The organism is Ruegeria sp. YKSD163 (genome assembly GCF_059612905.1).
Genome location: NZ_JBXWRM010000013.1, coordinates 1 through 54,782 on the forward strand (window position 1 = coordinate 1; position 54,782 = coordinate 54,782).

58 protein-coding genes, 1 tRNA gene and 1 pseudogene are annotated in these 54,782 nt (G+C 62.4%); 27 read left to right on the forward strand and 33 right to left on the reverse strand.

From position 1 onward, the window contains the following. The first annotated feature begins 412 nt into the window (after positions 1–412). The 5 genes from AC2FNA_RS16535 (at position 413) to AC2FNA_RS16555 (ending at position 5,151) form a co-directional block, all read left to right on the forward strand. Positions 413–904 (forward strand): Lrp/AsnC family transcriptional regulator, encoded by a 492-nt coding sequence (locus AC2FNA_RS16535; protein WP_496828383.1) that lies wholly within the window; start codon positions 413–415, stop codon positions 902–904. Between the two features lie 161 nt (positions 905–1,065). Next, positions 1,066–2,208, forward strand: coding sequence for a glycine cleavage T C-terminal barrel domain-containing protein (locus tag AC2FNA_RS16540; RefSeq protein ID WP_496828385.1), 1,143 nt, complete (start codon positions 1,066–1,068; stop codon positions 2,206–2,208). Positions 2,209–2,237: 29 nt separating this feature from the next. Beyond that, a complete protein-coding gene (locus AC2FNA_RS16545; RefSeq protein WP_496828387.1) occupies positions 2,238–2,687 on the forward strand; it encodes an OsmC family protein in 450 nt (149 codons plus the stop codon). Positions 2,688–2,708: 21 nt separating this feature from the next. Then, positions 2,709–3,509, forward strand: coding sequence for an enoyl-CoA hydratase (locus AC2FNA_RS16550; protein WP_496828389.1), 801 nt, complete (start codon positions 2,709–2,711; stop codon positions 3,507–3,509). Positions 3,510–3,513: 4 nt separating this feature from the next. Then, a complete protein-coding gene (locus AC2FNA_RS16555; RefSeq protein ID WP_496828391.1) occupies positions 3,514–5,151 on the forward strand; it encodes an acyl-CoA synthetase in 1,638 nt (545 codons plus the stop codon). A gap of 187 nt (positions 5,152–5,338) precedes the next feature. Here the strand turns inward: AC2FNA_RS16555 and AC2FNA_RS16560 are convergent, their stop codons facing one another. Next, complete coding sequence (locus tag AC2FNA_RS16560; RefSeq protein WP_496828393.1) at positions 5,339–5,764, reverse strand: RrF2 family transcriptional regulator; 426 nt, start codon at positions 5,762–5,764, stop codon at positions 5,339–5,341. A gap of 252 nt (positions 5,765–6,016) precedes the next feature. On the opposite strand from AC2FNA_RS16560, the gene AC2FNA_RS16565 reads away from it, so the two are divergent. From AC2FNA_RS16565 to AC2FNA_RS16585, 5 genes are all read left to right on the forward strand, one after another. After that, on the forward strand, positions 6,017–6,553 hold the full coding sequence (locus AC2FNA_RS16565; protein ID WP_496828395.1) for a DUF2478 domain-containing protein: 537 nt from the start codon (positions 6,017–6,019) through the stop codon (positions 6,551–6,553). A gap of 370 nt (positions 6,554–6,923) precedes the next feature. After that, on the forward strand, positions 6,924–7,433 hold the full coding sequence (gene ubiT, locus AC2FNA_RS16570) for a ubiquinone anaerobic biosynthesis accessory factor UbiT (RefSeq protein WP_496828397.1): 510 nt from the start codon (positions 6,924–6,926) through the stop codon (positions 7,431–7,433). Positions 7,434–7,450: 17 nt separating this feature from the next. Beyond that, a complete protein-coding gene (gene ubiU, locus AC2FNA_RS16575; RefSeq protein WP_496828399.1) occupies positions 7,451–8,449 on the forward strand; it encodes a ubiquinone anaerobic biosynthesis protein UbiU in 999 nt (332 codons plus the stop codon). A gap of 5 nt (positions 8,450–8,454) precedes the next feature. After that, complete coding sequence (gene ubiV, locus AC2FNA_RS16580; protein WP_496828401.1) at positions 8,455–9,366, forward strand: ubiquinone anaerobic biosynthesis protein UbiV; 912 nt, start codon at positions 8,455–8,457, stop codon at positions 9,364–9,366. A 6-nt stretch (positions 9,367–9,372) separates the two neighbouring features. Beyond that, on the forward strand, positions 9,373–10,662 hold the full coding sequence (locus AC2FNA_RS16585) for an NnrS family protein (protein ID WP_496828403.1): 1,290 nt from the start codon (positions 9,373–9,375) through the stop codon (positions 10,660–10,662). Positions 10,663–11,089: 427 nt separating this feature from the next. Here the strand turns inward: AC2FNA_RS16585 and AC2FNA_RS16590 are convergent, their stop codons facing one another. Genes AC2FNA_RS16590 through AC2FNA_RS16620 form a run of 7 tightly spaced genes read right to left on the reverse strand, consistent with a single transcriptional unit; the run spans position 11,090 to position 18,378 of the window. Then, positions 11,090–11,479 (reverse strand): RidA family protein, encoded by a 390-nt coding sequence (locus AC2FNA_RS16590; RefSeq protein ID WP_496828405.1) that lies wholly within the window; start codon positions 11,477–11,479, stop codon positions 11,090–11,092. Between the two features lie 11 nt (positions 11,480–11,490). Next, positions 11,491–12,939, reverse strand: a complete 1,449-nt coding sequence (locus AC2FNA_RS16595; protein WP_496828406.1) for a M81 family metallopeptidase — start codon at positions 12,937–12,939, stop codon at positions 11,491–11,493. Between the two features lie 19 nt (positions 12,940–12,958). Further along, the gene (locus AC2FNA_RS16600; protein WP_496828408.1) at positions 12,959–14,407 is read right to left on the reverse strand and encodes a M81 family metallopeptidase; all 1,449 of its coding nucleotides are present in this window, start codon (positions 14,405–14,407) and stop codon (positions 12,959–12,961) included. Between the two features lies 1 nt (position 14,408). After that, positions 14,409–14,930 (reverse strand): TRAP transporter small permease, encoded by a 522-nt coding sequence (locus AC2FNA_RS16605; protein WP_496828410.1) that lies wholly within the window; start codon positions 14,928–14,930, stop codon positions 14,409–14,411. Between the two features lie 4 nt (positions 14,931–14,934). After that, positions 14,935–15,909 carry a TRAP transporter substrate-binding protein gene (locus AC2FNA_RS16610; protein WP_496828412.1) on the reverse strand — a complete coding sequence of 325 codons (975 nt, stop codon included), beginning with the start codon at positions 15,907–15,909 and terminating at the stop codon, positions 14,935–14,937. A 46-nt stretch (positions 15,910–15,955) separates the two neighbouring features. After that, positions 15,956–17,236: a TRAP transporter large permease gene (locus AC2FNA_RS16615; RefSeq protein WP_496828414.1), complete on the reverse strand. Its 1,281-nt coding sequence runs from the start codon at positions 17,234–17,236 to the stop codon at positions 15,956–15,958. Further along, complete coding sequence (locus AC2FNA_RS16620; protein WP_496828416.1) at positions 17,236–18,378, reverse strand: NAD(P)/FAD-dependent oxidoreductase; 1,143 nt, start codon at positions 18,376–18,378, stop codon at positions 17,236–17,238. The genes AC2FNA_RS16615 and AC2FNA_RS16620 overlap by 1 nt, the downstream gene beginning before the upstream one ends. A gap of 96 nt (positions 18,379–18,474) precedes the next feature. On the opposite strand from AC2FNA_RS16620, the gene AC2FNA_RS16625 reads away from it, so the two are divergent. Next, the gene (locus AC2FNA_RS16625) at positions 18,475–19,077 is read left to right on the forward strand and encodes a helix-turn-helix domain-containing protein (RefSeq protein ID WP_234219897.1); all 603 of its coding nucleotides are present in this window, start codon (positions 18,475–18,477) and stop codon (positions 19,075–19,077) included. A 329-nt stretch (positions 19,078–19,406) separates the two neighbouring features. Here the strand turns inward: AC2FNA_RS16625 and AC2FNA_RS16630 are convergent. Further along, a tRNA-Pro gene (locus AC2FNA_RS16630) sits at positions 19,407–19,483 on the reverse strand. Between the two features lie 128 nt (positions 19,484–19,611). Between AC2FNA_RS16630 and AC2FNA_RS16635 the strand changes: the two genes are divergently transcribed. Beyond that, the gene (locus tag AC2FNA_RS16635) at positions 19,612–21,213 is read left to right on the forward strand and encodes a Na/Pi cotransporter family protein (protein WP_496828418.1); all 1,602 of its coding nucleotides are present in this window, start codon (positions 19,612–19,614) and stop codon (positions 21,211–21,213) included. Here the strand turns inward: AC2FNA_RS16635 and leuB are convergent. Together leuB and AC2FNA_RS16645 are read right to left on the reverse strand one after the other, a co-directional pair. Beyond that, the gene (gene leuB, locus AC2FNA_RS16640; protein WP_496828420.1) at positions 21,210–22,313 is read right to left on the reverse strand and encodes a 3-isopropylmalate dehydrogenase; all 1,104 of its coding nucleotides are present in this window, start codon (positions 22,311–22,313) and stop codon (positions 21,210–21,212) included. The two genes, AC2FNA_RS16635 and leuB, sit on opposite strands and share 4 nt — an antisense overlap. A gap of 102 nt (positions 22,314–22,415) precedes the next feature. After that, a complete protein-coding gene (locus AC2FNA_RS16645) occupies positions 22,416–23,312 on the reverse strand; it encodes a LysR family transcriptional regulator (protein ID WP_496828422.1) in 897 nt (298 codons plus the stop codon). 91 nt (positions 23,313–23,403) lie between these two features. Between AC2FNA_RS16645 and AC2FNA_RS16650 the strand changes: the two genes are divergently transcribed. Then, positions 23,404–24,312, forward strand: a complete 909-nt coding sequence (locus AC2FNA_RS16650) for a Rossmann-fold NAD(P)-binding domain-containing protein (RefSeq protein WP_496828424.1) — start codon at positions 23,404–23,406, stop codon at positions 24,310–24,312. Here the strand turns inward: AC2FNA_RS16650 and AC2FNA_RS16655 are convergent. The 6 genes from AC2FNA_RS16655 to AC2FNA_RS16680 form a co-directional block, all read right to left on the reverse strand. Then, positions 24,262–25,335 carry an endonuclease/exonuclease/phosphatase family protein gene (locus AC2FNA_RS16655; RefSeq protein ID WP_496828426.1) on the reverse strand — a complete coding sequence of 358 codons (1,074 nt, stop codon included), beginning with the start codon at positions 25,333–25,335 and terminating at the stop codon, positions 24,262–24,264. The two genes, AC2FNA_RS16650 and AC2FNA_RS16655, sit on opposite strands and share 51 nt — an antisense overlap. Next, complete coding sequence (locus tag AC2FNA_RS16660; protein ID WP_496828428.1) at positions 25,332–26,165, reverse strand: hypothetical protein; 834 nt, start codon at positions 26,163–26,165, stop codon at positions 25,332–25,334. The genes AC2FNA_RS16655 and AC2FNA_RS16660 overlap by 4 nt, the downstream gene beginning before the upstream one ends. 348 nt (positions 26,166–26,513) lie before the next feature. Next, the gene (leuD, locus tag AC2FNA_RS16665) at positions 26,514–27,119 is read right to left on the reverse strand and encodes a 3-isopropylmalate dehydratase small subunit (protein WP_496828430.1); all 606 of its coding nucleotides are present in this window, start codon (positions 27,117–27,119) and stop codon (positions 26,514–26,516) included. 141 nt (positions 27,120–27,260) lie between these two features. After that, positions 27,261–27,788, reverse strand: a complete 528-nt coding sequence (locus AC2FNA_RS16670; protein WP_496828432.1) for an HdeD family acid-resistance protein — start codon at positions 27,786–27,788, stop codon at positions 27,261–27,263. A 36-nt stretch (positions 27,789–27,824) separates the two neighbouring features. Further along, a complete protein-coding gene (leuC, locus tag AC2FNA_RS16675; protein WP_496828433.1) occupies positions 27,825–29,231 on the reverse strand; it encodes a 3-isopropylmalate dehydratase large subunit in 1,407 nt (468 codons plus the stop codon). A 52-nt stretch (positions 29,232–29,283) separates the two neighbouring features. Continuing rightward, the gene (locus AC2FNA_RS16680; protein ID WP_496828435.1) at positions 29,284–29,382 is read right to left on the reverse strand and encodes an isopropylmalate isomerase; all 99 of its coding nucleotides are present in this window, start codon (positions 29,380–29,382) and stop codon (positions 29,284–29,286) included. An 86-nt stretch (positions 29,383–29,468) separates the two neighbouring features. On the opposite strand from AC2FNA_RS16680, the gene AC2FNA_RS16685 reads away from it, so the two are divergent. The 4 genes from AC2FNA_RS16685 (at position 29,469) to AC2FNA_RS16700 (ending at position 32,353) form a co-directional block, all read left to right on the forward strand. Beyond that, complete coding sequence (locus tag AC2FNA_RS16685; RefSeq protein ID WP_496828436.1) at positions 29,469–30,821, forward strand: mechanosensitive ion channel family protein; 1,353 nt, start codon at positions 29,469–29,471, stop codon at positions 30,819–30,821. Positions 30,822–30,960: 139 nt separating this feature from the next. Further along, positions 30,961–31,347 (forward strand): ribosome silencing factor, encoded by a 387-nt coding sequence (gene rsfS / locus AC2FNA_RS16690; protein WP_496828438.1) that lies wholly within the window; start codon positions 30,961–30,963, stop codon positions 31,345–31,347. A 46-nt stretch (positions 31,348–31,393) separates the two neighbouring features. Beyond that, positions 31,394–31,864: a 23S rRNA (pseudouridine(1915)-N(3))-methyltransferase RlmH gene (rlmH, locus tag AC2FNA_RS16695; protein ID WP_496828440.1), complete on the forward strand. Its 471-nt coding sequence runs from the start codon at positions 31,394–31,396 to the stop codon at positions 31,862–31,864. 3 nt (positions 31,865–31,867) lie between these two features. Next, complete coding sequence (locus AC2FNA_RS16700) at positions 31,868–32,353, forward strand: flavodoxin family protein (protein WP_496828442.1); 486 nt, start codon at positions 31,868–31,870, stop codon at positions 32,351–32,353. Between the two features lie 77 nt (positions 32,354–32,430). Here AC2FNA_RS16700 and ald read toward each other — a convergent pair whose 3' ends face one another. Further along, the gene (gene ald / locus AC2FNA_RS16705) at positions 32,431–33,546 is read right to left on the reverse strand and encodes an alanine dehydrogenase (RefSeq protein WP_496828444.1); all 1,116 of its coding nucleotides are present in this window, start codon (positions 33,544–33,546) and stop codon (positions 32,431–32,433) included. A 139-nt stretch (positions 33,547–33,685) separates the two neighbouring features. On the opposite strand from ald, the gene AC2FNA_RS16710 reads away from it, so the two are divergent. The 4 genes from AC2FNA_RS16710 to AC2FNA_RS16725 all read left to right on the forward strand — a co-directional run bounded on the left by AC2FNA_RS16710 (position 33,686) and on the right by AC2FNA_RS16725 (position 37,479). Next, positions 33,686–34,144 (forward strand): Lrp/AsnC family transcriptional regulator, encoded by a 459-nt coding sequence (locus AC2FNA_RS16710; RefSeq protein ID WP_234142369.1) that lies wholly within the window; start codon positions 33,686–33,688, stop codon positions 34,142–34,144. A 162-nt stretch (positions 34,145–34,306) separates the two neighbouring features. Beyond that, entirely contained in the window at positions 34,307–35,224 is a 918-nt protein-coding gene (ppk2, locus tag AC2FNA_RS16715) for a polyphosphate kinase 2 (protein ID WP_496828446.1), read from the forward strand. A 138-nt stretch (positions 35,225–35,362) separates the two neighbouring features. Continuing rightward, on the forward strand, positions 35,363–36,169 hold the full coding sequence (locus tag AC2FNA_RS16720; RefSeq protein ID WP_496828448.1) for a DUF302 domain-containing protein: 807 nt from the start codon (positions 35,363–35,365) through the stop codon (positions 36,167–36,169). Between the two features lie 131 nt (positions 36,170–36,300). Beyond that, complete coding sequence (locus AC2FNA_RS16725) at positions 36,301–37,479, forward strand: cytochrome P450 (protein WP_496828450.1); 1,179 nt, start codon at positions 36,301–36,303, stop codon at positions 37,477–37,479. On the opposite strand, the gene AC2FNA_RS16730 is transcribed toward AC2FNA_RS16725, so the two are convergent. After that, positions 37,480–38,658: a CAP domain-containing protein gene (locus AC2FNA_RS16730; protein ID WP_496828452.1), complete on the reverse strand. Its 1,179-nt coding sequence runs from the start codon at positions 38,656–38,658 to the stop codon at positions 37,480–37,482. It abuts the gene before it with no gap. Positions 38,659–39,002: 344 nt separating this feature from the next. Between AC2FNA_RS16730 and AC2FNA_RS16735 the strand changes: the two genes are divergently transcribed. After that, positions 39,003–40,004 (forward strand): DMT family transporter, encoded by a 1,002-nt coding sequence (locus AC2FNA_RS16735; protein WP_496828454.1) that lies wholly within the window; start codon positions 39,003–39,005, stop codon positions 40,002–40,004. Here AC2FNA_RS16735 and AC2FNA_RS16740 read toward each other — a convergent pair. Together AC2FNA_RS16740 and rpsU are read right to left on the reverse strand one after the other, a co-directional pair. Then, the gene (locus AC2FNA_RS16740) at positions 39,988–41,349 is read right to left on the reverse strand and encodes an adenylate/guanylate cyclase domain-containing protein (RefSeq protein WP_496828456.1); all 1,362 of its coding nucleotides are present in this window, start codon (positions 41,347–41,349) and stop codon (positions 39,988–39,990) included. The two genes, AC2FNA_RS16735 and AC2FNA_RS16740, sit on opposite strands and share 17 nt — an antisense overlap. A 126-nt stretch (positions 41,350–41,475) precedes the next feature. After that, positions 41,476–41,682 (reverse strand): 30S ribosomal protein S21, encoded by a 207-nt coding sequence (gene rpsU / locus AC2FNA_RS16745; RefSeq protein WP_008207378.1) that lies wholly within the window; start codon positions 41,680–41,682, stop codon positions 41,476–41,478. A gap of 109 nt (positions 41,683–41,791) precedes the next feature. Between rpsU and AC2FNA_RS16750 the strand changes: the two genes are divergently transcribed. Then, positions 41,792–42,481, forward strand: a complete 690-nt coding sequence (locus AC2FNA_RS16750; RefSeq protein ID WP_496828458.1) for a COQ9 family protein — start codon at positions 41,792–41,794, stop codon at positions 42,479–42,481. A 57-nt stretch (positions 42,482–42,538) separates the two neighbouring features. Here AC2FNA_RS16750 and AC2FNA_RS16755 read toward each other — a convergent pair whose 3' ends face one another. From AC2FNA_RS16755 to AC2FNA_RS16770, 4 genes are read right to left on the reverse strand one after another with little or no spacing between them, the layout of a single operon-like run. After that, positions 42,539–43,453 (reverse strand): OmpA family protein, encoded by a 915-nt coding sequence (locus AC2FNA_RS16755; protein WP_496828460.1) that lies wholly within the window; start codon positions 43,451–43,453, stop codon positions 42,539–42,541. Further along, positions 43,450–44,022, reverse strand: a complete 573-nt coding sequence (locus AC2FNA_RS16760) for a peroxidase-related enzyme (RefSeq protein ID WP_496828462.1) — start codon at positions 44,020–44,022, stop codon at positions 43,450–43,452. The genes AC2FNA_RS16755 and AC2FNA_RS16760 overlap by 4 nt, the downstream gene beginning before the upstream one ends. Continuing rightward, on the reverse strand, positions 44,019–44,744 hold the full coding sequence (locus AC2FNA_RS16765) for a GNAT family N-acetyltransferase (protein WP_496828464.1): 726 nt from the start codon (positions 44,742–44,744) through the stop codon (positions 44,019–44,021). Before AC2FNA_RS16765 ends, AC2FNA_RS16760 begins: the two co-directional genes overlap by 4 nt. Next, a complete protein-coding gene (locus tag AC2FNA_RS16770) occupies positions 44,741–45,463 on the reverse strand; it encodes a competence/damage-inducible protein A (protein WP_496828649.1) in 723 nt (240 codons plus the stop codon). Before AC2FNA_RS16770 ends, AC2FNA_RS16765 begins: the two co-directional genes overlap by 4 nt. A 49-nt stretch (positions 45,464–45,512) precedes the next feature. On the opposite strand from AC2FNA_RS16770, the gene sfsA reads away from it, so the two are divergent. Both sfsA and map read left to right on the forward strand, forming a co-directional pair. Beyond that, complete coding sequence (gene sfsA / locus AC2FNA_RS16775) at positions 45,513–46,205, forward strand: DNA/RNA nuclease SfsA (protein ID WP_496828466.1); 693 nt, start codon at positions 45,513–45,515, stop codon at positions 46,203–46,205. 85 nt (positions 46,206–46,290) lie between these two features. Beyond that, a complete protein-coding gene (gene map / locus AC2FNA_RS16780) occupies positions 46,291–47,100 on the forward strand; it encodes a type I methionyl aminopeptidase (RefSeq protein ID WP_496828468.1) in 810 nt (269 codons plus the stop codon). A 103-nt stretch (positions 47,101–47,203) separates the two neighbouring features. Here the strand turns inward: map and AC2FNA_RS16785 are convergent, their stop codons facing one another. The 3 genes from AC2FNA_RS16785 to AC2FNA_RS16795 all read right to left on the reverse strand — a co-directional run bounded on the left by AC2FNA_RS16785 (position 47,204) and on the right by AC2FNA_RS16795 (position 49,707). Continuing rightward, positions 47,204–47,851: an HAD family hydrolase gene (locus AC2FNA_RS16785; protein ID WP_496828470.1), complete on the reverse strand. Its 648-nt coding sequence runs from the start codon at positions 47,849–47,851 to the stop codon at positions 47,204–47,206. Between the two features lie 87 nt (positions 47,852–47,938). Further along, the gene (gene rsmD, locus AC2FNA_RS16790) at positions 47,939–48,499 is read right to left on the reverse strand and encodes a 16S rRNA (guanine(966)-N(2))-methyltransferase RsmD (protein ID WP_496828472.1); all 561 of its coding nucleotides are present in this window, start codon (positions 48,497–48,499) and stop codon (positions 47,939–47,941) included. Continuing rightward, positions 48,496–49,707 carry an NAD(P)/FAD-dependent oxidoreductase gene (locus AC2FNA_RS16795; RefSeq protein WP_496828474.1) on the reverse strand — a complete coding sequence of 404 codons (1,212 nt, stop codon included), beginning with the start codon at positions 49,705–49,707 and terminating at the stop codon, positions 48,496–48,498. Before AC2FNA_RS16795 ends, rsmD begins: the two co-directional genes overlap by 4 nt. A 98-nt stretch (positions 49,708–49,805) precedes the next feature. Here AC2FNA_RS16795 and AC2FNA_RS16800 point away from each other — a divergent pair, with 98 nt between their 5' ends. Continuing rightward, positions 49,806–50,291, forward strand: coding sequence for a peroxiredoxin (locus AC2FNA_RS16800; protein ID WP_496828476.1), 486 nt, complete (start codon positions 49,806–49,808; stop codon positions 50,289–50,291). Between the two features lie 7 nt (positions 50,292–50,298). Here AC2FNA_RS16800 and AC2FNA_RS16805 read toward each other — a convergent pair. Beyond that, positions 50,299–51,516 (reverse strand): annotated as a pseudogene (locus tag AC2FNA_RS16805) (MFS transporter); the annotation flags it as partial. Positions 51,517–51,583: 67 nt separating this feature from the next. Between AC2FNA_RS16805 and AC2FNA_RS16810 the strand changes: the two are divergent. Continuing rightward, entirely contained in the window at positions 51,584–52,006 is a 423-nt protein-coding gene (locus AC2FNA_RS16810) for a helix-turn-helix domain-containing protein (protein WP_496828478.1), read from the forward strand. Here AC2FNA_RS16810 and AC2FNA_RS16815 read toward each other — a convergent pair. From AC2FNA_RS16815 to AC2FNA_RS16830, 4 genes are read right to left on the reverse strand one after another with little or no spacing between them, the layout of a single operon-like run. Next, positions 52,003–52,296, reverse strand: a complete 294-nt coding sequence (locus AC2FNA_RS16815) for a 4a-hydroxytetrahydrobiopterin dehydratase (protein ID WP_234142348.1) — start codon at positions 52,294–52,296, stop codon at positions 52,003–52,005. The genes AC2FNA_RS16810 and AC2FNA_RS16815 overlap by 4 nt on opposite strands. Beyond that, on the reverse strand, positions 52,293–53,480 hold the full coding sequence (locus AC2FNA_RS16820; RefSeq protein WP_496828480.1) for a GNAT family N-acetyltransferase: 1,188 nt from the start codon (positions 53,478–53,480) through the stop codon (positions 52,293–52,295). Before AC2FNA_RS16820 ends, AC2FNA_RS16815 begins: the two co-directional genes overlap by 4 nt. Positions 53,481–53,523: 43 nt before the next feature. Continuing rightward, positions 53,524–54,282 (reverse strand): glycerophosphodiester phosphodiesterase family protein, encoded by a 759-nt coding sequence (locus AC2FNA_RS16825; RefSeq protein WP_496828482.1) that lies wholly within the window; start codon positions 54,280–54,282, stop codon positions 53,524–53,526. Beyond that, positions 54,279–54,737 carry a RidA family protein gene (locus AC2FNA_RS16830; RefSeq protein WP_496828484.1) on the reverse strand — a complete coding sequence of 153 codons (459 nt, stop codon included), beginning with the start codon at positions 54,735–54,737 and terminating at the stop codon, positions 54,279–54,281. Before AC2FNA_RS16830 ends, AC2FNA_RS16825 begins: the two co-directional genes overlap by 4 nt. Positions 54,738–54,782: the final 45 nt, after the last annotated feature.

Here is a 54,782-nt window from a genome sequence, read left to right on the forward strand (position 1 = left end):
AGGGCCGACGCTGCTTGATCGGTGGATCGGACATGCAACCGAGCGGAAACTAACCTCGCCTCGGGGACCATAAAAACTGGTCCCCGAACCCACTGACGGGTGTTGCGGACCCATCCGCGCGCGCTCTGGCGACCGAGGACGCTCTCAGGGCGCGCGCGGGCCAATTCAGTTCGACACAGCTTCTAAAGGTAGGCGCCGATCCCCGCGACGGCGCGCCTCCCGTCATGCCGCACAAAAACAGTGGCACCGTTTCACTGAGGGCAAAGTGTTTTGCCCCTCGCGGATTGATGCCGACCAGCGGTCAGCTTAACCTTTTCGTCCATGGCGCAAGTGTGATTCGGCGAAACGAGATGTCGGTTCCAAGATCCCGGTGCTGAATACTCTGCACAGGGCGAACACGGGTTCCAAAGAAATGAACAAATCTGGCCTCGACGCGACAGATATCCGGATTCTCTCTGCCGTGCAGAAACACGGTCAACTCAGCAAGACCAGACTGGCCGAGATCGTGAACCTGTCACCCACGCCATGCTGGGCGCGTTTAACCCGGCTCAGGGAGGCGGGTTACATTCTGGGCTATCATGCCGACATCGCGCTGGACCGGGTTGTGGATTTTACCCAAGTGATCGTCACGGTTTCACTGACTCATCACCGCAAGGCCGATTTCGATCGCTTCGAGGCCTTGATCAAAGGGATCGACGAAATCACCCAGTGTGTCGCAACCGGAGGCGGGATGGACTACGTGATGCACGTGTTCACCGCCAACCTCGCCGCGTTTCAGGATTTGATGGAGCAGCTGCTGTCGGCGGATCTCGGGATCGACCGCTACATGACCTACATCGCGACCCGCAGAATCAAGTCGCAGCCGCCCGGTGTCGCAATGCTTATAGCGCGTGCCGCGAACTGACATCGCGCGTCTGAACGGTCCGGATCGGGTGGGAAAACAGTCCGATCAGGCTGAGTTACACGCGTTTTTCAGACCACTATCCAGCCATCTCTCGGACTAGACACTCGTCAGTTTTCCACACCGGCCAATCACACCGGTCCCGTGCAAAAAAGGCGACAGACATGACCCAGGCAGACGATTTCGGCTTCGGCACCCAAATCCGGAAATCTCCTTATTTCGACGCCACCGTGCGTTGGGGCGCGAAAGGATTCTCGGTCTACAACCACATGTACATTCCGCGCGATTTCGGTAACCCGGAACAGAACTTCTGGAACCTCGTGAACGACGCGATACTGTGCGATGTCGCCGTTGAGCGGCAGGTCGAGATCACCGGGCCCGACGCGGCGCGCTTTGTTCAGATGCTGACCCCGCGCGACCTGACCAAGATGGCCGTGGGCCAGTGCAAATACATCCTGATCACCAATGCTGATGGTGGCATCCTGAACGATCCGATCCTGCTGCGGCTGGCCGAGAACCACTTCTGGATCTCGCTCGCCGACAGCGACATCCTGCTTTGGGCGCAGGGCGTTGCCGTGCATTCGGGCATGGACGTGACCATCGGTGAACCCGACGTGTCACCGCTTCAGCTGCAGGGCCCGAAATCGGGCGAGATCATGCGCGCGCTTTTCGGCGACGACATCATGGATCTCAAGTATTATTGGCTGCGCGAGGTGAACCTCGACGGGATGCCGCTGATCGTGTCGCGCACCGGATGGTCGAGCGAACTGGGCTACGAAATCTACCTGCGCGACGGATCGATGGGCGACGCGCTCTGGGAGCGGATCATGGCTGCGGGCCTGCCCTTTGGTCTGAAACCCGGCCATACCTCGTCGATCCGGCGGATCGAAGGCGGGATGCTATCCTACCATGCCGACGCCGACATTCACACGAACCCGTTCGAACTGGGCTTTGATCGTCTGGTAAACTTGGACATGGAAGCCGAGTTCATCGGCAAGGCGGCGCTGCGTCGTATCAAGACAGAGGGTGTTGCCCGCCAGCAGGTTGGCCTGATCATCGACTGCGATCCGTTCAGCGGGCCCAACACCACCTTCTGGGCGATCAACAAGGGTGGCGAAACGATCGGCAAGGTCACTTCGGCGGTTTACTCTCCGCGTCTGGAACGGAACATCGCGCTGGCGATGGTAGCGGCCGAACACGCCACGCTGGGAACCGAAGTCGAGGTCGTGACCAAATCCGGCCCGGCCCGCGCCACCGTGGTCGAACGCCCGTTCTACGACCCGAAAAAGCAAATCGCCGCTGCCTGAGCGCCGGATCCGGAACGGAGTAACCTGACATGTCCGACCTCGCGATCCAGCTGCACTGGCACCGGGCGACCCCGGTCTTGCAGACCGGCGCCTATTCGAACGCGCATGTGGTTCAATACAACAGCCAGTATGACGTCACCGTGGACTCCGCCCCAGACTGGGGCGGAGATCCCGCCAACACCAACCCCGAACAGGCCTTGGCCTCGGCGCTTTCGAGCTGTCACATGATGACCTTCCTGGCGCTTTGCGCCAAGGCAGGTTGGCCGGTGGCAAGCTATCACGACTATGCGGTGGCGCATCTGGGCAAGAACCCACGTGGGCAGATGTCTGTGACGCGCATCGACCTGCATCCGGTGGTGCGTTTCGACACCGGTTTCTCGGTCAGCGGCACCGAACTGGCGCAGATGCAGGAGCGTGCCCATCGCTATTGCTTCATCGCCAACACGCTGGCCGACAGCGTCGAAATCAACATCCTCTGACCTGCGAAAGTTCCCTGGCCCATGCAAACCGGCGATATCCTGCTGCGCGATCTGGATGCAAACGGCATCCTCCGTCTGACCCTGAACGACGGAGCGCGGCGCAATCCGCTCTCCGAGTCGATGCTTGTGGCCCTTGCAACCGCATTTGCCGACGCCTCAACCGATCCAGCAACACGGGTGATCGTGCTGGCCGCCGATGGCCCGGCCTTTTCGGCAGGTCATGACCTCAAGGAAATGACAGCCGGGCGTGAAAGCGCGGATCGGGGCCGCGCCTATTTCACCAAGGTCATGGCGATGTGCTCGGGCGTGATGCAGGCCGTTGTGAGTTGCCCCAAACCCGTTATCGCCGAGGTCGACGGCATCGCCTCGGCGGCGGGATGCCAACTGGTGGCAAGCTGCGATCTTGCCATCGCGTCGGACACCGCGCGGTTCAGCACGCCGGGCGTGCATATCGGGCTGTTCTGTTCGACACCCATGGTGGCGCTGTCGCGCAATGTCTCGAACAAGCACGCGATGGAGATGCTGCTGACCGGTGACATGGTCCCGGCCGCCCGCGCCGAGGCATTCGGGCTGGTGAACCGTGTCGTCACGCCCGAGGCATTGCGCGCCACCACGATGGAGATTGCCGCCAAGATCGCCTCGAAATCGCAGTTGACGCTCGCCACCGGCAAGCGTGCCTTTTACGCCCAGCGCGAGATGCCGCTGGCGCAGGCCTATGACTATGCCTCGCAGGTCATGGTCGACAACATGATGGCCCGCGATGCCGAAGAGGGTATCGGAGCCTTCATCGAGAAACGCAGCCCCAAATGGCAGGACGCCTGATCCCATGGTGCAGAACCCTTATAACATCGACCTGGACCGGACACCGGCGAACTATCAGCCGCTGACCCCGCTGAGCTTTCTGGAACGCGCGGCAACCGTGTTTCCGCAGCATATCGCGATCGTGCACGGCGCGCTGCGGCGCAACTATGCCGAGTTCTACGCCCGTTCGCGCAGGCTTGCGTCGGCACTGGCCCAACACGGGATCGGGCGCGGCGATACCGTGTCGGCGCTGTTGCCGAACACGCCGACGATGCTGGAATGCCATTACGGCGTACCGATGTCCGGTGCGGTGCTGCATTCGATCAACACCCGCCTCGACGCCGCCATCATCGCATTTCAGCTCGATCACGCGATGTCGAAACTGGTGATCGTGGATTCCGAATTCATGCCGCTGATGCAGGAGGCGCTGAAGCTCGCCAAGGTCGATCCGGTGTTGATCCAGAGCGTCGACCCGGAATTTGACGGCCACTCCACGCCGTCCGGCATAGACGACTACGAAGAATTTCTCGCCAACGGAGATCCGGAGTTTGCCTGGCTGATGCCCGAGGACGAGTGGGACGCAATCTCGATCAACTACACCTCGGGCACCACCGGCGACCCCAAGGGCGTGGTTTCGCATCACCGTGGCGCGTATCTGCTGGCGCAGGGCAATGCGCTGACCACGTCGATGAACAAGCACGCGGTCTACCTGTGGACCCTGCCCATGTTTCATTGCAATGGCTGGTGCTTTCCCTGGACGATGTCCGCCCTCATCGGGACACATGTCTGCCTGCGACAGGTACGGGCCGAACCCATCTGGGCCGCACTGGCAGATGAAGCGGTGACCCATCTCTGCGGTGCGCCAATCGTCATGTCGCTGCTGATCTCGGCCCCGGATGACATCCGACGGGCGCTTGATCATAAGGTACAGTTCTTTACCGCTGCCGCACCGCCCCCAGAAAAGCTGCTGGCCGACATGCAGGAAGCGGGTTTCGACGTGACCCATCTCTACGGGCTGACCGAAACCTATGGTCCGGCAGTGGTCAACGACTGGCATGCAAGCTGGTCCAACCTGCCCGCTGCGCAGCAAGCCGCGCTGAAGGCGCGGCAGGGTGTGCGGTACCTTCCGCTTGAAGGTCTGGACGTGCTGGATCCGGAAACCATGATCCCCGTGCCGCGTGACGGCAAGACCATGGGCGAAGTCATGTTCCGCGGCAACGTCGTGATGAAGGGATATTTCCGCAATCCCAAGGCAACGCAAGAGGCGCTGGCCGGTGGCTGGTTTCACTCGGGCGACCTTGGCGTGATGCATCCCGACGGCTACGTGCAGCTAAAGGACCGGTCAAAGGACATCATCATCTCGGGCGGAGAAAACATCTCCTCAATCGAGGTCGAAGAGGCGCTTTATCGGCATCCTGCCGTCGCTGTGGCCGCCGTGGTTGCCATGCCTCACGAGAAATGGGGGGAAACGCCCTGCGCCTTCGTCGAGCTCGCGCCAGGCCAACAGGCAGATGCGGACAAGCTCCGCGCCTGGTGCCGCGACCACCTTGCGCCCTACAAGGTTCCCGGGACATTCGTCTTCATGCCGATCCCCAGAACCTCGACCGGTAAGATTCAGAAATTCGTGCTGCGAGAGAAGGTCCGCGATTTGGTTCCAGTCTGAGCCGACCGGCAAGAGCCCGGCAGACCGGGTGCCTTGCGTTGCATGAAACCGGCTGACCGAGGGTGCCTCGCCTAGTGGGCACGCATCACAACGGGCAGACAGTGTCCTTGATGGCGCGTGCCGGCAACCGACGCGTTTCAATGGCCCCAAGCGGGACCGGGCGAAGGCCCGGTTTCCGCATTTTACCTCAAGGAGCGGACCATGCGCGCTCGGGTCGGTAGACGCAATCGGCCAGCGTACTGCGGTTGAGATCGGCAATGAAGGCCGCCTCGGCCTGCGCCAGTCGTCCCTTCAATCGGCAATGCGGCGTCAGGGTGCACGCCGCGCCGCCGGGTGAAAAACACTCGACTATCGCCTGGTCGGTCTCGAGACAGGCCACGACATCCCCCAAGCGTATCTCAGCTGGCGCCCGTGCCAGCATGGCGCCACCCCCGCCGCCGCGCCGCGTTTCGAGATAACCCGCCCCGGCAAGGGCAGAGATAACCTTGGCCAGGTGGTTGCGCGATACCTGGAATTCGGCGGCGAGATCAGCGGTACTCAGGGCGCGGTCAGGTGCTCCCGCCAGCCGCATCAGCACGCGAAGCCCATAGTCGGTGAATGTCGTGAGACGCAAGGTCGCGCTCCTGTTTTGGTATTTACAATGCGTATTAGCTCGGGGTATTCGGCAAATTAAATACCAATTCGTTCCTGAAAAGGCGAGTCGCCATCGAAAGGACCGGCCATGAGAGTCGATGCCGCCCCCGATAAGCGGGAGGAAGCCAGCGCCCCTATCGACCGAAATCCGACAAGGTATCGCCACGGGCATCGGGCGGGTCTCGGATCTCTCGTGTCCTGGGCGGGGCTGGTCAAGCAAAGGTAGACGATCATGAAGACACTGGCGGGTGTTTCGGCAGAGGGACGCGGAGCGACCGACCGTTTGCTGGCTGCCGTAGTCGCCCAGCTTCAGGTCGAAGGGATCAGGGTCGCCGGAGCCTTGCGCGCCCCGCTCACGGAAGGCGCGACAAGCCATTGCAACAGCGATTTGCACCTGCTGCCCGATGGGCCGATCGTCCGCATCACGCAGGAACTCGGCGCCGGGTCGACGGCATGCCGGATGGATGCCGGGGCGCTGGAACTGGCAGTGGGACTGGCAACCGCCCGGCTGGCGTCGGAAGGGGCCGAACTGGTTGTCCTGAACAAGTTCGGCCTCAGCGAGGCAGAGGGTCGCGGGTTCCGGGCCCTGATCGCCGAGGCCCTGTCACAGGGCGTACCGGTGCTGATTGGTGTCTCTGACGCCCACCGAGCAGCCTTTGCAGAGTTCGCAAAAGACCTGTTGACAACCCTGCGGCCGGACGAAGACACAATTCTGGCCTGGTGCCGCGCCGTGATTTCACGCGCCGCCCTTCCAGTCCGGGAGGCGTGAATGCGCAGTGCTGCTAAAGTGACCTCGACCGTTCTGGTGTCGGATGACATCCGGATAAGTCCGGGTCGGAAACGGCTGCGCCTTACCCACGTTGCCAGCCTCCTGACCGATGCCAACAGGCAGATGACCTTGGCAGGCGCAATGGCTTCCCGGCATCTCGGGGCTTGGACATGAGCGACACGAACGCATATGCCTCACCCCCCTGTATGGCGGCCGAGATCGACCCCGCCTATGTCCACCCGTTCGGGGTCAGCACGGCGCCAGCGCACGAGACCGCAAGCCCGCACCCGATGAATCCCAAGCCCGATGAGATACCGAAAGACCGGGCCGTGACGGAAACCGGCAGGCCGCAAAAAGGGAGAGCCGAGACATGACTGCCAACACAGGCACCGCCCCGCATCAACGCCTGCCCGGACAGGGCGCGGTGGCGCGGCTTTCGGCAATGCTGGTTCAACCGATCCTGTCGCGGGTAGTGCGGCGCGTCGCGGAACGTCATCCCACGCTCTTTGACAGGCTCGGACCGCATCAGACGACCGACTTTCTGATCGACCCAATTGAACTGCCTTTCGCGTTGCATCTGCGCCCCGACCCGCAGGCACTTGTCTTGCGAGCAGTCCCTCGCGATCTCGCACCAGCAGCAGGCGCGACGATTCGCGGACGGTTCATGCTGTTGCTGGAGCTGATTGATTCCGAGGAGGACGGCGATGCCGCCTTCTTCTCGCGCGATCTCGAAGTTACGGGCGACACCGAAGCGGTGGTGCGGCTGCGAAACGCGCTCGACGATGTCGACGGATCAATAGCCGAGGAAACCGCCGACATGTTCGGCGCTCCGGGTCGCGCTATCCTGACCCGGCTGCGCCGTTCCTACGCCTCGACCTGAAAGGAGACCGGCCGACCATGAGCCTTGCCGAACTGATCTGTCCCGCCGGCACGCCCGCCGCCTTGCGCACTGCTGTCGACGCCGGTGCCGATGCCGTCTATTGCGGATTTCAAGACGCCACCAATGCACGCAATTTTCCCGGTCTCAACTTTACCCCGGAAGAGCTGGCCGAGGCCGTGCGCTATGCCCATGCCAAGGGGGTGAAGGTGCTCTTGGCGCTCAACACCTATCCGCCGGCGGGCAAGGTCGACCTATGGCGTCAGGCCGCCGATACCGGTGCGCGGCTTGGGGTCGATGCATTCATCGTGGCCGATATGGGAGTGGCCGATTACATCGCGCGCACCCATCCCGACATCCGTCTGCACCTGTCGGTTCAGGCGGCGGCCTCCAGCCCCGAAGCGATCCGCTATTATTGCCAGAGTTTCGGCGTCAAGCGCGTGGTGTTGCCGCGTATCCTGACGATCCCCGAGATCCGTCAGATCCGCAAGGAAATCCCCTGCGAGATAGAGACCTTCATCTTTGGTAATCATGGGCTGATGGTCGAGGGACGTTGCAGCCTGACAAACTTTCTGACCGGGCAATCGACGAACATGGACGGCGTGTGCTCGCCCGCCTCGGATGTAGAGTATCTGCGGCATGACGACGGCTCGATGTCCTCGCAACTGGCAGGCTTCACCATCGACTGCTTCGGCCCGGATGAGAAAGCGGGCTATCCCACCATCTGCAAGGGCCGCTATACGGCGCCCCACCGACCCGAGGGCTATTACGCCTTCGAGGAACCGATCAGCCTCAACCTGTCACGGCTCTTGCCCGAACTGATCGAGGCAGGCGTCCATGCGTTCAAGATCGAGGGCCGGCAGCGGTCAAAGAGCTATGTGCGCAACGTGGTGCGCGCGTTCCGCACGGCCGTCGACGACATCCGCGCCGGGCGCCAGGCGAACATCGCCGATCTGGTCGCACTGACCGAGGGGCAAAAGCAGACCCAGGGCGCCTTCGAGACAAAGAAATGGCGGTGAGAGAGATGACCAAACTGACGCTCGGCCCGATTGCCTATCACTGGTCCGCCGAATGGCGACGCGATTTCTATGCCCGCATCGCCGACGAGGCCCCGATCGACGAAGTCTATCTCGGCGAGGTCATATGTTCCAAGCGCGCGCCTTTCCACGAGGCCGACCTGCCGGCAACAATCGGGCGGCTGGAACGTGCCGGCAAGACCGTGATCCTGTCCTCGCTGGCCGAGGTGATGCTGAAGCGCGAGCGCAAAGCGACCGAGGAGCTGGCGGCAATCGACACGCCCGAGATTGAAATGAACAACGCCGCTGGCCTCTTTGCACGCGGCAAACGTCCGCATCGCATAGGCCCATTCATGAACGCCTATAACGAAGCCACGATCGCCTGGATGGCCGGTCAGGGGGCGACGCATGTCTGCCTTCCGACCGAGATGCCGGCGGCGGCTATCGCCATCGCGACACAGGCGGCACGCGACGCCGGGTTGGGGGTCGAGGTGCAGGTGTTCGGGCGTGCCTCGTTGGCGGTCTCGGCACGCTGCTACCACGCCCGCGCCCATGGCCGGACCAAGGACAACTGCCAGTTCATCTGCGAGGAGGATCAGGACGGCATGCCGCTGCGCACGCGCGACGGTCGGCCGATCCTGCGCGTCAACGGCATCCAGACCCAATCCGAGAGTTATGTCACCCTGCTGCCCGATGTGGCGCAGCTGGTGGCAGACGGTGTCACCCATCTGCGCCTGATGCCGCAGGCGGTGGACATGGTCGCCGTGGCGCGGCTCTTTCGCGACGCGACAGACGATAGGCTGTCCGTGCAGGAGGCCGATGCACGCCTAGCGGCGCTGGTCGGAAACGCGGGCCTCAGCAATGGGTTCTATCATGGGGTCGCGGGCTATCGTCGGATCGCCATGGCGGCCCCTGCCTGAGCCGAAATGCACCAGCCGGCGGCCACTCCGCACCGCGCCATGTTTCTCGCTGGCGGGTTCTGGGCAATCGTCGCGGTCGCGCCGATCAGTTGGGATACGGGCATTGACCTGACACGTTCGCCCCTGGGCGATCTGGTGGCCTGGCACGCGCATGAAATGGTGTTCGGTTTCGCCTCAGCCATGTTCGCAGCTTACGCGCTGACCGCGATGACCAGTTGGTCGGCAAACGCGCGCCTTTCACCGACTGGCGTGACGATTCTTGTCGCGCTTTGGGGGCTATCGCGGCTGGCCGCCGCAGGTACGCTTGGGCAGGACCCCCGCCTGACGATGCCTGCGGCAGCGGCGTTCATGGCATTTGTGGCGCTTCTTCTCGCCCGCGCCGCCCTGCAATCGACCCAGGCAAAGGGGGCGACACATGCGATCTTTGCGCTGGCAATGACCGTGATGCAGATCGCGGTCCTGCTCGGCGTTACAGAGAGCCAGATCCCGGTGCTTGGCCTTGCGGCTCTGTTGTCTGTCGTTGGCGGGCGGATGGTAGCCGCCTTCACCTGGAACCAATTGGCCGCCACCGACGCGCAGAAACGACGTTTCGCCACGGCCAGGCTGTTCGGTTTGCCGGGAGCGGTCGCGATCCTTCTCGCGCTCTGGCTTGCCACGCGCGAAACCGCCTCTGGTTGGCTGGTTTTCTGTCTGCTGATCGCCGCTGCTTGCGAGGCGATGCGTTTCATCCTCTGGCTGGACCGAGAGGTTCTGAGGGATGGTTTGCTGGTCATGCAGCACGTCGGCTATTCTTGGCTGCCTGTCGGGCTGTGTCTGATCGCGCTCGACACCATGTCGGGTGCGGCGCTCCACGGGCTGACGGCTGGTGCCGTTGCCTGTTCGATCTTTGCGGTGGCTGCTCGGGCGGTCGCCCGTCGGGCCGACCGGCTGCGCCCGAACCTCGTCGATGGCGGAGGTTTCGTCTTGTTGTGGACGGCCGCAGCGCTTCGGGTTTTTGCCAATGTCGATACCGCGGGCCACGCGGCAGCGCCTGTCATCTGGTGCATCGCCTGGCTGGTTTTTCTCGCCCGGCATGGAGCGGCGCTTGCCGAGACGACACCCAGACCGGTGTTCAGCGGCCCCAAACGGCACAGGCAGCGTCAATCCGACCGACTGGAACGATCTGGCCACCGGATAGAAGACAGAGACACTATGATCGAAACGGGCGAGAAAAGACGCATAGGATGCGGCAGCAACGCGGCCTTGGACGAACGCCCCTCGCCCGAGATCCAAACGCAGGACTCCCGGCAAAAATGACGAGCGCGGCGAATGCGATGGCTAATAGGTGAACCCCGGACACCCATCATTTCGGGTCGCCGAACTCGCCAATCCTTGAGCCTGCCGCATATGCCCACGAACCGGTTTCGACGCTTGTCATGGCGCAACGCGGTCTTGCGTTGCTTCCAGCCGGTTATGCAGGCGCGTATACGTTAGCCTTTCAACGCTTCCCAGCCCCAGCCGGGGTCATGTCCGCAGCCACCGAGCCGCCAATCAAGGTTCGGCGGACTGCTCAGAACCGTTCGCACACCGATCAATCGCTGACCCGCCCTGCGGTCACGGACACGTTCAGTGGGTAGCCCCGGCGATCCGAGATGGCGCGCAGCCTTGTGTTCATGCCGCGCGACAGAAACCTATCGGTCCGCACCCCAGTTCATATCTGCCGGGACTGAAACGGCCTTTGGGATTATGCTTCGACACTGGCAACCGCTTCGATTTCGACCAATGCACCCGTAATGGCGAGCGCTGATGTAACGGTTGAGCGCGCGGGTAAATCCTTGCCAAATGCTTCGGCATAGGCTGCGTTGAACTCCGCGAAATTTGCGAGGTCCGTCAGCCAGACGGTGGTCTTTGCAACGTCGGCAAGGGTTGCGCCTGATTCAGCCAGCACCGCTTGAAGATTGGCGATAGCCTGGCGGGTTTGCGCGCCGACGCCGCCTTCGACCAGCTTAAAGTCGGCATCCAGGCCCAATGCACCAGAACAGAATATCAGATTTCCCACGCGTGTTGCGGGAACAAGCGGCACCGGAGCGCCATTGGGAAGGACGGGCGGAGTACCGATACGGTCAACTGCCATGGAACGCTCCTTTAGCTGAACGGGTTTTCTACCTTGGGCCAAAAATTTCCATCGCGTTTGGTGAACGGGATGATTGTCATGTCGGGCGTCACCGTTCCGGGCGTACGCACATGGATCACCTCGGGGCTGATGCGCTCGAAATTCTGGTAGAAGTGATTGGTGGATTTCGGGATCACCGCGCGCATTTCCGCCAGATCCAGCCCGAGATCGGTATAGACCGTGGGTGCAAAGTTCTGGGTGCGGATCGACGACACGATCAGATGGACACCATCTGCATCAAGCCAAACACCTGTCCCCATAGGCATGTCACTTTCGCCGAGCTTTTGCGTCATGCCCTCGCGGATGGCCCGGACGGTGACATCGAGATCGACGGCCTCGCCGGATTCCGCGCAAATCTTGCCACCTAGGCGTACACGCATCCGCGCGCCAACACCCGCATCCTGGCACATGGCCACCAAAACAGGATCCCAAAAGATGCCGTGGGCAATGTCCTTCATACCCCGCTTGAGGATTTCCTGCAGGAAATAGGTCGAGTCCGCAGGCGCGCCGCCGCCCGCATTGTCACCCATATCGGCGAGGGTGATCGGACCTTGGTTCGCAGCGGCAACGATATCGAGCGCCTGGCCGATGTCGGGGTAATCCATACGCAGGCCCTCGCGGATGTCCCAGAGCTTGTCGGCAAAATCCTTGGCCGTGGTGGCGGCTGCATCGGCGTTGCCATCGGCGATGACAAGTGTCTTTGCCCCCACATCGGCGACATCTGCCCAGGGGAAGCCATGAGCCAGTGAAACGGACAAGATGCCATCTTTGCCCTCGGCATCCTTCATAGCCTGCACATAGCTTTGGGCCGGTTCTTTCATCGTCTCGATGATCGTCAGCATCCTGCAGTCATACGCCTGCATCACCGGCTGCGTCTTGCCCTCGGCAGCGTCGGCGGCCATCAAGAACAGTTCGCGTGCACGGTCAGGCGCGTCGACATGCGGATATTCCTTGTAGTTGATGATGAGCGTGGCATTGTCGAGCATCGTTTTGGTCAGGTGGTTGTGCGGATCAAGCTCCAGCCCGATCACCTTGTTTGGCCCCATCAGCACGCGCGCCCGGGCCATCATATCTCCTTCGCAATCATCATAGCCGTCGGCCACCATCGCACCGTGCATCGACATCAAAAGCACATCGGGTTGATGCGCCTCGATGTCGGCCAGGATCTCGTCACGATAGCTCTCGTAAACCTCTCGCACGGTCGTGCCGGCAGGCTGCGCGACGGCACTGAGGCTTTCGATCACCTCCCAGCCTTTGCCCTCGGCCATGCGCCGCCATTCATGCAGTGGCGCGGTGAACAGATTGGCTGGCTGCCTGGTGGCCTCGCGTGTGACCATCGCCGCTTCAAAGGCATTTCGCCCCGTCGGCATCGGCGAGAAGGTGTTTGTTTCGGTCGCAAGGCAGGCGATGAGCAATTTCATGGCAGTCGTTCCTTGGGTCTCAGGCGAAGGGGTTTTCGACCTTCGGCCAAAAGTTTCCGTCGCGTTTGGTGAGGGGGATGGATGCAATGGCGGGCGTCACGGCACCAGGTGAGCCAACATGGATCACCTCGGCGCTGACGCGTTCGAAGTTCTGGTAGAAGTGGTTGGTGGATTTCGGGATCATGATCTTCAGATCGGCGATATCGAGCCCGAGGTCGGTAAAGACCGAGGGGGAATAGCACTGAGCGCGCTTTGACGAGAGAATGATATGCACCCCATCCGCTTCCAGCCAGACGCCGGTGCCAAGCGAGATCGACATATCGTTTACAGCCTGCGACATGTTCTCGCGAATGCCCCGCACGATCACATCAAGATCAAGCGCTTTGCCTGACGCCTCGCAGACCTTGCCGCCGAGACGCACGCGCATCTTCGCGCCGACGCCCGCGTCCTGGCACATGCCGACAAGAACCGGATCCCAGAAAAGCGCCAGCCCCACCTGTTTGAGGCCCCGCTTCAGAACTCCATGCAAGAAGAACGTCGCATCCGAAGGCGCGCCGCCGCCCGGGTTGTCGCCCATATCGGCAAGGGTGATCGGGAACACCGTTGCCTTTTCAACCCTGTCGAGCGCGGCCGGAATGTCGGGATAGTCGAGGCGCAGCCCATCTCGGATGTCCCAAAGTTTCTCAGCGAATGTCTGCGCTAGCTGCGCGGCTTTATCGGCATCGCCATCCGCAATCACCAGCATCTTCGCTCCTACATCGGCCACATCACCCCAAGGAAAGCCATGGGTGAGCGAGACAGACAGGATATTATCCTTGCCCTCGGCATCCTTCATGGCCTGGACAAAACTTTTGCCAGGCTCCGTCAGCGTTTTGATGATCGTAAGCATTCGGCAATCATGAACGCGCATAACGGGACGAGTTTTACCCGCGGCAGCATCGGCCACCATCTCGAAGAGTTCGACAGCCCGCTCCGCAGGGTCGATATGCGGGTATTCCTTGTAATTCACGATGAGCGTCGCGTTCTCAAGCATCGCCTTCGTGAGGTGATTATGCGGATCAAGCTCAAGCCCGATGACCTTGTCTGGCCCCAGAATGGCACGGGCGCGGGCCATCATATCTCCTTCACAATCGTCATAGCCCTCGGCAATCATCGCGCCGTGCATGTTGATGAGGAAGATATCAGGCTGCTCGGTCTTCAGATCGCCGAGGATTTCGTCTCGGAAACCCTCGTACACGATATGTGTGGTGATCCCCGCAGGCTGCGCCGCTGCCGTCAGGCTCTCGACGACCTTCCAGCCCCGCTCCTCGGCCATGCGGCGCCAGACATGCAGCGAGACGTTGTGCATGCGCGGCTCAGCCCGGCTCCCCTCTCGCGTCAACAGCCCCGCCTCGAAGGCAAGCTTCCCCGTGGGGATCGGCGAGAAGCTGTTAGCCTCGGTGACAAGCGAGGCGATCATCAGCTTCATGTCAATCCGCCTCGCGGCGCATCAGGGCGGTCCCCAGATTGGCCAGCAGATGCAAGAGGATCAGCCCGAAGCCAACCGGTATGGCTATGGCAAAGAAGGACATCGGGATATCAAGCGTCTCCGCGCTTACGCGGGCATTGCGTGCAATGTAGCCCGAGGTCACCTTTCCGTTCAGCCCATAGAGGCAATACCACAATATCGGAGTGATGAAGATCAATGCACCGATGGCGCGGATCACTGCAAACAGCCGCCCGATGCCATCCTCGCGCTTGCGTGCATCGGGAAACAGCGACGGATCGGCATGAATGCGAAAAGCGCAAGATGCGCCCAAAAGCCCTGCCCAGACCATGAGGTAGCGGGCCAGCTCCTCTGTCCAGGCCGGGGGTTGGTCGAGAAGATAGCGCGCTGCGGCCTGCCAGAAGGCGATCAGCACGAGCGCCGCCACCGTTAGAACCGCGCCCCAAAGCGCAACCCTGTTGAGGGAAGCCGAGATACGGTCCAGCCAGAAGATCACCGCGCGCATCAGTTCACATACCGCTCGCTGTTTTCCACGCGTCCAGCGCGCCTTCCGGCAGCGGAACCATATTGTGCAGAGGCTCACTGAGCGTTCTGAACTCGTTCCAGGCCTCTGGCGTCAACGTGGTTACCTCGATGCCAGCCTCGCGCAGTTTGTCGAGCTCGGCCAAGCGCGTGGCAAGCCACTCGCGGTTGGCCTTTGTGGCTGCCGCGGCGGCGTCCATCACGATCTTTTGCTCTTCTTCAGAAAGGCCTTGATACCAATCTTCCGAGACGATGATCGTGCGGCTGCCAAGGCCAACCTTAGCATCCGTGAAATATTTGATGAAGCCGGTGTGGCCGAACATCAGCGGAACCATGGGTGGGTTGAGGTAGCCATCGGCAATACCTGTCTGAAGCGCGTTTGGGACTTCGTCCCAAGCCACGATCGTGCCGTTTGTCCCCCAGAGCTTATAGACGCCGATCTGATTTTCATCGAGTGCGCGCATGCGCAGGTCGGCCATATCAGCTGCTGATTTCACGGGCTTTTTTGTGTTGAAAATCCCCGCAGCCGAGCCGAGAGCCGCCATACCGATCACGCGGACGCCTTGTGGTGTCGTGCCCGCATTGATCTTGTCGAGCATGCCATTCTCTAGGCCGCGATCAACCGTAGCCCAATCAGGGAAGAGATAGGGCAGCGTTGTCGGTATGATATGGCCGTCGAGTGCGCCGACGCCTTTCGTGTCTGAGAGCGAGACTTCCAGCAGACCCTGCTGGACCTGATCCATTTTCTCGGCTTCCGCACCCAGCGCGCCGCGCTCGTATTCCACGGCTTCCATGCCGTTGGCATTCAGATACTCCGAAAAGGTATGCGCCCAGACATATGTGCCCGAGTTTTCAAGATCCGTAGCTGAGTCGAGCGCGATCTTGACCTCTGCCGCAACAGGCGCAGCAAATGCGACGGCCAGCGCAAGGCTTGCAGCGCTCAGGTTGATCATGAATGACATTTCATTTCCTCCTCTGTTTGCCCCGTCTCCGCCGGGGCATGTGATTTCAGTTCCACAAGCCGAATGCACGGGGCAGAAAGAGGCTGATCTCCGGAACAAAGACCAGCACCCCAAGCACAAGGATCTCAACGATGACAAACGGGATGACCGCGCGGGCGAGCTGCCAATAATTCAGCCCTGTGACAGTCGAGACGATCAGCAGACACCCGCCCATCGGCGGTGAGACGAGGCCGATGGTCAGGTTGAAACAGATCACAATACCCAGGTGAACGGGGTCGGCTCCGTTCGCCAGCGCAAGGGGCGCGATAAGCGGCACCAGCAACGCCAACGCCATCGGGATATCAAGAAACATGCCTGCAAGGATGAAAAGCACGTTCATCGCAAGCATGAAGCCCACAGGTCCCAACCCCAACTCGGTGATCGACGCCGAGATCGCCTGCGGCACTTTTTCAAGCGAAGCCAGATGCCCAAAGGCCGCCACAGCGCTTAGAACGATAAAGATCGAACCGGTCAGCATGGCGGTGCGGCGCAGGCTTTCAAGGACGTCATCCACCTTCAGGCCCTCATAGAAGAGGGCGGCCAGGGCAGCGACAATGACGGCGACAGCAGCCGCTTCGGTCGGGGTCATCCAGCCCAACACGATGCCGCCCACGATGATTACAGGCAACAGTAAGGCAGGCAGCGCACGCGCGATGGCGGGCAAGACGGGCGGAGCCTCGCCCTTTTGGATACGCGGGTGGTCATCGCGAATGGCGTAAAATGCGTTCATCGCAAAAAGAGCGACCGCCAACAGCAGCCCCGGCAAAATGCCCGCAACAAACAGCGCCGCGACAGAGGTTTGCATGATCGCACCGTAAAAGATCAGGATGATCGAGGGGGGCACAATCGGTCCGATAATCGAGGAAACCGCGGTGATCGTCCCGGCATAAAGACGGGTATAGCCACGCTGCTCCATTGCTGGGACCAAAGTGTTTGACAGCGAGGCCGCATCCGCCACGGCGGAGCCACTGATACCCGCGAAGAACACTGAGGTCATGATGTTTACATGGCCCAACCCGCCGCGAATGCGCCCGACGATGGCCATCGATACGTCGATCAGCGCCTTGGTCACGCCGCCACGGTTCATCAACTCGCCCGCAAGTATGAACAGCGGCATCGATAACAGAGCGAAAACGCTGATCTGCGAAAAGACCTTTTGAGGCAGGATCGCAAGATAACGGGCGTTGTCTGTCAGAATGAAAGACACAACCGCTGCGCCGCCGACGACATAGGCAAGCCCAAGACCCGAGGCCAGTAGCACCGCCAAAAAGATAGGGACAAGCCACATCACGCGCCGATCCCCATGCGATTAGGCCGGATCGTTGACGGGTCCAGCCTTTCGGCTAGAACATGCGCCGGGATTGGTTGGCCCAAAACTTCGGCCGCAGCAAATTGCGCAAGCCCCGGCGCCGACTGGATGCCGTATCCGCCTTGGCCCGCCAGCCAATAAAATCCGTCTGCCCGCTCGGAAAAGCCCGCCACAGGGCATTTGTCGGCCACGAAACTCCGAAGACCCGCCCAAGAGCTCTCAATCCGTCTGACAGATAGGTTGAACGCGCGCTCGATCCGATCGACGCAGATTGCGATGTCCATCTCATCCGGCTGCACGTCGCAGGGCGGCTCGGGGTCTTCGTTGGCAGGAGAGATCAGCAGCTTGCCTGCATCAGGCTTGAGATAAAACTGCTCGTCAACGTCCACGACGAGCGGCATGCCCCTTACGTCAAATCCTTCTGGCGCGTCGATAATCAGCGCCGTGCGCCGTTTGGGTACAAGCCCGATCCGCTCGGCACCGGCCATCTGACCGACCTCATCGGCCCATGCGCCCGCTGCGTTGACGGCAATACCTGCCGAGAGATCGTGCTGGCCTGCTTTGATCCGCCAGATCGCGCCTTCGCGGGCAATTTCGGCGACGGCTGCATTTGTCAGCAACGTGCCTCCACGTGCCTTGAACTGTCGCAAATATCCCTGATGCAGCGCCGCCACATCAATCTCAGAAGTGCCGCTATCCCACATGGCGCCATAGGCGTAGTCATTGCGCAAGAGGGGCAATTTCTGACCAAGTTCATCGCCACCCAACCGACGCACGGTCGAGGCATCGGCTAAATCGGCTTGCATTGCATCAAGCGCGGCGGCCTGATCTGCACGGGCCACAAATGCGGCATCAATCGGCGTCAAAAGCGGGTGATCGCAGAACCCTTCTGGCGGGTGTTTGAAAAACTCCAGCGAAGCGCGGGTCAAGGCGCGGATCGGCTGAGGGCCATAGATCGGCGAATAAACCGCCGCGGAACGCCCCGTGGTGTGATATCCGGGTTGGTTTTCCTGCTCGATCAGAACGACACGCGCAGAGGCCGAAAGCTCGGTCGCGACAGAGGCTCCTGCGATACCGGCGCCAATGACGGCGATTTCAAATGTGTGCTTGCTGACTGACAAATCCTGACCCTGGCTTGGAATCGTTTTCTTTTGCTTGGAAAGAAGGGTACAATATTTTCCAATCGGAAAACAGTGAAATTTTCCAATAGGAAAAACATGCAGAAACTACTCAAAAGCCTTGAACCGAACGCAACGGCCACCGAGACCGATCTTGGAGCGCGCGTGCGGGAGATCCGAAAGGCGCGGAAATGGACCTTGAAAGAGGTGGCCGAACGGACCGGCCTTGCCATTTCAACGATTTCCAAGATGGAGCGAGGCGAAATTTCCCTGACCTATGATAGGTTCATGCGTCTTGCCCAAGGGCTTGGTCTCGATGTGGGCGAACTGTTTGACTCTCAAGCAGAAGGCTTTGCGCATGGGACGGTATCGGTCACGCGCGCAGGTGAAGCGCCTTTGCACCGCTCGGCGACATATGACTACGACATGCTCGCCTCGGACGTGACAGGCAAGCATATGGTACCAATGGTTGGCCACATCAAAGCCCATAGTTTTGAGGCGTTCGAAGATTTTATTTCCCACCCGGGCGAAGAGTTCATCTACGTCATTGACGGGGCAGTTACGGTCCATCTTAAAGGGAGGGCGCCTGTCGTGCTGGAAAAAGGCGATAGCATCTATTTCGACAGCGGCCTCGGCCACGCCTATGTCTCGACGGGCGAGGCGGACGCGACGGTCTTGGGTGTCTGCTGGAAACCGGGATAGTCTTTCGTTTCTCCGCTATCCCCTGGGGGCGGGTCATGGCGCAGTTCGGATACCATGGAATACGCAAGCTTGAAGCGGTTGAATTGGCACATCGACCGCCGCCTGTTTGAGTCCGTCGGGAGCATTCCACCACCAGCGGCCAAAGCAAACTACTTTGCGACTCCGGCGAGCTCAGATGTGTGCGTGAATAAGATCAAGTAGCCTCCGGCAAACCGGTTCGACCCGACATGCCCTCCGCATTGAAACATTTCCGGCGCGGGTCCATTCTAAAACGTTGCTGGTAACGTTGTGGCTGGTTTTCGGGAGAGGCCTGATGGTTCTGTTTTACTTGGTCGGAGTGAGAGGATTCGAACCTCCGGCCCCTGCCTCCCGAAGACAGTGCTCTACCAGGCTGAGCTACACTCCGACCGTGGCGGGTGATCTATACCCGCCCTCTGCGACATGCAAGAGGGATTCCACCGCAGCAGTTTGAAAAACATCGACTTGTCCCGGCGCCAATCATTGGCAAGACTGCGGGTCCGGAGAGCTCAGGAAATGGTCGGAAATCTCTTCTACCTGATTGGTGGCATCGGCATGTTCCTGCTGGGAATGGAGTTGATGACAACTGCCTTGCGCGATGCGGCGGGCAGTCAGTTGCGCGGCGTGCTGACGCGGTTCACCACCACCCCGCTACGCGGTGTGATGACCGGCGCCGCCGCGACGGCCGTGGTGCAATCCTCCAGTGCCACGACAGTCATGACGGTGGGATTTGTCGGGGCAGGGCTGATGACGATGCCGCAGGCGTTGGGCATTCTTTACGGGGCCAACATCGGCACGACCGCAACCGGCTGGTTGGTGTCGCTGCTGGGCTTCAAGCTCAAGCTTGGCAATCTGGCGCTACTGCTGTTGTTTCCGGCAGCACTTGCCGATCTCCTGGCGCGTGGACCGCTGGCACGGGCCGGACGCACGGTCGCGGGATTGTGCTTGTTACTGATCGGGCTCGACCTGATGCAATCGGGGGCAAGCGACCTGACTTCGTTTCTGACGCCCGAGAGCCTGCCGGGAAGCGGACCCGGAGGATTGCTCCTGCTCGTGGGATTGGGGGCAGCGGTGACCATCGTCATGCAATCGTCCAGCGCGGCGATGGCGTTGGCGCTGGTGATGCTGTCGGGGGGCGCGATCACGCTGTTGCAGGCAGCCGCAATCGTGATCGGCATGAATATCGGCACCACCTTTACCGCTGTTCTGGCCTCGACCGGTGGCTCGGTGCCGATGCGACAGACCGCGTTGGCCAACCTGATCTTCAACATCGTTACCTCGGTTCTGGCCTTTCCCACATTGCTTCTGCTGCGCCCGGTCTTCGATGGCGCAACGCAGCTGGGTGACGATCTGAGTGTTCTGCTGATTTTTCACACCGGGTTCAATCTGGTTGGAACCGCGCTGTTTCTGCCGCTGACCGAGCGCTTTGCCGGGCTGGTGGCGCAGCTCTTGCCCGAACGCGAGACCGAACAGCTGTTCGTTGCCGACCGCAGCCTGCTCAAAGACGCAAACGCCGCGTTGCTGGCAGCGCAGTCCGGCGCGCGGACAATTGCCGAGCGGTTGTTTCTCGCTCTGGGTGCCGGGTTATCCCCCGCACCCGATTACCGGCCCATCGCGGCACTGACGCCGTGCGCGCGCGCGCTCGAGGATCTGCGCGCCTTTCTGTCCGAGATCCGGCTGCCACCCGATCGCGCTCAGGATATCGAAACCTTTTCGGACATCCTGCACCAGATCGACCATCTGACCCGGTTGCTGGATCGGGCGCGGCAGACCGGCAATATCGACACCCTGCTGCATGACAGGTTATTGCGGCGCTCTGCCCTTGGGGCCGGGTCGGCGCTGCGGCGATCTGGCGGGGCGGTGGGCGGGGTGCCCGAAGGAAAGCGGCTGGAGCGGTTGCGTCTCTTGATCGCCGCGCGACGCAAGCGCCATCGCCGGGCGATGATGCTGGGCGAACATGCGGGGCTGTTTGCGCTGGATCAGGTCTTTGCCCATACCGACGCGATGCGCTGGCTGGACCGGGTATTGCACCATGCCGAACGGGTGGCGCATTACCACCGCGCAGCGGCGGCACGATTGCCCGCGGCAGACGCGCCGCCGCGGGCAGAAACGGATTAAAGGCTGGCGTCCAACTTCGCCAGGATCGCGGCACCCATTTCGGTGGTCGAAACCGGGGTCACGCCCTCTTCGCCCAGCAGGTCGGCGGTGCGCACACCGTCGGCCAGAACCTGTTCGACTGCCGCTTCAAGGCGGTCGGCCTCGGCACCCTGGTCAAAGCTGTAGCGCAACGCCATGGCAAAGCTGAGGATACAGGCGATCGGGTTGGCCTTGCCCTGACCGGCGATATCGGGGGCCGAGCCGTGCACGGGCTCGTACAGCGCCTTGGGGCGGCCATTGGCCATCGGTGCGCCCAACGAGGCCGAGGGCAGCATGCCAAGGCTGCCGGTCAGCATCGCGGCACAGTCCGACAGGATGTCGCCGAACAGGTTGTCGGTCAGGATCACGTCAAACTGTTTCGGCGCGCGGACCAGCTGCATGGCACCATTGTCGGCATACATGTGGCTGAGTTCGACCTCGGGATACTCCTTGGCCACGCGGGTCACCACCTCGCGCCACAGGATGCCCGATTCCATCACGTTGGCTTTTTCCATCGAGCACAGCTTCTTGCTGCGGCGCATCGCCAACTCAAAAGCCGAGCGTGCGACCCGTTCGATCTCGCTTTCGGTATAGCGCTGGGTGTTGATGCCCACCCGCTCGTTGCCCTCTTCGAAGATGCCGCGCGGCTCGCCAAAATAGACACCCGAGGTCAGCTCGCGCACGATCATGATATCCAGACCGGCAACGATGTCCTTTTTCAGCGACGAGAAATCGGCCAGCGCGTCGAAACACTGGGCCGGACGCAGGTTGGAGAACAGGTCCATCTCCTTGCGCAGGCGCAGCAGGCCGCGTTCGGGTTTGACGCTGAAATCGAGATCGTCGTATTTCGGGCCGCCCACGGCGCCCAGCAGCACGGCATCGACCTCTTGCGCCTTGGCCATGGTCTCGTCCGCCAGCGGCACACCATGGACGTCATAGGCGGCACCGCCGACCAAGTCCTCGCTGACGTCGAAATTCAGGCCGCGCTTGTCGCCGAACCAGCCGATGATCTTGCGCACTTCGGCCATGACTTCGGGGCCAATTCCGTCACCGGGCAGGATGAGGAGCGAGGGATTGGACATGGAACTCTCCTTGCGTTTCGTCGCAATGGCCCTAGCGCGCCAGAGGCGGGCGGTCAATGTGGCGTGGGTGGTCCGCGCTGTCCTGACATGGGAAAACGGGATTCAGAGGGGTGCGACCAGCAAGCCTGCGGCCAATAGGTCCCAGACCCGGCGGATTCGGGGGGTCAGCCGCATCGCCTGCGGTGCGGCGAGCCACATTTCGAGCGGCGGCACCGGCAGGTCAAAGGGCAGCACCTCGACCAGCGGATCGGCGGCGACGATGCTGCGTTGCCCAAAACCGATGCCGCACCCGGCCCGGATCAACTGCCAATAGGCGCTTTGATTGTCGCAGCGCATGGCAAAGCTGTGCCGCGTCACCGGCCAGCCCAGCGCCTGCATCGTCTTGACGATGATCGGGTCCGCGTCATAGCCAACCAGATCGAAATCGAGCAGATCCTCTGCCCGCGTGGGACGGCCCTTGCGCGCCAGATAGCTGGTGGCGGCGCAAGCACAGAGCGGCACGTCACCGATATGGCGGGCAACGATATCCACCTGCCGGGGCCGGTACATGCGCACGGCGATATCGGCGGCGCGAAACAGCAGGTTCTCGGTGGTGTCGCTGGGCACCAGCTCCAGCTCGATCGCGGGTTCTGCGGCCCGGATATCCGCCAGGATCGGTGGCAGGATATGATGCGAGGCAAAGACCGAGGCGGTGATGCGCACGGTACCCGCCAGCGACTGCGATTGCCCGGCCGCGGTGACCGAGATCGCCGTCATCGCCCGATGCGCCTGCTGTGCCAGCGGCAGGATTCGGGCGCCCTCGTCACTCAGCTTCAGGCCGCGCGCATGCCGGTCGAACAACGACAGGCCCAACGCCAGTTCCAGCGCCTGCACATGTCGGCCCAGGGTGGGCTGGCTACGATCCAGCTGCCGTGCCGCCGCCGACAGAGAGCCGGTCTCGGCCACCGCCAGAAAGCTCTGGATCAGGGACCAGTCGCCAATATCCGAGAGTTCATCCATTCATCAATGAATACATGATCTGCGGTTTTGGGCAATTCTCTCCATTCATTTGAATGCTTATCTAAGTATGAACAGTGATAGGAGAGCCAGCATGACACAGACAGTTCTTGTTCTCGGGGCCTCGGGCCGGTTCGGGCGCAACGCGGCCGAGGCGTTTGGACGAGCGGGTTGGACAGTGCGCCCGTTCGACCGAAAGCGCGACGATCTGGACGCTGCCGCGCGCGGTGCGGATGTGATCGTGAACGCCTGGAACCCGCCCTATCCCGACTGGGCCGCTACGGTCCCCGGCCTGCACGCGCGGGTGATCAAGGCAGCGCGGGCAACGGGCGCCACGGTGATCATTCCCGGAAATGTCTATGTCTTCGGCCCCAACACACCTGCACCCTGGGGGCCCGACAGCCCGCATGCCGCGACCAACCCGCTGGGCCGCATTCGTATCGACATGGAGGCCGCCTATCGCGACTCGGGCGTTCGCACCATCCTGCTACGCGCGGGCGATTTTCTGGATACCTGCGCCTCGGGCAACTGGTTCGATCAGGTGATGATCAAGCGGCTCGACATGGGGCGGCTCACCTATCCGGGCAATCCCGATATTCCGCATGCTTGGGCATATCTTCCCGATCTTGCCCGCGCCACCGTTACCCTGTCCCAGCAGCGCGAGACGCTGCCGGTGTTCTGCGATCTTACCTATCCCGGCTACACGCTGACAGGTCGGCAGATAGCGGCGGAACTGGAACAGGTGACGGGCCGGCGCTTCACGCTCAAGCGCATGAACTGGCTGCCCTTGCATCTCGCCCGGCCCGTCTGGCCGATGGCGCGTTCGCTGCTGGAAATGCGCTATCTCTGGAACACACCGCACAGTCTGGACGGGGCGGCGTTTGCAAAGGTTCTGACAGCGTTTGTGCCAACACCGTTCGAGCAAGCGCTTGCTTCTGCGATCCCCGCCGAGCTACTCGCGGATCAGGTCTACCCAGACCAGGCGGTGGCGGCTCGCCTGTGACACCAGGCCTGCGCTCGGATCCTCCCGCGTCGGCCAGACCACACCCGATCCCGTCACGCGCCAATGGATCGAAGGCAGCACGTAATCGACCCGGAACCTGCCTATAGCCGGCCAATCGACCGTGTCCTGTGCATCCGGACCCCTGTGGCCCTGAGAACCCGCCTTGGCGGCGCCGGGACTTACTGGCGCCGGGTCCTGTAGCCGGGGGTCGGTCAGAAGTGTTTCGATGGCACCATGGTGGCCCTCGCCATCCTGCGGGTCCAGATTGGCGCCCCCGGCAAGGACAAAGGGAAGGGCAGGCATTTCACCAATTGCCCCATCCAGCAACAGCTGCCAGAACCGAGTTTCGTCCCGGTTGCGCAGCCCGTTGCGATCTTCGGGCCCGTCAAAGACCGGCGGCCCGGCCTGATAGGTCAAAAGCGTTATCCGCCCCTGACCCGTGTCGATCGGGACCAGCCAGTGCCCGGTGGAGGACAGACGCTGCGCAGCCTGCGCCTCGACCGACGGAAAGGGTCGGCCCGCGACCTGTGGCAAAAGGGCACCGGGCAGATCGCGCCAAAGCAGCGTCGAGAAATCCTGTACCCCGTCCTGCGCAATCGGATGGCGCGACAACACCGCAATGCCGCCCTGACCGGTAAAGCGGCCATAGCCTTGCGCGTCACCGGGGCCACCGCTGCGACCGTCACCATCCAGATCCAAACGAGTTGCAAGCCCGCTATTGGGTTGGGCGGCAAAGCTGTAGGGCATATCCCACCCAACTGCCGCCAACCGCGCACTCAGCACATCCAGCGCCCGGCCTTCGTGATCCCAATCGACCCCCTGGAGTGCGAGGATGTCAGGGCGGGCAGAAGCGATCACCGAGACCACCGCCGCGGCCTGCTTGTCACGGCTACCGGAAATATCGCGGAGCATCAGGCCCGGACCCTTGCGGCTGAGTTCCGTGTTGAATGTCGCCACCCGCAGTGTCTCGGCCGCAGCCGCAACGGGCAGCAGGCACAAGACCAGGGCGGCCAGTCGGATCATGCGGTCTGCATCGCCTCGGCGTTGGAGTAGACCCGGCGGCGTTTTTCCTCGATCAGTTCGGCGATACGCATCATAGCCAGCCCGCGCATGATCATCGAGGCAGGCAGAAACGCCCAGGCGCTCATGGTCCAGATCAGCGTTTGCGGACTGTAGAGGCTGATCGGGTCGAAAAGGTCCGAGGCCATCTTGACCAAGGCAGGGATGAAGAATGGCAACAGCACGCCCAGGATCATGTTGATCCGGCCGTCACGTTGCAGGCGCGCGACGACATCGCCGCCCGTAGTCGGGTCGAACAGCGGCAGGTTGATCCAGACGTTGAAGGCGCCGTTTCCGGTAGGCCATCCACGTATCCGCACCGCAAACCAGAAGGCCAGAACCGTCAGCAGCGCGATCGCATAGGCCACGGCAGCGGCTACGCGCACGTCATAGATCAGTTCTGGGGCGGCCCCCGCCGGCAGCATCAATACCACCAGCCGCACCGGCGAGTAGGGAAAATCGGCCATATTCGCGATGATCAGTCCAAAGCCAGAGAACAGCGCAGTAACATTGCTGGGCTCGACCCTCTCTTTGCAGATCAGGGTCAGAAAGGTGATCATCGTCATCAGCGCAATGAAACGCATCCGGTTCAGCGGTGGCGCGTCCCTGAACTCGATGAAGCTGGGAAAGGTCGAGTTGTACTCGGCAAAGGTCAGCACAAAACCGAGGATCGCCAGAAGGACGACGATCTCGGTCGATGTCGTGGCGGCGCTGGGCAAATAGAGCGCCGGAATCACGACGACAAGCGCCACCAAGATTCCGCGCAGAGCCGCGCCTGTGATGCGTGCAATCACTGTCCGATCCCTTCAAACTGGACAGGCCGATGCGTTGCCGAGCCTTTGTTCCAACTTGAGTCCACCCGGTTGGGCGGAGTGCCTCATTTTGGCCCCATTTGTGCCGTTATTCGGCCATTCACTCAAGTCACCGAGTCACGAGACCCCCGATTTAAGGCAAAAACATGGCTTAACTGGTGCCTTCTTGCATCAGAGATGGTGTAATTTTTTGGCAAGTTATCCGAGGTGACCACATTTTGTGGTTGTGCGATCCGCGATCACTAATGAGCGATGCAAAACTGGTTCTAGAACTGAAAACGGAGCTGTATCAACCGGATACAGCCCCGCGGTTAAGCGATCGAAAAGGGATCAGACCCAGGGACGCGACTGTGCCGCCTGCGCTTCGAACGCATCAATTGCCGTCGCCTTCTCCATGGTCAGACCGATATCGTCGAGGCCATTGAGCAGGCAGTGCTTTTTGAAGGCGTCGACTTCGAACGGGATCACCTCTCCATCCGAGGTGGTGATCTCTTGCGCTTCCAGGTCCACGGTCATGCGGGCATTGGCGCCCTTCTCGGCATCCTTCATCAGCATATCGACCTGCTCCTGCGGCAGGACGATGGGCAGGATGCCGTTCTTGAAACAGTTGTTGAAGAAGATGTCGGCGAACGAAGTCGAGATCACGCATTTGATGCCGAAATCCTTGATCGCCCAAGGGGCATGTTCACGCGACGAACCGCAGCCGAAATTGTCGCCGGCGACGAGGATCTCGGCGTCGCGGTATTGAGGCTTGTTCAGCACGAAATCGGGGTTCTCGGACCCGTCGGCATTATAGCGCATCTCGTCGAACAGGTTCACGCCGAGGCCAGACCGCTTGATGGTCTTGAGAAACACCTTGGGGATGATCATGTCGGTGTCGATGTTGATAAGCGGCATCGGCGCGGCGATGCCCTGAAGTTTTTCGAACTTGTCCATATCCAGTCTCCTGGTTCGGGCCCGGGTTTGATGCGGGCGCTATATCTTTGATTGAGGATCGGGTCTGCGCGTGTGCGCAGCCCGATCCAGTTTCAAAGAGTCACAGGCTTGGACGGACAGTCCTCGGTCCTGTGACCCCGGTTACGCGTGTTTCCCCGCGCCGCGCACGAAGAGCGCGGCGAAGATCAGGCCGAAGCCGTTGAAGAGCATCTCGATACCCATCAGGATACCAAGGAGGCTGAGCGCCAGACCGACCCCCGCATTCGCCATGACATAGGCGGCAAGGCCCAGCGACAGGATGCCGGAAATGAGTGTCGGCAAGAACAGGCTGGTGCCGCGCATCTGGAACGACAAGATGATCCGGGCGATGCCACCAGCGGCAAACAGGATCATCACAACCGAGGCCAGCGTCAGCGTGCCTTCCAGCGGGTTCGACAGGAACGACCAGCCGAGGAACACCATGATGATACCCATGATGATCGACAGGATCTTGTTGCCCGCCCCTTCGACGGTGAACCCGCCCACAACCTGAAGCCCGCCACCGATCATCAGCATGATCCCGGTCAGGGTGGTGATTGCCACCGAAGCCATCACCGGCGCGCCCAGGATGATAATCCCGAACACGACCGACAACAGGCCCAGCAACATCAGTTTCAGCCAGTCACTCATTTCATTCTCTCCCTAGAAATGAAGTATGAGCGAAGCCTACATCATTTCCCGCACATCCGTCAGCTTTCCCGTGATTGCCGCAGCGGCGGCCATCGCGGGGCTGAGCAGGTGGGTGCGTCCGCCCCGGCCCTGACGACCCTCGAAGTTGCGGTTCGAGGTCGCGGCGCAACGCTCGCCCGGTGCCAGCTGGTCGGGGTTCATCGCCAGGCACATCGAACAACCCGCAAGGCGCCATTCGAAACCGGCCTCCTTGAAGATGTCGGCGATACCTTCTTGCTCGGCCTGGGCGCGGACAAGGCCCGAGCCGGGTACGACCATGGCGCGGATACCGTCCTTGATCTTCTTGCCTTTCAGGATCGCGGCGGCAGCGCGCAAATCCTCGATCCGACCATTGGTGCAGGATCCGATAAAGACGGTGTCGATCTCGATATCCGACAGTTTCTGGCCGGGGGTCAGACCCATGTATTCGATCGAGCGGCGCGCGGCCTCGACCTTGCCGCCTTTGAAATCCTCGGGGTTGGGGACGGTCGCGGTGATCGGCAGAACGTCCTCGGGCGAAGTGCCCCAGGTCACAACGGGGGCGATATCCTCGCCCTTGATCGTCACCACCTTGTCCCAATGCGCGTCGTCATCGGAATAGAGCGTTTTCCACCAGTTCAGCGCGGCTTCCCACTGGGCACCCTTGGGCGCGTGCGGGCGGCCCTGGACGTAATCGAACGTCTTCTGGTCGGGCGCGATCAGGCCAGCGCGGGCGCCGCCTTCGATGGCCATGTTGCAGACGGTCATGCGGCCTTCCATCGAGAGATCGCGGATCGCTTCGCCGCAATATTCGATGACATAGCCGGTGCCACCGGCAGTGCCGGTCTTGCCGATCACGGCCAGCGTGATGTCCTTGGCGGTGACGCCCGGGTTCAGCTTGCCGGTGATCTCCACCTTCATGTTCTTGGATTTCTTCTGGATCAGCGTCTGGGTGGCCAGAACATGCTCGACCTCGGAGGTGCCTATGCCGTGCGCCAGCGCGCCGAATGCGCCGTGGGTGGCGGTGTGGCTGTCGCCGCAAACGACGGTCATGCCCGGCAGGGTCCAGCCCTGTTCCGGACCGACGATATGCACGATGCCCTGACGGATGTCCGAGACCGGGTAATAGTGGATGCCGAAATCACGCGCGTTCTTGTCGAGCGCCTGCACCTGGATGCGGCTTTCCTCGGTCATTTGCGCGGGGTCTTCGCGACCCTCGGTGGTGGGCACGTTGTGATCGGGCACCGCGATGGTCTTCTCCGGGGCGCGCACCTTGCGGCCCGCCATGCGCAGACCTTCGAAGGCCTGCGGGCTGGTCACCTCGTGCACGAGGTGGCGGTCGATATAGAGAAGGCAGGTGCCGTCCTCGGCCTCGTGGGCCAAATGGGCATCCCAGATCTTGTCATAGAGTGTCTTGGGGGACATGTGTCCTCTCCCGTTTTAGAGAAATGGCTGTAAAGACGTGGCTGCACCCGGCCTATAGGCGGGCGAGGACCGAACGGGTCGCGCCAAAGAACCGCTCGCGCAGGCGGGCGCGGTCTTGCAGGTCCATGGTCAGGGCGTCGTGGGGTGTCATGCTGTCCAGATACATGGCCGCCCCGAGTCTCGCAAGGTCTTGCGTTTCCCGCGACAAGCCTGCCAAGCTGGCGGCGGAGCCTATATATGAACGAAGACATTCTCCCGGCCACGCTGGACGAACTGATCGCGACCCTGCTGACCGAGGGGCACAGGCTGGTTGGTCTTTTCCTGACGCCCGGCTGGCGCCAGTATCAGTTGCTGATCATCGCGCTGCTGATCGGCGCAGCGCTGCTGCTTTCGCTGCTGACGCGCACCCACTGGGATGCCTGGGCCCGCTCGCGCGAGGGCTGGCCGAAGTGGCGGCTCAGAACGCTGGTGCTGCTGATGCGGCGGCTGTCGCTGCTTTATTTCGTGGCTTTGAGCTGGCTGACCTATTTGGTCATGCAACAGATGACCTGGCCTTCGCGCAGCTATGTGATCGGGGTGGTGGCGACTCTGGCCACGGCGCTGCTGGTGATCGCGCTGGTGGCGCGGGCGGTGCGCAATCGCACCATCCGGCTGGTGTTCCGCTGGTCGATGTGGGTCTATGCCACGCTGGTGGCACTGAACCTGACCGACGATGTAGCCCGCTTCCTCGATGGCATATCGATCGAGATCGGAGCGCTGCATATCTCGGTACTGGGAGTGATGAAGGCGGTGCTGCTGGTCGGCGCGTTGCTGGTACTGGTGCGGCTGGCGTCGCAGGGGGCGTCTAATGCGCTGGCCCGCAACGACGATATCTCGCCCTCGATGCAGGTGCTGTTGGCCAAGGCGGTGCAGGTGCTGCTGTATGGCTGGGTCTTTATCGTGGCGATCCGCACGTTGGGGTTCGACCTGACCGGGCTGGCCTTTCTGTCCGGTGCGATCGGTGTCGGCATCGGCTTTGGCCTGCAAAAGGTAGTGTCAAACCTAATCTCGGGCATCATCATCCTGATGGACCGCTCGATCAAACCGGGGGACGTGATCTCGCTGGGCGAGACCTTTGGCTGGATCAACGCGTTGGGCGCGCGCTATGTCTCGGTGGTCACGCGGGACGGGCGCGAATACCTGATCCCGAACGAGGATCTGATCACCAGCCAGGTGGTGAACTGGTCGCATTCGGACCAGTATGTCCGGCTCGACCTGAATTTTGGTACCAGCTATGGCGACGACCCGCACAAGGTGCGCGCGGTCGCCATTGCCGCCGCGCGGTCCGTCGGGCGGGTCCTGGCCGGAAGTGGGCGTGACCCGGTCTGCCATATCGTTGGGTTCGGCGACAGCAGCGTCGACTACGTTCTGCGCTTCTGGATCACCGATCCGACCGCCGGCCTGACCAATATTCGCGGCAATGTCTTCCTGGCGCTCTGGGATGCGTTCCAGGCCGAGGGCATTTCGATTCCCTTCCCACAACGCGAGGTGCGAATGCTGGAGGATGCGGTCGGGCCTGCCCTGGCAGCCGGACAGGGTGGTGCCGATTGACCCCAGTACCATGCATACCGTATGGCGGTTCATTGAAAAGTCACAGATGGGTTGCTAAATTCTACCTGACCCAGCGCCGGGGATCGGTCGGCGCGCCCTATAGGAGGACGATGTCCTGTTACCTCATACAGAGGCGGCCATGCCCGCCCATGCAGGGGCCGCGATGATGGCCCAAGGCAGTTACACCAGCGAACAGCTGCTGGAGCGTATTCTCACATCCCTCAACGATGACAAGGCCGAGGACCTCGTGCAGATCGATCTGCGGGGCAAGACCTCGATGGGCGATTACATGGTCATCGCCTCGGGCCGGTCGACCCGTCAGGTTTCGGCCATGGCCGAGAAGCTGGTGCAGCGGCTGAAGGAAGATTTCGGCCTCAACTCCAAGATCGAGGGCAAGGATGCCGGCGACTGGGTGCTGATCGATACCGGCGATGTGATCGTGCATATCTTCCGCCCGGAAGTGCGCGAATTCTATCAGCTGGAAAAGATGTGGGTGCCGCAGGGCGCCAAGACATCGGCCAACTAAAGGCGTCTGATCGGCCCCGTTTTCGGGGCCGCTGGGCGAATGACCCATGCGCGTCAGCATCCTTGCGGTCGGCCGTTTGCGGGCCGGACCGGAAAAATCCCTGATCGACGACTACCTGACCCGTTTCGACAGGACCGGTCGCGCGCTGGGCCTGGGGCCCGCGCGCGTGATCGAGGTCGAGGACAAGAAGAACGCCGGCATGGGCGCCGAGGCCGCAGTGCTGCGCAAGGCGCTGCCGACAGGCGCGGTTCTGTGTACCCTGGACGAGCGCGGCAAGCAGCTATCCTCTCCCAATTTCGCTGACAGGCTGGCCAACTGGCGCGACACGGGCCGTCAGGATCTGGCGCTGGTGATCGGCGGCGCCGATGGGATCGACCCCGGCCTGCGGGCCGAGGCGGATTTCTCGATTTCTTTCGGCGCGATGGTCTGGCCGCATATGCTGGTTCGGGTGATGCTGGCCGAACAGCTTTACCGAGCCGCGACCATCCTGGTCGGCAGCCCCTATCATCGGGTGTGAGCTATGGCAGAGCTGTTGATCGTCTATCACTCGCGCACCGGCGGCAGCCGCCAGATGGCCGAAGCCTGCGCCGCAGGCGCGCAGGGCGAGTTGGCCACAACGCTGCTGACAGCCCAGGCGGCAGGCCCTGAGGACCTGCTGCGCGCCAGTGGTTACGTGTTCTGCTGCCCCGAGAACCTGGCGGCGATCTCGGGCGCGATGAAGGAATTCCTTGACCGCTGCTACTACCCCGTTCTGGGCCGGATCGAGGGGCGCGCCTATGCGCAGATGATCTGCGCCGGATCGGACGGGCAGAACGCCGCCCGGCAGGTGGCGCGCATCGCCACCGGCTGGCGCCTGAAAGAGGTACAGCCGCCGCTGATCCTGTGCACCCATGCGCAGACGCCCGAGGCTATCCTGGCGCCCAAGCACATTCCCGAAACAGAACTTAACCAATGCCGCGAGCTGGGTCAGGCGATGGGCGCAGGCCTGGCGATGGGCATGTTCTGATCGAAACGAAAACCCCGCCGACCATGGCAGGTCGACGGGGTGAGTAGGACCACCGGGCCCTCAGTTTGTCAGGCGTGTTACTGAACCAGCTGGCTGGCCGAGACCACATCCAGGCCCAGCGCCTCGCCGACCGCCGCATAGGTCAGCTTGCCGGCATGTACGTTCAGGCCGTTCAGCAGGTGCACGTCATCGGCACATGCCTGTTTCCAGCCCTTGTCGGCCAAGGCCAGCATGAACGGCATGGTGGCGTTGCCCAGCGCGATGGTCGAGGTGCGCGCAACCGCGCCCGGCATGTTGGCCACGCAGTAATGCATGATGCCGTCGACTTCATAGATCGGGTCCTGATGGGTGGTCGCCTTCGAGGTTTCGAAACAGCCGCCCTGGTCGATCGCAACGTCAACCAGCGCCGCGCCCGGCTTCAGTTCGCTCAGCTGAGCACGGCTGATCAGCTTGGGCGCGGCAGCACCCGGGATCAGCACGGCGCCGATGATCATGTCGGCCTGACGGGCCAGTTCGATCGTGTTGCCTGCGCTGGCAAAGCTGTTCTTGAAGGTGCCGCCAAAGACGTCGTCGAGGTAACGCAAGCGCGGGATCGAGCGGTCGAGCACGGTCACATCCGCGCCCATGCCAGCGGCGATCTTTGCCGCGTGAGTGCCGACGACGCCGCCACCGATCACCAGAACCTTGGCCGGGCCCACACCGGGAACGCCGCCCATCAAAACGCCGCGACCGCCATTGGCCTTTTGCAGGGTCCAGGCGCCAACCTGCGGTGCCAAACGACCGGCAACCTCGGACATCGGTGCCAAGAGCGGCAGGCCGCCGTTGCGGTCAGTCACAGTCTCATACGCGATGCAGGTCGCGCCCGAGGCCAGCAGGTCATGGGTCTGATCCGGATCGGGTGCTAGGTGCAGATAGGTGAACAGCAGCTGGCCCTCGCGCAGCATCTTGCGCTCGATGGCCTGCGGCTCCTTGACCTTGACGATCATGTCGGCGGTGGCGAATACCTCTTCCGCGGTGTCGACGATCCGTGCGCCGGCATCGACATAGGCGGCGTTGTCGAACCCGGCACCGGCACCGGCATTGGTTTCGATGATGACCTCATGCCCGTGCGAGACGGCCTCGCGCGCTGCATTCGGGGTCATGCCGACACGGAACTCCTGAGGTTTGATTTCCTTGGGGCATCCGATTTTCATTTCTGCGTCCTCCGTTCGCAATCTGCCCAATTATGTGGCAGAGACGGGAAACAATTTCTGTGAAAGTCCACTCGCCTTTCGGAGATTTTTCAGGATAATATTCGAAGCTTGAGCCAGATGTTGCAAAGGATGTGCGCCGATGAGCCTCGACGCGACGGATCGCAAGATTCTCACCGCCCTTCAGGCAAAGGGCCGGATGTCCAATGCGGAACTGTCCGACAAGGCCAACCTGTCGCCATCGGCCTGTCACCGGCGGGTCCAGCGGCTGGAATCCGAGGGCTATATCCGCAACTACGTGGCCCTGCTGGATGCCCGCAAGATGGGCCTGCCCACCACGGTTTTCGTCGAGATCACCCTTCAAGGTCAGGCCGACGAGGTGCTGGACGCCTTTGAGAAGGCAGTGGCCCGCATTCCCGATGTGCTTGAATGCCACCTGATGGCGGGGACGGCGGATTACATCCTGAAAGTGGTGGCCGAAAACACCGAGGATTTCGCCCGCATCCACCGTCAGCACCTGTCCCGCCTGCCCGGGGTGGCGCAGATGCAAAGCTCGTTCGCACTTCGTACCGTGTTCAAGACAACGGCGCTACCGGTCTGAGCATTGCAGCACCCTTGCATCCGCAAGGAGCAGGCGCATACTTGCACCAGCAGTGGCCGGTTTTTGATTTCCCGCAACGAAATTGCCATCTGTCTGTGACATGCAAGGGTCATACGCGCCCAGCAAGGGCAGACAGATCAACTGTATTGAGAGGAGCGCATTTTGACCCATGAATCCGACGACCCCAGCTTGGATTGGCTCGAGGCCGAATTGGAGGATTCGCTGGACGAGGATTTCGAGATCGAATTCAGCGAGCCGATGCTGTCGATGGAAATCCGCCGGATCTACAAGGATCAGCGCCCCGACCTGCTTGACCGGCAGGTCTATTTTCGCAACCTGCTGCGGCTTCAGGCCGAACTGATAAAGTTGCAGGATTGGGTCCAGCACACGAATGCCAAGGTGCTGATCATCATGGAAGGCCGCGACGCGGCCGGCAAGGGCGGGGTGATCAAGCGGATTACCCAGCGGCTGAACCCCCGTGTTGCACGGGTGGTCGCCCTGCCCGCTCCGTCACGCCGGGAGCAAAGCCAGTGGTATTTCCAGCGCTACGTGCCCTATCTGCCCTCGGGCGGGGAAATGGTTCTGTTTGACCGGTCCTGGTACAACCGTGCCGGGGTTGAACGGGTGATGGGCTTTGCCACCGAGGATCAGGTGGAGCAGTTCTTTCAGGACGTTCCCGAATTCGAGCGCATGCTGGTGCGGTCCGGGATCATCCTGCTGAAATACTGGTTCTCGATCACCGACGAGGAACAGCAACTGCGATTCCTCATGCGGGTGCATGACCCGATGAAACAGTGGAAACTGTCGCCCATGGACCTGGAGAGCCGGATCCGCTGGGAACAGTACACCAAGGCAAAAGAAGAGATGTTCGCGCGCACCAACATCCCCGAGGCGCCTTGGTACATTGTCGAGGGTAACGACAAGAAGCGCGAGCGGCTGAACTGTATCGAGCATCTGTTGTCCAAGATCCCCTACGAGGACATCCCGCACGAAAAGGTCACGCTGCCCGACCGCCGTTACAATCCCGACTACGAGCGCCAGGTGCTGCCGGACGAGCTTTACGTTCCAAAGGTCTATTGACCCAGAGCGTTTCATTGCCTCGAATGTCCTTGTCGTCGCGCGCCATCGCGACAGGCAGATCGGAGCGATCAAACCGGGAGAACGAGCAAGTTTCAGGCAAGCGCAGTGGCCACCGTTGGATTGGCATTTGGGGCATTTGTGACGCCGGCATTTGCAGCGCCGGCACAAGAGGCAGCGGACCGGACATTCGAACAGATTGCAGCCGGTGTGACCCGAGCTGGGCTTGAACCGGTTGTCGACATCGACCACGCCCGCCTCGCTGCCGAAGCGGGGGTCGAGATGCCGCCCTCTCGAGTCCATCTGTTCTCGGACGCCGCAGTCAACTCGGCCCTGTTGGCGCAGAAACTCAGCGCCGGGCTTGATCTGCCGTTCCGGGCGCTGACCTATGCCGAGGCGGGCGCGGTGCAGGTGATCTATACATCCGGCGATTTCCTGAAACGTCGGTATGGCGTTGGCGATTCCGAGGCGCTGGCCGCCTTTGATGCTGCGTTGGTCCCCGCGCTTGACGGGCCGGACGGGGTCGAGCCGGTGCCGACTGAAGGTCTGGCCTCCGGTTGCGGCATTCTCACCCTGCAAAGCCCCCTTGACGTACCCGAAACCGTTGCCCGCCTGCGCGCCATCGTCGCGGCGCAATCCGATACGGTCTGGTTCGGCGAGGTCGATTTCACCGCCGAGGCGACAGCGCTTGGCGTCAATCTGCCTCCCGCTGTGCTGCTGCTCTTTGGCGGACCGGCACCGGGTGGCGTAGCGATGGCCAAGTTCCCGTCGATCGGCGTCGACGCCTTTTGCCAGAAGCTCTTTGTTCATGCCGCGCCCGAAGGCGGTTCGGTGGTGCTGTTCAACAGTATCGTGGCGCTGGCCGAGCTGCACTACGGCGCGTCGGCGCCGCCGCATGCGATGCTGGACGAACGGTTGACCGCGACCTTTGCCAAGGCGCTGGAATAGGCCGGGCAGGGGGCGCTGCCCCCCGCGCCTGCGGCGCTCCCCCCGGAGTATTTCGAACCAGAAAGAAGCGGGATGCGGGACGCAGTTGACGAAGGCGCGGCGCGCAGGTCACTCTATCCGGCGGAGGAACCATGTCCGACGCACCCATCTATGAAATCGACCCGGGCGCCTTTTGGGCCGATCCCTATCCCGACTTGAAACGGATGCGGGCCGAGACACCCATCGCCTATGTGCCGCAACTGGGCGCGACGCTGATCACCCGACGCGACGACATATTCGAACAGGAGAAGCGGATCGAGGTATTCTCGTCCGACCAGCCGCAGGGACTGATGACCGTGCTGATGGGTCAGAACATGATGCGCAAGGATGGCGAGGCCCATATGGCCGAGCGCAAGGCGATCTTTCCCACCGTCTCGCCCAAGACGGTGAAACAGGTCTGGACCGCACAGTTCCGCGCCACCACTGAACGGGTGCTCGACGATCTGGCGCCGCGCGGCGCCTGCGATCTTGTGCGCGACTATGCCATGCCGGTCTCGGCCGAGGCGCTCAAGGCGATCACCGGGCTGACCAACATGACCGCCGCCGAGATGGACCGGGTGAGTCAGGGCATGATCGACGGTTGCGCCAATTACGCGGGCGATCCAGCGGTCGAGGCGCGCTGTCATGACTGCACCGCCTCGATCGACGCTCATATCGACGCGATGATCCCGGTTCTGGATGCCAGACCCGACCATTCGCTGCTCTCGGTTCAGCGCCGCGCGGGTCTAAGCGATGCGCAGACCCGCGCCAATATCAAGCTGGCCATATCCGGCGGCCAGAACGAGCCGCGCGATGCCATTGCCGGCACCGCCTGGGCAGTGCTCAGCCACCCGGATGCGCTGGCGCGGCTGCGGTCGGGCGCGGTGCCCTGGCTGCGCGCGTTCGAGGAATATGCCCGCTGGATCTCGCCCATCGGCATGTCGCCGCGCCGGGTGGCGCAGCGCGCCACGGTGAAGGGCGTCACACTGGAGCCCGAGGACCGGGTGTTTCTGATGTTCGGATCGGGCAATCGCGACGAAAGCGTTTTCACCAATCCGGACCGCTTCGATCTGGATCAGGATATCGCACCGGCGATCTCCTTCGGCGCTGGGCCACATTTCTGCGCCGGGGCCTGGGCATCAAAAGCGCTGATCGGAGAGGTGGCGCTGCCGCTCCTCTTCAAGCGGTTACCGGGCCTCGCACTGGATGGCGAGGCCCGGTTCGGCGGCTGGGCCTTCCGTGGTCCGATCACGGTGCCGGCCTGTTGGGAGCCGGCACCGCGGGAGGATTGATCAGAACAGGAAGTCCTGCGCGTCCAGCATGTCCATCTGGACACCGCACAAGGTCAGGCTGTTACCCGCCGCATCGGTGATCACCGCCTCACCATCCACCTCGGTCAGGTGGTTGGCCTTGAGGTCATCGAAAACGACGATGTCATCGGCCTTGACCAGATCGATCTGATCGGCTTGCCCCCTTGCACCGAAATCGCGTGCAACATCCTTGCCGATCGAGAAGCGGAAGGTATCCGCCCCTGCGCCGCCCAGCATCAGGTCGTCGCCATCGCCGCCATCGATCACGTCCTTGCCGCGGCCACCGGCTATGAAGTCATCTCCCTTGCCACCGGCGAGCATGTCCTTGCCCCGGCCGCCAAAGAGCATGTCATCGCCGTCACCTCCAGCAAGCTTGTGCTTGCCTTGGCCACCGATCAGGATGTCGTCGCCTGCATCACCCCAGAAGATGTCCATGCCGCGACCACCGATCATGATATCGTTGCCGCCATTACCACGGGCATGTCCACCGGCCTTGTCGGCAATGATCAGATCCGGCCCATCGCCCCCGTCGCAAACGTTTTCGGGTTCCGGAGTCGGCTCGGGTTCAGGCGTCGGTTCGGGTTCCGGCGTCGGCTCCGGTTCGGGTGTCGGCGTCGGTTCGGGCTCGGGTGTCGGTTCGGGCTCGGGTGTCGGCTCGGGCTCGGGCGTCGGCTCGGGCTCGGGCGTCGGCTCGGGCTCGGGCGTCGGCTCGGGCTCGGGCGTCGGCGCACCTGTATCCAGTTCCACCTCGGCGTCGGTGCGCGCAAAGTTCTGGGTCACCATGACGGCGTCATAGCCTTCGAAGTTGCCGCGTTCGATCCCGATCCCCACCAGGGTCACATCGGGGTTGAGGATGTTGGCCCGGTGGCCGGGACTGTTCATCAGCGATTCATGCAGGTTCTGCACATCGTCCGACAGGCCCGGCGCACCGCGTTCGCTCTGCCAGGCGATATTCTCGGCCCAGATCGAATTGCCCTCGAACTTGAACCCCGTCTTTTCGATACGATCCCCGGGCGAGCTGCCATTGATGCCGGTATGCGAGAATACATCACGGTCCAGCATCCACTGGCTGTGATCTTCGGAAGCGTCGTTAAGCTTGAGTTCGAGCTGGACGGGGTTCAATCCCCGCGATGTCCGCTCGTCATTGATAAGTTCCAGCATTTCTCTTTCGAGAGTACTTGCCTGTGACATGGTCAAAAGTCCTGTTGCTGTGTTGAGTGGCTACGTCTTGGAGCAGGCGCGCGCGGCGGCATAGACGGACAGCTGCAAAGGGGGATTCGCGGCGCCGCCTTGCCAGAGGATGCCGATCCGCTGCGCGGGAAGGCGCACGGCCAACACCCCGTATCCGGACCCGGCGGAGCGTCGCGCGCGCATGGCCCTGTGTTCGGCAGAAAACCGGCTCCGGCGGCCAGGACAGGGCCGGTTCGCGACTCTCCTGTCGCCCCGCGACAAGACCGGCGATTCGATCTGGGGCGTTATGCCGGTAACCTCAGGAGACATGCACAATGACCGCGGCCGATCCGAATCTCTCCGCGGGGGCGGACCAGCCCGAGGGCGCAACCACGCTGAGAGGTATCCTGTTCCTGCTGCTCGCCACCACGATCTTTCCGATCCAGGACGTGATCATCAAAAGCCTCAGCAGCGATTTTGCAGTGCATCAGATCGTGTTCTGGCGCTCGGTCTTTGCCCTGCCGGTCGCACTTGCCATGGCCCGCTACGAAGGTTCGCTCTGGCCGCTCAAGATCGGTTCATGGCCGTTGCAACTGACCCGTGCAGTGGCGGCGTTTTCCTCCTATCTCGTCTATTACATGGCGCTGGCCGCCATCGGTCTGGCCGAGACCGCCGCCATCACCTTCTCCACCCCCATCTTTGTCACCCTGCTGGCGGCGCTGTTTTTGGGCGAGCGGATCGGCATCTGGCGCTGGCTGGCGGTGCTTCTCGGCATGGCCGGGGTGCTGGTGATCGTGCAACCGGGGGCGGCGGTATTCGAACCGGCGGCCCTGCTGGCGCTGGCGGCGGCGTTGTTCTATGCCGTCTCGATCATCGCCACCCGGCGTCTGGGCAACCGCACCAATGGCGGCACCATGACGCTGGTGACACTGTTGGTCTATATCTTCGGCGGCACCGTGCTGGGGCTGGTGTTCTCGGGGTTGGAAACGGCCTCGCCGCACCCCAGCCTTGCGTTTCTCTACCGCGACTGGATCGCGCCCGCGCCGATGGACTGGCTGGCGCTGGCGGCGCTGGGGGTAACCTCGGGCATCGGCTTCTTCGCGCTCAGCCAAGCGTATCGCATGGCCGAGGCCAGCGTCGTCACCCCGTTCGAATACACCTATCTGCCCTGGGCGGTGCTATGGGGCTATGTGGTGTTCGGGGTGCTGCCGGTGATGTCCACCTGGATCGGGCTCTCGCTGATCGTTGGCTCAGGCCTTCTGATCCTGTTCCGCGAGACGATGCGCGGTCGCCGCATCGTCCGCCGGCGCGGCCTCGGCGTCATGCGTCAGCGATAGTCGCCCCGCGCGCGGTCAGCCACCATGTCTCCAGCGTTCCGATCCCCTTGATCTCGACCGCCCCGCGCGGCTCGAAGTCATAGGCGTCCTGCAACGCCGCGCGGGCGGCGGCGGTGACCTGGATGCGGCCCGCCGCGCCGTGGCTTTCCATCCGGCTGGCGGTGTTCACGGTGTCGCCCCAGACATCGTAGAACAGCTTCTGGTGGCCGATGACGCCCGCGACAACGGGGCCTGCGTGCAGTCCGATGCGGATGTCGATGGTGTCGTCCAGTTCGGCGGAGAGATCGCGCAGGGCATCCAGCATGTCAAAGGCCATCTCGGCCACGCGATGGACGGGGCGGTCGACGGGCTGCGGCAGACCGGCGGCGACCATATAGGCATCGCCGATGGTCTTGATCTTTTCCAGCCCGTGTTTCGCGGCCAGTTGGTCGAAGGTCGAGAAGATACGGTTGAGAAAGCTCACCAGTTCCTCGGGCGTCATCCGGGCTGAACGCGGGGTAAAATCGACGATATCGGCAAACAGGATCGCGGTGTGGTCGAGACTGTCGGCGATGGTCTGGTCGGGGGCGTCCTTGAGCCGCGCCGCGATCTCGGTGGGGAGCAGGTTGTAGAGCAGGGCTTCGGAGCGGGCGTGCTCGGCTTCGAGGGCGTCTTCGGCGCGTTCGGCGCGGGTTAAGAACATTATCCCGGCCCCGACGATTAGGGCGAAAGTATATGCAATGCTGTAGATATACGCCATCGACTGTATAAAGCCATCTGAAGCGCTGCCCAGTCCGGGTTCTAGGAAATAAAGATCACACAGAATGAAGCCGCAAACCGCGAAGATCGTTGCCGAGAAAATATGCAGTAACTTTCTGGGCCCGACGGCGAAGACAACCACGATCGGGTAGATGATAAGGTAGTAGTGGATGCCAGCGCCCCGACCCAAAAAGTAAGACAAAACCATGAATGTTGAGCAAACCACCAAGCCTGAATAGGCCACGCCAATCCCTGGGCGAACAATGTATGTTTTCGGCAGAAAAGGTAGAAACAGTGCTGCGGCGATCAAAGTTGCTGATGCGGGCCAGAGGCCGGCTGGATCATAGAGGTAGTAGAAAACGGCGAAGCACAAGCTGCTAACCGCTCCCACCCCACCAACAATATTGAGCACAAACCGCTTGCGTTGTTCGCGTTCATCGACCCCAATCAAGCCATTATAAAGATACCACGTTATCCAACGAGGCAATCGGGATGTGAACTCTGGCGGGTCCGTCGCCAAATCCGGCGCCTCCTTGATCGAATGCGCCCAGCCTAGCCCAATCTCGCGCGGCGAGTCAGGTCCTTTGCGCCAGCGGCGACGCAGCAAGAGCGGGTGAAATGCGAAGCCGGGGCCCGTACAAAACGGTCAAATCCCAAAAAACGACAAACCCCCGAGGCCGGGCCACGGGGGTCGTCAAATAGTGTCATCCAAAGCCGGACGAGAGCGAATGCCTTAGAGCATGCCTTCGCGCTGTGCTTTCTTGCGTGCCAGTTTACGGGCACGGCGGATCGCTTCAGCTTTCTCGCGCGCTTTTTTCTCGGACGGCTTCTCGAAATGTTGCTTGAGCTTCATCTCGCGGAAGACACCCTCACGCTGCAGCTTTTTCTTCAGGGCACGAAGCGCCTGATCGACGTTGTTGTCGCGAACACTAACCTGCATGTGGTTTTCACCACCTTTCTAAGTTGAGTTGCAAGGATTTGCAGGAGCCCGCCGTATAGCAAAGCGGGACCAAGTTGTCTAGATAGGGATCAGAACAAGGAGATCACCCATGTCGCCGACCTATGAAGAGGCCCGCAATCGCCTGCTGGACGCGGCGCTGGCCCATGTTGCCTTTGACGGCTGGACCGAGGAAACCTTTCGTGCGGCGGTCGCGGATGCCGGGCTGGACATGGATTTCGCCCGCGCCATCTGCCCGCGTGGGGCGGTCGATCTGGCGCTGGCCTATCATGCGCGGGGCGATGCGGCGATGCTGGAGCGGTTGGCCTCCGAAGATCTCTCGGACCTCCGATTCCGCGACCGGATTGCGGCGGCGGTGCGGTTCCGGCTTGAGGCGGTCGAAGACAAAGAGGCGGTGCGCCGTGGTGTGACCCTCTTTGCCCTGCCCGCCCATGCGGGCGAAGGGGCAAAGGCGATCTGGCAGACCTGCGATGCGATCTGGACCGCCTTGGGCGATACCTCGGACGACGTGAACTGGTATACCAAACGCGCAACGCTATCGGCGGTCTATTCGGCGACCGTGCTCTATTGGTTGGGGGATGAGAGCCCGGCGCACGAGGCAACCTGGGCGTTTCTTGACCGCCGCATCGACAACGTGATGCAGTTCGAGAAGTTCAAGGCGGATGTGCAGAAGAACCCGCTGCTGAAGCCGTTTCTGGCCGGTCCTAACTGGCTTGCCGCCCAGATGAGGGCGCCTCGGGGTAAGGATGATCTGCCCGGTTCGCTGCATCCACGGCACTGATATCGCTCCGGGCGCAAACGAGCCCGATCGGACGATGGGTTGGTGACCCGAGACAGGCTATCGCGACAGAAGTACCGCCTCGACCCGGCGGTTGGCCTCGCGGCCCTCGGGCGTGAGGTTGCTGGCAATCGGGGCGAGATAGCCCACCCCGTCAGCGGCAAGCTGTTCGGCAGGGATGCCATATTCCTCAATGAGTCGCGCGCGCACTGCCACAGCACGTTTTCGGCTCAACTCGATATTGGGCTCCAACCCGCCGACCGTATCGGTGTGCCCGACCAGAACCAACCGCAGATCACCGTTCCGCAGAAGCAACTGTGCCAATTCGGCCAGCGTATCGAAAGGTCCGGCGCCCAGCGCATCCGACCCGGTGGCAAAGTCGAGCCCCGACAGGATCACCCTGCCCCGTGTCTGCAACCGCCCGGCAAGATCGAGCGGCACCGTCGCCGCAGCGGGTTTCTCGACCGTGACCGGATCGGTCGCCACCGACCCGGCTGGAAACACCTGGATCAGCTGGACATATGCATCGGGCGGATTGCGGCTGACCAAAAGGCTCAGCGCCTCGTCCCCGCGCATCGCCGACAAAAACCGATAGTCACGCACCGCCACATACATGTCAGGGCTGGGCACCACCTCGGTCGCAAAGCGGAAATCGAAGCCGCCGCAGTTCTCGGCGGGGCAATCAAGGAGGATCTCGTACCCAGCCTCAAGGATCTGGTCACGCAGTGGGGCAAAAACCTGCAAGGTAGTCTTGGAGCCGATGCTGATCCGCCAGGTGCGTTTTTCGATCCGCCCCTCGAGCTGGACCGAAGGCACCCCCTCGGCCCCGTTTACTCCGGTCGGCAGGGCATAGCTGTCAAGCGCGCGAATACGCTCGGTCAGTTGCCGGCTGCCTTGCGGCAGGGTCAGGCTCAACTCCTGCGCCAGCGCGGGCGTTGCCGCCAACGCGGCGCAGAGGGCAAGCCTGAAGATCATCGGAATTGCGAATGATACTCGTCGTTGGGCACCATCGCCGTGGCGCTGGCGACGCGGTTCGACATGTTGTAGAACCCGGCAACATTGGCGATGTCCCAGATGTCGCGGTCGGTGAAGCCGACATCGCGCAGGGCCTGACGATGCGATTCCTCGATCTCGGCGCTGGCAGTCGTCATTTTGGCAGCGAAATCCAGCATCGCGCGCTGACGCGCATCCAGCGGCGCTACGCGATAGTTCATTACAAGCATTTCACCCAGTTTCGGATCACCCGACAATTGCCGCACGGCAGCACCATGCGCGACCAGGCAATAGAAACACTTGTTGATCGACGAGACCACGACCGCGATCATCTCGCGTTCCAGCTTGGACAGGCCGCTGGGTGCCAGCATCAGGTCATTGTACATCGCGGTAAAAGCGTTGAGCTTGGCAATGTCAAAGGCGTTCGCCTTGAGGACATTGGGCACCATGCCCAGCTTCTCGACACAGATATCGAAGTATTTCTGCGTTTCCGGCGGTAACGGGTCCACCATGGGCAGGTCCAGCGCGGTGGGGCGGGTCTGGTCGGTCATGCGGTTTCTTTCTCCTCCAGCAGGCGATAGTGATACTCTCCGACGATCTCCATGCCGAGAGAGCGGTAGAGCGCGTTGGCGCCTTCGTTCGCCTTGGTGCAGACCACGCTAAGAGTATGCGCGCCGTTGTCCATCGCCCAAAAGGCCGCGCCACGCATCGCCCATTGGCCCAGACCCTGCCGGCGCTGATGGGGTGGAATCTCCAGCGCATGCAGCATGGCGACCCCTTCATGGATGGCGACAAAGGCCACCCCGCCAGGCCTGTCCCGATGCCGCATCAGCAGGCCGGTTTTGGGCCCGGTGACCCGGTCCATCACCGCCAGCCGTCCGGGTCCGATGCCGCCCTCGGCCCACAACTCGCGCATGATGGCCAGCGGCTCCCACAGGGCAAAGACGGTCACACGCGGGATCGGGGTATCGGTCAGCTGGGTGACGGGACAGGCATAGATATTGACCGGATCGACGATGGAGTAGCCGCGTCCTGCCAGTGACGCATCCAGTGCCTCGTCACCGGGGCGCAGTTGGAAAAGCGGCGGTTGACCCATTTGCCGCATCGCGGCCTCGGCGGCATCGATCTGAACCTCGGAAACCGCACCCGAGGCAGAGGCGGCAGAGACCCGCTTGCCGCCGCCACGCCCCTCGCGCAGGGTCAGGGTGCCGTCTGTCCGGCTGTCGGCGGCGGGCCAAGTCGCATCGACCACCGCGAACCAGTCAGGCGTCATTGCGCGGTCTCCCGCGCAAGCCGGGTCACTGCCGCGTCGATCCGGGCACCATTCGTGCCCCGCACCACAACATTGGCACCGAACGCGCCGTTGATCTGGAACGGATAGCAGCCGATGGTCAGGTCGGGAAAATCCTCGGCCAGCTGCGTCAGGGTGGCGGCGATATCGCCCTCGCCCCGGTCGATGCGCAGGGTCTGCGACAACAACGGCTCACCGCCGGTCAGTGTCGGCAGGATACTGGCGACCATCGCCTGAAACACGCTGGGGACACCGGCCATGACATGCACATTTCGAATGGTGAAACCGGGCGCCGTGCTGACCGGGTTGTCGATCAACGTGGCACTATCAGGGATACGGGCCATGCGCAGGCGGGCCGCGTTCAACTCCAGCCCGGTCTTGGCATAATGCGCCTCGAGCAGGGCGCGCGCATCGGCGCGGATGTCGATATGGTCGCCAAAGGCGCGAGCGATGCAGTCGGCGGTGATGTCATCATGAGTGGGACCGATGCCGCCGCTGGTGAACACATGGTCGAACCCGTCGGACAGAGCCTTGACCGCCGCTTCGATGGCGGGGGCATCGTCGCTGACGACCCGCACCTCTTTCAGGTCGATCCCGTGCTTGGTCAGTTCCCCGGCCAGGTGATACATGTTGGCGTCGCGGGTGCGCCCCGACAGGATCTCGTCTCCGATGACCAGCATGGCGGCGGTTGGGTTTGGCATGGCGCCCTCTCTCTTGATCGACCCCTGCCGCAGGTATAGGCCCGGGATCATGCGCTTTCAAACAACTCTTGTCCCCGCCCGCCTGATCCGCCGCTATAAACGCTTTCTGGCCGACTGCCAGCTGGACGACGGGCGCGAGGTGACCGCCCATTGCGCCAATCCCGGGTCGATGATGGGGCTGGCCGAACCGGGTATGAAAATCTGGCTGGAGCCCAACGACGACCCCAAGAAGAAGCTGAAATTCGGCTGGCGTCTGGTCGATCACGAAAACGGGCATTTCACCGGAGTTGATACCTCGATTCCAAACCGCGCGCTAAAGGCGGCGTTGGAACGTCGTGCGATTCCGACGCTTGCCGCCTATGAAACGGTCCGGCCCGAGGTTAAATACGGCCAGAACAGCCGCATCGACTTTCTGCTCAGCCAGCCGGGCCTGCCGGATGCCTATGTCGAAGTAAAAAGCGTGACACTCAGCCGACAGCCCGGCCTGGCCGAGTTTCCCGACAGCGTGACCGCACGCGGCGCCAAACATCTGGCGGAACTGGCCAGAATGGCAGAGCAAGGACACCGCGCGATCATGCTTTATCTGTTGCAGCGAACCGATTGCGACAGGTTCGCGCTGGCCACCGATATCGACCCGACCTATGCGCGTGCCTTTGATACGGCCCATGCGCGGGGTGTGGAAAAACTGATCCTTACCACCCATATCTCGCCCGAAGGGGTCGAAATCGCCGATATGCTTTGACATATTGCGACCCTGCGACCTCTGGCACTTTCTGCGCAAGCAGCGTAAACAAGGGTCCGCGCGCAACAAATGGAGCCCCGCACCGATGAAGGAACATCGTGGCCGCCTGACCAAGGATGGCATCCGCATCTACGAACCCGCGGACTTTGCCGGCATGCATGCCGCAGGGGCGGTTGCGGCGCGCATCCTGGACGATATCGCGGAACATGTCTTTCCGGGACAGACCACCGGCGAGATCGACCGGATCATTACCGAGATGGTCGAGGCCGCCGGCGCGAAATCGGCAACCATCGGGTACAAGGGCTATCAGCACGCCAGCTGCATCTCTGTCAACCACGTGGTCTGCCACGGGATTCCCGGCGACAAGCGGTTAAACGATGGCGACATCCTGAACATCGACGTGACCGTGATCGTCGATGGCTGGTTCGGCGATACCAGCCGGATGTATGTGGCGGGCAAGCTGCCACGCAAGGCCGAGCGTTTGATCCAGGTGACCCATGACGCCCTGTTCAAAGGCATCGAGATGGTCAAGCCGGGCAACACGTTCGGCGATATCGGCCACGCGATCCAGGCCTATGTCGAGGCGCATCGCATGTCAGTGGTCCGCGATTTCTGTGGGCATGGACTGGGTCAGGTATTCCATGCGCCGCCCAACGTGCTGCACTATGGCCGCCCCGGCACCGGCGCGGTGTTGGAAGAGGGCATGTTCTTCACCATCGAACCGATGGTGAACCTGGGCCGTCCCGAGACCAAGACGCTGGCCGATGACTGGACTGCGGTCACTCGTGACAAGTCGCTTTCGGCACAGTTCGAGCATTCGGTGGGCGTGACGGCAGACGGGGTCGAGATCTTCACCCTCTCGCCGGGCGGCAAGTTCCATCCGACATACGCCTGAACAGGGTGGAACCGGGGGCCAGCCCCCGGACCCCCGGAATATTTTTTAGCAAGAGGAAAGACAAGGCGCGAAACCGCTGGAAGGTTGCGCGCGAACGGACAGGTCAGAGTCCCAGCAGCGCCGGAACCTCGGCCATCTCGTGAAACACTTCGGCCCCGAGTTCGCGCAGCCGCGCGCCATCATCATGGGCGGCAAAACCAAGGCAGCGCATTCCGGCCCGAATAGCGGCGGTCACACCGCTGGTGCTGTCCTCGATCACCACGCAATCCCTTGCCTGCACCTGGAATTGTCTGGCAGCGGTCTGGAACAGACCCGGATCCGGCTTGGAAACACCAAGTTCATGCGCTGAAAACATGGCGTTGGGATGGAATCTCTCCCACAACCCGTTTTGGCCCAGAGTGATGCGCATCTTGTCTTCGCTGCCGTTAGAGGCCACGCAACACCTGATTCCAGCGGTATCCAACCTTTTCAGCAATTCCGGGATACCAGTCACCAGAGGCACTCCCTTTCGCAGACGTGCGTATTCCTCGGAATAGACCTGCTCAACCCAGTCGTCTGGCAGATCTGCACCCAGGCTGATCGCCTTTTCCCGTACCCCGATCATGGAACAGCCAACGAACAGTTCCATCGACTGTTCCGCAGTCAGCGGCAGCCCATGCCGCGTCAGGTTTTCCGCCATGATCCGGTTCGACGCTGGCTCGCTGTCTACCAGAACCCCGTCGCAATCGAATATCACCAGTTCTAGTCGCATGGAGTTCTCCGGGTTATTCGGTCGAGGCTTAACGCGGACGGAAGACAGAGGCAAACCAGCGGCAAGCGGCGGCATGCCGATCCTGTTTCACCCTGAAACATCCCTCCACATCAAGGAGATGTGGGTATCACCATATTTGCGCGCATCATGGAGGGTGAACCCCTCGGGCGCGGGCATGGCGGCGCTTTCCTCCCACACGATCAGGGCGTCATCGGCCACCCAACCGCCCGCCAGCGCGGTGGCCAGGGCGCGGGCGCCCATGCCCTTGCCATAGGGCGGGTCGAGAAAGATCAGCCCGCAGGGCGCGCCGGGATTGGGGCCAAGGCGCGTGGCGTCGCGGCGGATCAGCGTGGTCCGGTCGCGGCTGCCGGTCAGGTTGATATTCTTGGTGATCAGCCCCTGCGCCACCCGCCCGTCATCGACAAACGTAACATGGGATGCACCGCGCGACAGCGCCTCGAGCCCCAGCGCGCCGGTACCCGCAAACAGGTCGAGCACCTGCGCATCCTCGATCACATCGAGATGGGTGAGCACGCTGAACAGGCTTTCGCGGACGCGGTCGGTGGTGGGGCGCAGATGCGCCCCCGCATCGCCCTTGCCGACCGAGGCCAGCGCCCGGCCCCGGAATGCGCCCGCGATGATCCTCACGCCTTGAGCAGCGGCTTCAGATCCGCCGATGGATCGGCAACAATGGCCGGATCGGCGGTCTTGCCGCTGTCGATCAGCCGCTTGCCGACCATATAGGCGCGCGGGTCATTCATGGCGTCGACCGCCACCAACTGGTCACCGGTGTAATACCAGAAAGACACGGTCTGCCCTTCGCCTGGACGTGTCACCACACGGTTATACCCGGTGTTCAGCCCGGCGATCTGCAACTTGACGTCATATTGGTCGGACCAGAACCACGGCTGCGCCACATAATCCTTGCCCGCGCCCAGCATGTTCTGTGCCACGGTTTCGGCCTGGTCGATGGCGTTGGGCACGCTTTCCAGCCGGATGCGTCCGCCCTTGTAGGGGAACGAGGCGCAATCGCCCGCCGCCCAGATCGACGGGTCCGATGTGCGGCCCTGCGCATCGGTGCGGATGCCGTTTTCCAGCGCCAGACCCGCGGCCTCGGCCAGCGCGGTTGCGGGCGCGATGCCGACGCCGACCACCACGAAATCGACCGGCAATTCGCTTCCGTCCGTCAGCACCGCGCTGCTCACGCGGCCTTGCGCGCCGGTCAGTCGGGTCAGGCCCACACCCTCGCGGATATCGACCCCGTGGCCGGTATGAAGCGCGCGGAAGTAGGCGCTGGTCTCAGGCGCCGCGACCCGTTGCAGGATACGGTCGGCCATTTCGACCAGCGTCACCTGGACCCCGCGCTTGGCACAGACGGCAGCAGCCTCAAGCCCGATATACCCGCCCCCAACGATCAGCGCGCGGGCGCCTTCGGTCACCGCAGGGGCCATTGCGTCGATATCGGCCAGATCGCGCACCACATGCACACCCGCCAGATCGCCACCGATGGCGGCGGGCAGGCGCCGCGGTTCGGACCCGGTGGTCAGCGCCAGCTGGTCGTAAGAGATGACCTCGTCACCCAGCGAAACGGTCTTGGCCGCCGGGTCGATGGCACTCACCCGCGCGTTCAGACGCAGGGCGATGTTCTGCTCGGCATAGAAACTCTCGGGCCGCAGGAACAGCCGCTCTTTTTCCATCTCGCCCAGCAGATAGGCTTTGCTGAGCGGTGGGCGCTGATAGGGCGGAACCGCTTCGGCGCCGATCAGGGTGATCTCGCCCGCAAACCCGTCCTTGCGCAGCCGCGCGACCAGAGACGCCCCTGCCTGTCCTGCACCGATCACAACGATATGGCTCATCACTCTGCCTGCCCCGCTTTTTCCCATGGCCTTGTCATATCTGACAGCTATATGCCGGAGGGACGAGTTCCGCAAATCCAACAGAGAGGTTCACGAGGATGATTTCAGTCGGAGATACGCTGCCGGACGCCACATTTATGGTCTTCAGTGACACGGGCCCCGAGTCGGTCGATCTCGGTGCCAAGCTCAAGGGCCGCAAGGTGGTGATGTTCGGCCTGCCGGGCGCCTTTACCCGTGGCTGCTCCATGACACATCTGCCCAGTTTCATCCGCACCCGTCAGGCCTTGGCCGACAAGGGCGTGGACGAGGTGATCTGCGTTTCCGTGAACGACCCGTTCGTGATGACGGCCTGGGGCCAGCAAAGCGGCGCGGCCGAGGCCGGTATCACCATGCTGGCCGACCCGACTGCCGAGTTCACCAAGGCAATCGGGCTGGCGTTCAGCGCGCCGGTTGTGGGCCTCTACGACCGCTGCCAGCGCTTTGCCCTGATGGCCGAGGATGGGGTGGTGAAGGTTCTGAACCTCGAAGAAGAGGCGGGCGCCTGCAAGCTGACCGTGGGCGAAGAGCTGCTGGAGCAGATCTGACACCACAGGCCGTGTGGGCGCAAATGTGCCTGCGCTGCAAAACACCCGCGATCAGCGCCAGCGCGCTGATCGTCGCCAGCAGGGCACCGGCCCCTAGGTAGAGCCCGTAAAAACCTATAGCGGCGATGATGGGCAGACTCACGAATGGTGAAAGGACCTGGCCCAGGAAGATGGCCGTGGTCAGCAGGCCCCCGGCGGTCCCCCGGTGCCGTACCGGTGCAATCGCCAGCATCACGGTGACAAAGACGGGCAATACCCAGGCGAAGCCGGTACCAATTGCAACGGCTCCAGCCAGCATCACGGGCAGCCCTGCCTTGGCGCCGACGGCGATCATGCCCATCGCCATGGCGCCATATCCGAGTGCCCAGACCCCCGCGCGCCCTATCCGGGTGGTAAGTCGGCCGTAGACCAGCGCCGCCAGCCCTCCGGCCAGCGTCAGCAGGTCCAGCACTGTACCGGTCATTACCGTGCTTTCATGGCCCAGAGCGTCCAGGTAGAACGGGATCTGCGTCGGCATGATGAAGAAGGTCATGTTGTTAACTATCTGGAACAGCAGCAGTCCAGTCAGAATCAGGCGCCATTGTGGGTGTCCCTCCGCCTTTGGCGCATCTCCCTCCTGCGTAGTCGGCTGTCGGGCAGGGCGCGGCAAGGCGCGCAGGACAAAAGGTAAGATCAGCAGCGGCAAGGCATAGATGGCAAAGGGCAATCGCGGCGACAGAGTCGCCAGCACCCCGGCAGTCGAGATGAATGCAAAACCACCGAAATTGCGCGCCGAGGTTTGCAAGCTGGTCAGCGCCGCCCGCGCCGCACCGCTGAAGTAATCCCCTATCAATGCGGTCTGGGTGGTGATGATCGCGGCCACCGCGATACCCAGAATCAAGCGGCTTACCAGCATGCTCTCCAAGCTCGGCAGCACCAGTCCGGCACTGCCCGCAAGAACAAAGAGGGCGATGCCCCAGACAAGCAAGCCGCGCCGCCCGATCCGGTCGGACAGCACACCAACCAGCGGCGCGACGAACACCACTGCAAGCGAGGGCGCAGACACCAGCAACCGGGTCAGCAGATCGACCTGCGGGTGGGTGGCGAATTCGCGTTTCAGCCCAGGCAGGGCCGGGCTGATCGTGGCGTTTGCCATGATGGTCAGCGTGGCCGCCAGCAGAAGCGCCTGCGCCCGCCGGTCGCGCCAGACGACGCCGACAGGTGTGGTTTCGACGGGGGATTTCATGATCGACCTCTTGCTTCATTCGCATCAGGCTCGCACTCTGCGAATTCAAGCCAACTTGAGGTCAACCGTGAAAATTCTGGATATCGGCGAGGTTACCGCGCAATCGGGCGTGCTGCCTTCGACGTTGCGCTATTACGAGGAACAGGGGCTGATCGCGCCGATCGGGCGCAAAGGGCTGCGGCGGCAATACGGGCCACAGACCCTCTTGCGGCTGACCCTGATCTCGATGGGCAAGGCGGCCGGGTTCAGCCTGCCCGAAATTGCAAAGATGCTGGGCGCGGACGGGCGCCCCGACCTGCCCCGCGACGAGCTGCACGCGCGCGCCGACGATCTGGGACGTCAGATCCGGCGCCTGCAACTGTTACAGGATACACTCAGACACGTCGCCGACTGCCCGGCGCCGTCACATCTGGACTGTCCCAGTTTTCAAAAGCTGATGCGCCAGGCCGAGCGGACAGCGGCGCGGGGCGGGAAACAGGCGACGCGCTAGCAGAGGCTGTCCATCTTGCGAGCCAGCTTGGCGTCCAGCGCGCTCAGCCCGTCGACATCATGGGTGGTCAGCACCACCGCCACCCTGCCATAGACATTCGACCATTCGGGATGGTGGTTCCATTTCTCGGCCCAGATCGCCACCCGCATCATCCAGCCCATCGCCTCGACGAAATTGTCAAAGGCAAAAGTCTTGGTGATCGCATCACGACCATCGACCATGGTCCAGCCATTGGCAAAGAGCGGCCCCAACAGCGGCCCCCGGGTTTCTTCGGACAAACGTTCGGTCATTCCCGCTCCTCTACTTGTGCCCGTCTGAATGGGCCGTAATCGGTCAAGATCTCGATCTCTTCATCCACTGCCGCGCGCTCCGCCTCCAGATACCGGGCCACCGCATCGGCAAAGCCCGGGTCGCCAACCCAATGCAGGCTGTGCGTCACCGCTGGCAGATAGCCGCGCGCCAGCTTGTGCTCACCCTGCGCCCCGGCTTCGACCCGCGTCAGCCCATGCGCGATGGCCCAGTCGATGGCGCGATAATAGCACAGTTCGAAATGCAGGCAGGGGTGATGTTCGACGCAACCCCAATAGCGGCCGAAAAGCGCTTCGCGCCCGATGAAATTCAACGCCCCTGCAACCGGATGCCCGTCGCGTTCGGCCAGCACCAGCACCATGTCATCGGCCATGGTCTGATGGGCGATGTCGAAGAACGCCCGCGTCAGATAGGGCGAGCCCCATTTGCGCGCGCCGGTGTCCTGGTAGAAGCGCCAGAAGGCATCCCAGTGTTCGGGTCTGAGATCACCGCCGGTCAACGCACGGATCTGGCCACCGAACCCCTGCGCCTGGGCGCGCTCCTTGCGGATCGCCTTGCGCTTGCGCGACGACAAGGCCGCCAGAAAACCGTCGAAATCGGCATAGCCGTCATTGACCCAGTGAAACTGTTGCGAGACCCGGTGCATCAAGCCCATCTTGGCGCCCGCCTCGGCCTCTGCCTCGGTGCAGAAAGTGACATGCAGGCTGGAAACATTGTTGTTGGCCGCCAGTTCCACCGCGCCCTGCACGAGCGCCGATTGGCCGATGCCCTCGTATCCTGGACGCACCAGCAGGCGCCGGCCGGTCGCGGGTGTGAAAGGCACAGTGATCTGGAGCTTGGGGTAATAGCGCCCGCCAGCCCGTTCATAGGCATGGGCCCAACTGTGGTCGAAGATGTATTCGCCCTGGCTGTGGGATTTCACATACATCGGCGCGACGGCGATCATCATTCCGTCCAGATGGGCGGTCAGATATTGCGGCTGCCAGCCAGTGCCGCGCCCGACCGATCCGCTCTCCTCCAGCGCGTTCAGGAAGCGGTAAGTCGTGAACGGGTCACGCGGCGGGCCGCCATCGGCACTTTCAGGACAGGCGCAGGCGTCCCAGTCCGCCGCCGCGATCCCAGTCAGCGACGGCACTATCTGAACCTCGATCTGCGCCTGATCCATGCCGGCCTCCTTGCCGGTTAATCTGTGGTCCCGCGCGGAGGGATCAAGCCGCGTAGCCTTCGAAGGTGATATTGTCGGCAATCCGGCGTGCCTCGGCCTCTTGCTCTGGCGAGCGTACCGTCCAGCACAGAACCGGCACACCACGCGCCTTCAACTCGGCCACGCGCGGGCGGGCAAGGTCCTCGACCTCGTGACTGATGAAGCTGGCACCAACCCGGTCGTAGTCGGGGATATCGCGCAGCCGCTCGCAAGTCGCCAGCGAAAGCGGCCATTCGGCGGGATCGTAGGCGCTGGTTACCAACCCACGCGGCAGATCGGGGGCAAACCGCGCCATTGCCGCAATACTGTGCGGGTTGAAGGACATGACGGCAGCCGGACCCTGATATCCCCTCAACGCCTCGGCGGTGGCTTGTTCCAGCGGCCCCACATCCGGGCCCATGCTGCCATCCTGATCCTTGAGTTCGATCAGCAGCGACACCCGACCAGCCACCAGGTTGAGGATTTCGGTCAACGTCGGGATGCCCTCGCCATCGCCATGCAACAGCGCAATTCCAGCGGCCTCGGCAGCGGAGATCTGGCGGATCGGGCCGGACCGGCCTGTGAGCCGGTCCATGTCATAATCGTGGAACACCATCGCCTGCCCGTCGCGTGTCAGCTGAAGGTCGATCTCGATCCCATAGCCAACCCCGATTGCCGCGCGGATGGCCGCGCGGCTGTTCTCGGGCCGCCCGGCGGCGATGTCGTGATATCCGCGATGCGCGATGGGCCGCCCCAGCAGGGCGGCGGGCAGTGCTGGCGTCATTTGACCTCGAAGATACCTTCGATTTCGACCGCAACGCCCAGCGGCAGCGCAGCCGCGCTAACGGCGGAACGCGAATGCCGCCCGGCTTCGCCCAGCGCCTCAACCAGGAAATCGGAGGCGCCGTTGATCACCTGCGGCTGCGCGGTGAAATCGGCGGTCGAGTTAACGAAACCGGTCAGTTTGATCACCCGCACCAGTTGGTCGAGATCTCCACCACAGGCCGCCTTGACCTGCGCCAGCAGATTGATCGCACAGCGCTTAGCGGCGGCGGCACCGGCATCGACCTCCATGTCATCGCCCAGCTTGCCGGTGATCAGGCCATTCTCGTCATTCGATATCTGACCCGAGACATAGACGGTATTGCCGATCTTGACGAAAGGCACGTAGTTGGCCGCCGGTGCCGGCGCATTGGGCAGGGTCACCCCCAGGCTGGCCAGCTTGTCCTCATATCCCATGGCGTGCGTCCTCCTGTTCGCATTGACGGGCGGACGCTAGCCGGG

Bases quoted from the DNA above. Each gene is read 5' to 3' on its own strand.
- AC2FNA_RS16535 (WP_496828383.1), top strand. From the start codon at position 413: ATGAACAAATCTGGCCTCGACGCGACAGATATCCGGATTCTCTCTGCC.
- AC2FNA_RS16540 (WP_496828385.1), top strand. From the start codon at position 1,066: ATGACCCAGGCAGACGATTTCGGCTTCGGCACCCAAATCCGGAAATCT.
- AC2FNA_RS16545 (WP_496828387.1), top strand. From the start codon at position 2,238: ATGTCCGACCTCGCGATCCAGCTGCACTGGCACCGGGCGACCCCGGTC.
- AC2FNA_RS16550 (WP_496828389.1), top strand. From the start codon at position 2,709: ATGCAAACCGGCGATATCCTGCTGCGCGATCTGGATGCAAACGGCATC.
- AC2FNA_RS16555 (WP_496828391.1), top strand. From the start codon at position 3,514: ATGGTGCAGAACCCTTATAACATCGACCTGGACCGGACACCGGCGAAC.
- AC2FNA_RS16565 (WP_496828395.1), top strand. From the start codon at position 6,017: ATGAAGACACTGGCGGGTGTTTCGGCAGAGGGACGCGGAGCGACCGAC.
- ubiT (WP_496828397.1), top strand. From the start codon at position 6,924: ATGACTGCCAACACAGGCACCGCCCCGCATCAACGCCTGCCCGGACAG.
- ubiU (WP_496828399.1), top strand. From the start codon at position 7,451: ATGAGCCTTGCCGAACTGATCTGTCCCGCCGGCACGCCCGCCGCCTTG.
- ubiV (WP_496828401.1), top strand. From the start codon at position 8,455: ATGACCAAACTGACGCTCGGCCCGATTGCCTATCACTGGTCCGCCGAA.
- AC2FNA_RS16585 (WP_496828403.1), top strand. From the start codon at position 9,373: ATGCACCAGCCGGCGGCCACTCCGCACCGCGCCATGTTTCTCGCTGGC.
- AC2FNA_RS16590 (WP_496828405.1), bottom strand. From the start codon at position 11,479: ATGGCAGTTGACCGTATCGGTACTCCGCCCGTCCTTCCCAATGGCGCT.
- AC2FNA_RS16595 (WP_496828406.1), bottom strand. From the start codon at position 12,939: ATGAAATTGCTCATCGCCTGCCTTGCGACCGAAACAAACACCTTCTCG.
- AC2FNA_RS16600 (WP_496828408.1), bottom strand. From the start codon at position 14,407: ATGAAGCTGATGATCGCCTCGCTTGTCACCGAGGCTAACAGCTTCTCG.
- AC2FNA_RS16605 (WP_496828410.1), bottom strand. From the start codon at position 14,930: ATGCGCGCGGTGATCTTCTGGCTGGACCGTATCTCGGCTTCCCTCAAC.
- AC2FNA_RS16610 (WP_496828412.1), bottom strand. From the start codon at position 15,909: ATGTCATTCATGATCAACCTGAGCGCTGCAAGCCTTGCGCTGGCCGTC.
- AC2FNA_RS16615 (WP_496828414.1), bottom strand. From the start codon at position 17,236: ATGTGGCTTGTCCCTATCTTTTTGGCGGTGCTACTGGCCTCGGGTCTT.
- AC2FNA_RS16625 (WP_234219897.1), top strand. From the start codon at position 18,475: ATGCAGAAACTACTCAAAAGCCTTGAACCGAACGCAACGGCCACCGAG.
- AC2FNA_RS16635 (WP_496828418.1), top strand. From the start codon at position 19,612: ATGGTCGGAAATCTCTTCTACCTGATTGGTGGCATCGGCATGTTCCTG.
- leuB (WP_496828420.1), bottom strand. From the start codon at position 22,313: ATGTCCAATCCCTCGCTCCTCATCCTGCCCGGTGACGGAATTGGCCCC.
- AC2FNA_RS16645 (WP_496828422.1), bottom strand. From the start codon at position 23,312: ATGGATGAACTCTCGGATATTGGCGACTGGTCCCTGATCCAGAGCTTT.
- AC2FNA_RS16650 (WP_496828424.1), top strand. From the start codon at position 23,404: ATGACACAGACAGTTCTTGTTCTCGGGGCCTCGGGCCGGTTCGGGCGC.
- AC2FNA_RS16655 (WP_496828426.1), bottom strand. From the start codon at position 25,335: ATGATCCGACTGGCCGCCCTGGTCTTGTGCCTGCTGCCCGTTGCGGCT.
- leuD (WP_496828430.1), bottom strand. From the start codon at position 27,119: ATGGACAAGTTCGAAAAACTTCAGGGCATCGCCGCGCCGATGCCGCTT.
- AC2FNA_RS16670 (WP_496828432.1), bottom strand. From the start codon at position 27,788: ATGAGTGACTGGCTGAAACTGATGTTGCTGGGCCTGTTGTCGGTCGTG.
- leuC (WP_496828433.1), bottom strand. From the start codon at position 29,231: ATGTCCCCCAAGACACTCTATGACAAGATCTGGGATGCCCATTTGGCC.
- AC2FNA_RS16680 (WP_496828435.1), bottom strand. From the start codon at position 29,382: ATGACACCCCACGACGCCCTGACCATGGACCTGCAAGACCGCGCCCGC.
- AC2FNA_RS16685 (WP_496828436.1), top strand. From the start codon at position 29,469: ATGAACGAAGACATTCTCCCGGCCACGCTGGACGAACTGATCGCGACC.
- rsfS (WP_496828438.1), top strand. From the start codon at position 30,961: ATGCCCGCCCATGCAGGGGCCGCGATGATGGCCCAAGGCAGTTACACC.
- rlmH (WP_496828440.1), top strand. From the start codon at position 31,394: ATGCGCGTCAGCATCCTTGCGGTCGGCCGTTTGCGGGCCGGACCGGAA.
- AC2FNA_RS16700 (WP_496828442.1), top strand. From the start codon at position 31,868: ATGGCAGAGCTGTTGATCGTCTATCACTCGCGCACCGGCGGCAGCCGC.
- ald (WP_496828444.1), bottom strand. From the start codon at position 33,546: ATGAAAATCGGATGCCCCAAGGAAATCAAACCTCAGGAGTTCCGTGTC.
- AC2FNA_RS16710 (WP_234142369.1), top strand. From the start codon at position 33,686: ATGAGCCTCGACGCGACGGATCGCAAGATTCTCACCGCCCTTCAGGCA.
- AC2FNA_RS16725 (WP_496828450.1), top strand. From the start codon at position 36,301: ATGTCCGACGCACCCATCTATGAAATCGACCCGGGCGCCTTTTGGGCC.
- AC2FNA_RS16730 (WP_496828452.1), bottom strand. From the start codon at position 38,658: ATGCTGGAACTTATCAATGACGAGCGGACATCGCGGGGATTGAACCCC.
- AC2FNA_RS16735 (WP_496828454.1), top strand. From the start codon at position 39,003: ATGACCGCGGCCGATCCGAATCTCTCCGCGGGGGCGGACCAGCCCGAG.
- rpsU (WP_008207378.1), bottom strand. From the start codon at position 41,682: ATGCAGGTTAGTGTTCGCGACAACAACGTCGATCAGGCGCTTCGTGCC.
- AC2FNA_RS16750 (WP_496828458.1), top strand. From the start codon at position 41,792: ATGTCGCCGACCTATGAAGAGGCCCGCAATCGCCTGCTGGACGCGGCG.
- AC2FNA_RS16755 (WP_496828460.1), bottom strand. From the start codon at position 43,453: ATGATCTTCAGGCTTGCCCTCTGCGCCGCGTTGGCGGCAACGCCCGCG.
- AC2FNA_RS16760 (WP_496828462.1), bottom strand. From the start codon at position 44,022: ATGACCGACCAGACCCGCCCCACCGCGCTGGACCTGCCCATGGTGGAC.
- AC2FNA_RS16765 (WP_496828464.1), bottom strand. From the start codon at position 44,744: ATGACGCCTGACTGGTTCGCGGTGGTCGATGCGACTTGGCCCGCCGCC.
- AC2FNA_RS16770 (WP_496828649.1), bottom strand. From the start codon at position 45,463: ATGCCAAACCCAACCGCCGCCATGCTGGTCATCGGAGACGAGATCCTG.
- sfsA (WP_496828466.1), top strand. From the start codon at position 45,513: ATGCGCTTTCAAACAACTCTTGTCCCCGCCCGCCTGATCCGCCGCTAT.
- map (WP_496828468.1), top strand. From the start codon at position 46,291: ATGAAGGAACATCGTGGCCGCCTGACCAAGGATGGCATCCGCATCTAC.
- AC2FNA_RS16785 (WP_496828470.1), bottom strand. From the start codon at position 47,851: ATGCGACTAGAACTGGTGATATTCGATTGCGACGGGGTTCTGGTAGAC.
- AC2FNA_RS16795 (WP_496828474.1), bottom strand. From the start codon at position 49,707: ATGAGCCATATCGTTGTGATCGGTGCAGGACAGGCAGGGGCGTCTCTG.
- AC2FNA_RS16800 (WP_496828476.1), top strand. From the start codon at position 49,806: ATGATTTCAGTCGGAGATACGCTGCCGGACGCCACATTTATGGTCTTC.
- AC2FNA_RS16815 (WP_234142348.1), bottom strand. From the start codon at position 52,296: ATGACCGAACGTTTGTCCGAAGAAACCCGGGGGCCGCTGTTGGGGCCG.
- AC2FNA_RS16820 (WP_496828480.1), bottom strand. From the start codon at position 53,480: ATGGATCAGGCGCAGATCGAGGTTCAGATAGTGCCGTCGCTGACTGGG.
- AC2FNA_RS16825 (WP_496828482.1), bottom strand. From the start codon at position 54,282: ATGACGCCAGCACTGCCCGCCGCCCTGCTGGGGCGGCCCATCGCGCAT.
- AC2FNA_RS16830 (WP_496828484.1), bottom strand. From the start codon at position 54,737: ATGGGATATGAGGACAAGCTGGCCAGCCTGGGGGTGACCCTGCCCAAT.